Genomic DNA, 57,671 nt, shown 5'->3' with positions numbered 1-57,671 from the left:
ACAGGAATGGAAGCTGCTACATTCTTTCATGATGAGTCCAAAGTGGTCGCTACTATGGCTATCTATTCGGAAACACTCGGTTATACGGTAACGCTAGGTATCTTACTGTTAATCGGATTGTTTACTCTCTTGGTCCGCTTTGATTCCAAGATGGAACATCAGACAGAACAACTGCAATTTATGGACAACATGTATCAGTCCATCATTGAATCTGCCAATGATGCCGTCATCACGATGGCGCAGGATGGAACGATTTATTCGTGGAATAGTGGAGCTGCAAGAATGTTCGGTTTTAATAAAGACAAAGTGGTTGGTCAGCCGTTGACGATGATTATGCCTGATAAATACCGGAAAGCCCATGATGGCGGGGTAGCTCGCTACATGGAAACAAAACAGAAGCGTGTGATCGGGCAGACAGTAGAACTGGAAGGGCAGCATGAAAGTGGACGTATATTTCCTATTGAACTGTCTCTCTCCACGACCATGTACAGAGAAGAGGTATTTTTCACTGGAATGATCCGTGATATCTCAGAGCGAATTCAAAACCAGGAGCGGATAGAAGAACTTGTATATAAAGACGAATTGACGAAGCTCCCAAATCGAAGAATGTTGAATGAGCATATTGGTTCCTTACTGGAGAAGGTAGATGAAAAGTGCTGCATCGCGGTACTCTTTTTCGATTTGGATCGCTTCAAACAGATCAATGATGTTTACGGCCATCGTTTGGGAGATTCCGTTTTGATTGAGGTTACGAAACGCCTTCAGTCTAATGTTGAATCGTCCCCTTTCATCGCTAGACAAAGTGGGGATGAATTCGTCATGGTGCTAGGGGATACGAGTTCTTACCATGCCGGCCGATTAGCGGAGCAGCTCATCGAAACAATCAAGGCTCCGATAGCAATAGAGGAATTGGAACTCTTTATCACCTTCTCTATTGGTATTAGTTTATATCCTGAAGACGGACAGACGGCTGAAGCATTGATCAAACACGCAGACACAGCTATGTATCAAGCAAAAATGAACGGTGGTGGCCACTATCAATTTTTTACGACAGAAATCAACGACGCCATATCGAGAAAAATGATGCTTGAAACCGGTCTTCGTAAAGCGGTGGAACGAGAAGAAATCGAAATATACTATCAGCCACAAGTGGACGTAACGACAGGGAATGTGAACAGTTTCGAGGCGCTTGTGCGTTGGAACCATCCGGAACTCGGTCTCATCCCACCACTAGATTTCATACCTTTGGCGGAAGAAACGAAACTTATCATTCCGATCGGAGAATGGATCTTGAGCGAATCTTGTCGTCAATTTCTTGTGTGGACGGAACAAGGCCATTCACTCAAACATATTTCCGTCAATATATCTGCGGTCCAATTCCAAGAACCTGACTTCCCGCAGATGGTGGTAAAGGTGATAAAAGATACGGGGATAAATCCTGAGCATTTAGACCTCGAATTAACGGAAAGTGTCATTCAAAACCCTGATATCGCAATTCCGTTTATGCACCAATTAAAAGCTATGGGAGTACGTTTATCGTTAGACGATTTTGGTACTGGTTATTCTTCGCTCAGCTATTTGAAGGAATTCCCGCTCGACACGTTGAAAATCGACAAGTCCTTCACTCAGACCGTATTGGAGAGTGAGAAGGACCAAGCTGTCGTAGATACGATCATTCACATGGCGCTCAAGCTGAACTTGAATGTGATCGCAGAAGGAGTCGAGACAGACGGGCAGCTGCAATACCTACTGGGGCAGAAGTGTCATCAGTATCAAGGGTATTTATACAGTGCGCCCATCCCTAAAGAGGAAATAGAGGGACTGCTTCATAAAAAGCGAGGGTGGACGATCACATAGGTAACAAAAGGGAAGCTCTACTAGGCTTCCTTTTTTGGCGTCATCGGAACAAGCTAAGCAAATAGCTGAAGTTTTGTACCATAATTTGCTAGAATAGTATTGTAGAAGAGGAAGGGAGAGGAAGGAATATGGCCTATCAATTCGAACGAATCGATCACATTCAGCTGGCAGCACCAGCAGGATCGGAAGAAGAAGCACGTACCTTTTTCAATGGAATCTTGGGTCTTACGGAAATCGAGAAGCCGGAGAATCTGAAAAAGCGCGGGGGCGTCTGGTTTCAGTTAGGGAATTATCAAATACATATCGGCATCGAAGAACCCTTTTCCCCAGCAAAAAAAGCTCACCCTGCATTCCAAGTTCGTGAAATAGAAGCTTTAAAAACTCACTTGACAGATAAAGAGTATCCTTTTGTAGTGGATGATAATTTACCTGGAGCGAACCGTATTTATGTACAGGATCCATTCGGAAACCGTATGGAAATGCTGGAGTGGATTTAACGGTTACGATGATTGTCAACTAAGCTACAGATCAAAGGAAATTCGTTATTAGGATCGCATTGTTCATTCAAGAGGAACTTCTGTGATTTTTCTAGTGTGTTTTAACAACAAGAAACCAGTAATGCTCAACTCTTAATCGAGGAAAGCATTGCTGGTTTCTTAGGTTATCTCGAAACATAGTTTTTAATAATCGGGCAGGATTGTTGAAGACTCAGTTTCGAGATAATTCATGTTTAATTTGTAAAAAAGGTTGAGTAAATAAAGTGGTTTTGAAATAATTGGAATTAAAGAAATATGATAGGAGGAAAAGAAGTGTATAAAGCATTTATCGACACAGATATTCATCTTTCCATCTTAGAACCAAGACATGCAAGTGAGCTATATGAAGTGATTGATGAGAATCGAAGTAGTATTAGTGAATGGTTAACCTTTCCCGAAAGAACAAAAGAGGTAAAGGATTCTACTACATTTATTGAGAAGTCACTGAAACGTTTTGCTTCTAATAATGGTTATTGGGCTGGCATTTGGCATAAAGGAAGACTTGCAGGTTCAATTGGTTTTTTGTACATAGATTGGGATGCAAAGAAGACAGAAATAGGCTATTGGTTAGGAGATAACTACCTAGGAAAAGGATTAGCAACTAAATCGGTAGAGAGATTAATTGAGCATTCATTCTATGATTTAGAATTAAGAAAGGTTGAAATCAACGTCGCTAGTAAGAACCTTAAAAGTAGGGCAATACCCGAAAGGTTAGGGTTTACTGAGGAAGGGACTATACGTAATTATGAGTATTTAAATGATGAGTATCACGACAGGGTGGTTTATGGTTTGCTTCAAGAGGAGTGGAGAACTAAATAAATTATCTCGATATGGATTCTTCCGTAAACGGGGGCCACTCTAAAATAAAGAGGCTCTTTGTATGAGCCTCTTTGTTTTATTCAATCAGGTTTCCCTTATTTAACTCACTAACTTGAAAAGCTTCAACTTTATTGTCGTATCTTCCTAAGAAAGCAACTTTACCTTCAATAACTCTCATGTAGGTAAAGACGATATTATGCCCTTTTTGTTGCCCTTTTTCATCATACCAAGTACCCTGCTGTTCGAGAACTATATTGTGCCCTTTTGCAAAGCGTCTTAGGGTATGAAGGTGGAGGTTGGCGCGCTCTATCCAATCAGTTAAATGGTGACTTCCACTAATAGAACCTTTCGGTCCTATTATCTCGATGTCTGAATGAGTTAAATTGAGTAAGCCGGGTATATCTTTATTATTTGAGTTTTCGACCCAATCTTCTGCGGTTTTTATTGTACTTAAAAGGAGAGATTTATTTGAATTATGATGTATAAAAGCTGTAGATCTCTCGTTAAGCTCTTCATCACTAAGTCCAAATATATTAATTAATAGGTTTTTAGCCTCAACTTTATTTGATTCGTCAAGAAACAAAAAGGACTGTATCAAAGATTCCCTTAAGCTATAGTACTCATTTTCAGAAAACACTTCTCCAAATTCTTTAGTTCTCAATTCGCTATAGTTCATCTCAAAATTCTCCTTTATTATTAATCGCTCCCATAAAAAATGTAACAGACTGATTTACAAATTCTTTAGAACTCATGGTCCCTGAGGATACTAAGGTCTTATAAATCAAAGGATCAAATAACTGCATTAGTTGAAGGGCTAAAAAATTTGAAGAAGCTATCGTTTGAAAGGTTTTGCTTTTAATTCCTTCTTCTATAACACGTTCAAAGATTTTGATAATCTTTTCCTGAATTAATTTAAGTTCTGAGTTATGGTCTTCACTAAATATAGCTCCCATATCTGGGAAACTTGATAAAACAAAATGGAAAAAGTCACTATAAAATCCCTTCTCAATGAAGGAGGAAACTTTTTTGCTTTCAGTAAGGTTACTTGTATCTATTTGCTCCATAGTAGTTAAGAAGTTGTCTATTTTAGGCTTTACAATGGAAAAGGTTAGCTGCTCTTTAGATCGGTAGTGAGAATAAAGAGTCCCTTTTGCAATATCTAGCTTCTCAGATATATCACTCATTTTCACTTGATGGTAACCATGGTCTTTTATTAGTTTTTCAGCTGCTTCTAGAATTAGTCTATTTCTATTGTTGAACTTTTTAACCATTCTTTCAGACATGAAAACCCTCCTTTTTTGACTTATGAGTCAAAAATGACTTTAAAGTCATTTTATGATTATAATTATGTTGTGTCAACAAATTCTTGATCAAGGAAGAATGATACTAGAGTTGTAAAATGAAAAGTAAAAAACGGTTTTATCTCGAATTAGAGTCTGTCAACTAAAGGGGGCAACACTTAGATTAATGAGAAGAGGTGTCTGATGTATCCACGAGCAAAGTCTTTGGGATTAGTAATTCATAATGACTTATTATTACTAGAGCAATATAAAGGTAAGCATTCTAATGGAGAAGGAAATTATTATCGACCTTTGGGTGGGACAATAGAATTTGGTGAGAGGTCAGATTGGACAGTAAATAGAGAATTTAAAGAAGAATTAGGAATCGAAGTAATTATTCAACGTTACATAACCTGTTTAGAAAACATATTTAAGATTAATGGTGATGTTGGGCATGAAATATTTCAAATTTACCTTGTAGATCTTAAAGAAGAATGGATGTATGACAAACCTTATCTTGAAGTGAAAGAGGGGACAAGGTCTTCTAAAGCTCTTTGGGTTCCAATTAGAAAGGTACTAGATGGAAATGAATTTATTTATCCAGAAGGACTTACTAAAATAATTCGAGATTATATATTATCTTGAATTCGAGTCTTACGCTATCGGGGGCATACCTTATAAAAGGTATGTCTTCTTTTCCGATAATATTTATTGAGGTATTGCGTCTTATTTGAAATAATTGGTATGAGAAGAACGGTTTCTACTAATGTTGAGATTGAGGTGAATTAAATGGAATACGCAGTTTCAGTAACAGACACGTCTTACGCAGAAGGAATTGAAAGAAACGGACGACACCTTCTAGAACTACTTAACCATTTCTCGCGTTCGTTAGAATCTTTAACTACCTTTAAATCTCCCAGAGGAATTATCTTTCATGACCTAAAGTCAGCTACAGAGCTTTATTCAACAATTCCTCTTCCAGCATACACATCAAGAGACCTAATACATATTAACCCACTGATAGATACATGGAAAGACATCTTTTTATCAACAACTCGAGGGCTTTTAAAGGCCGAGCAGTATTACAAGAATCTTTCGATGGATGATATAGCTGTTATTGCAGCACATGAGTTAACACACCATGCTGATTTCTTTCATTCTGAGTTTGAAGATTGGGATGAAGAAGAGAACATGTGGTTCGAAGAAGGATTGTGTTTTTACATACCACGGAAAATGATTTTATCACCTGACAAATTCAATGAAATTATGGATGTTGAGCGTCATTTGATTGAGTTATATAAGGGGGATTATGGAGAATACACAATTGATCTTTTTGGTGAATCTGCTGACCAGGGTGGAAACGACTTTAGTTATGCCTCTGCTTTTTATGATTATTGGAGAAGCACGCATATCGTCCGCGTATTGATAGAAGATTATTGTGACGGTGAGATGTGTAAGCTGATGGATTGCTATAAGGACTGGGTGAATGATTCTTATGGAATTTATCTCCAAAATTTCTTCATTGAAAAATTCAAACTAGCTAAGCAGGAAGCAAGGGAATTATGGCTGGCTGCGTAATCCTATTTGAATTAAATAATTAGCTGAGGAGGATGATGTTGACTAAAACCATAGGTCTAGCTACATTACTGACTGGAAAAGGTAAGCAAAAGGTACTTGAATTTTGGGATGTTTTTGAGGAAGAATACAATTCTGTAGGCGTGCAATCTTTTGACTATCCCAATCTTGGCTTTCAAGGGGGAAGTTGTAAGGACATAAATTCTTTAATAGAGGATTTAATTGAACTATGTAAAAAGGTTCGTTCTTTTGAATTTGAAACGCATGGTATTGGTTATTTTGAAGACACAGCTAACGTAGTTTATTTAAGTGTTGATAAGAATCCCAACCTAAAAGAATTACATAACGACCTTAATAGTCTTATGAAGAGACATTGTGATAATATTTTCAAGCTATATGAACCCGATAATTGGGTGCCGCATATCACATTAGCCATGCAAGATTTATCAGATGATGACTTGAATAGATTCAAAAGTGAATATAAAAATGCTCAAAATTTCAATCAAGAGATCAATAATATTGCGCTGGTGGAATTTAAGACTGATGGTGATGTAGAGCTATTAGAGAAAATTGATATTCTGTAGATTATCTGCTTCATATCTTAAGTGAGTGGATTATCTTGAATCTGCAATAGGGAACGATGGCTGCACATTGAGAGTGGCTATCATTTATTGGGCTAACGAAGTTTAGAAAAGTAATTGACCACAAAAAATATTAAAACATTGAAGTGGAGACGGTTCCAGCGTTTCCTTAGTGATGCAAAAATACCGTCTTCGCCCTATGAAAAGGAGGAACGAATATGATAGAAAAATTTGTGAAAATTGGGATTCTGCTTTTAATCGTTTTACTTGTCCCAGGGTGTGATACATCTGAGAGTCCGCAAACCACATCAGCCAACGCTCCTGCCAAAGCAGAGGAAACTGTTCAAAAAAAGACTAATGACCAAACCGAAAAACAAAAGCCAGTACACCTTAAATTACCAATTGATACAAAGTCCCTCGATTACCTTCCCCTTGATTTTACCATCGAGGGCACAGAAGACATATACGGTATTGAAGTAGAGGATTTGAATAAAGAGAATACCTTCTTCAATGTAACCCTCACATTTAATGAGGATAAACATGATGTTAAGATGAACGGAGCTGTGGAATTCGAGGAAAAATCATATGGTCTAAAAGGGAGCGGATGGTATATTCCGATGGTCATTGACGGTGATAAGCACTACTATATCAGCTATGAGGGTCGTCTGAAAGGACCGGAGTCACCAAAGAAAGAATCTAATCAAAATGGAGAAAAGAGTGATGTTATATATTCAAACGGTTTTTTGTATGTGAATGCAGATCGTCCTGAACAGTCAGCTGCCTCCTTGTCTGCAAGTTATGATGACGATTCATCATTATTTGCCTTTAACGAAACTAACGAAGTCATTAAGAAAATCAGACAGCACCTAGATTCTCAAAAATCCGAGGAGTAACGAAGAAGCAATTTTTAACAAGCAGCGGGACGGTCCATTGCTATATTTCTATTGGTCGAATACAAAGCAGCCTCTTAATCATTCTTGCTAATTATTTGAGTAAGTCCTTCTGGGTAAATAAATTCAATTCATTTTCATTTAATAAATAACGTCCATTACTTAATTCTGGGGATAGTAGGTGAAGTATTGATTAGAAAAAATATATATGTACTATTAGCACTCGTCTTTTTCGTAAGCACAGTAATTTTTGGTGTGTATCAAAAGGTTGAAAACAATAAATATGAAGCTTTTATTTCTCATGAAATAAAAAACGGAATTTTGAAATTCGCAAATGGTGTTACAATAAATAAATCCATAATTAGCGACGCTTTAGAAAATAATGAAATCTCTAGAGAGCAGATAGAGGAGCTAGAACTTTACTTTGGGAACATAATAGAAAGTGGTTTTACTGTGATTGACCTTTCTACAACTTGGATGAATAAGATCGATGCATCTCAATACAATAGTAGTCCATACCCAGTACATATGGTACTAGATTTCAATAACTACATAACCAGACTGAAAAGAGAAGAATTCGTTGAAAAAGATACATACTTACTAACAGAAATAGACACAACAAAGCTCAAGATAATGAAAAACATCTTTACAAGCTGGGAGAATATCTTGGCGCAGAACATAATCGGGATTGAAAAGAATAAGAAGAAAGACTCTGGAATAACAGTTACGGATAAGTTTCCTAAAATCTATGGTGATGACTTAATAAATAAGAAGGATTGGATAAATTTAATTGATGATATTCAAACAAAATCACAATCTTTTGAAGAAGAAATAAAACTTAATTTTTAAGGTTATCTCGATTTCAAGCCTTAAACTATTGAGGGCGATTCTGCAGCAAATGAATTGCCTCTTTTTAGATTTTAGAGGGACATGGAGTAATAGCAGTTGCGACTGTTCTCAGCAAATACACCCTGTGATAAGCTGAAGTTATCAACTTTTTCCAAACATGACTTTCAAATGTGATTTGGAATATAAAGGAGATATTTATTATAGGATGAGAAGGTTTAAGGGAGTTCCATTTATCGTGATCCTTGCACTATTAACAGTGTTACTGCTCGTTACGTTTGTAGAGGGGGTATTCACAGAAAAAACATACGTAAAAGAGACAAACAAAGATTTACCGTTGTCTCAATCAGTAAAAAGTGACGCAACTTCAAATTTAGAAAGCTCAAATGATAACCTGTTGAACGATGAGAGGCAAAAAGAAAAATATCATCATATTTCAATTTATTACCTAGATGATTTCAAAGAGTTGATGCCAATCACAAAGGAGACCTTGGACTGGGCAATGGTTAAAAATAAACAAGTATTTGGCAATGTGGAAACAGAGCCGGTCCAATTGGTTATGTTTGAAAATAAGGATAACTTAAGCAAATTCACTGCACTTGATGACGTATCAGGATTCTATTCAGATTTTTGGAAATTGATAGCCATTCATTACACCAACAAAGATTGGATATTGGAGAGAAGGGAAACCCCGCTCTATTTTTTCCAAAAAGCTATCTTACATGAATACACGCATTATATTTTCCGTAGGAAAATAGAGGACTCGGATATTCGCGTTTCTGATTATCCAGTATGGTTTCAAGAAGGTGTAGCCGAATATATAGGTAATGATGGCACTGAAGTATATTACTCTGAGTTTCAATTGGTGCCATTTGCTCAATTATTCAGTGGAGAACAATGGAGCAAAGGAAGACAGAAAGACGGTTCAGGTGTTTATAAACAAAGCTACTTTGCGATTAAATATCTAACTGATACATACGATGAAATCATAATAAAGGATATTATCCGTAAAACAGAACAGAATGGAGACTTCGAGACAGGTTTTACAGAAGCTACAGGTATTACTCTCCATGATCTAGAAAATAACTTTCTGAATTCATATAAATAGTGGACAAAGCGTATTTTCTGGTATTCCTGACGTTAGGATATATTGGTGTTGAGTATTAAACAAACGGGGGCTTATGTGGAATATTAGTCGTAACGAAAGGGTTTTTTGATTGTTAAAGAAAGTGATATCTTTGGTTTGTATAACAATTGTTGTGTTGGTTCTTGGAATGGTGGTAACTACACCATCCGAAGCAGCTTTTAACAGATGGGTTTCCGAAAAACACAATATCAATAGTGAAATAGATGGAAATTGTTTGAATGGAAAAAGTCAGATAAGGTTTAGTTCCTCTCATTTTAAGAACGCTGGAGTATTTGCTTCGCAGGAACAAAAATTTGAAGATCCGGATGGAGGGGAAATAATAATAAGAACTTTAGGTGTGTTCGGTCAGTTAATTGAGATGGAGAACAGCAAACTATGGGAGGTATTAAATTAGGTTTTATCTGAGGTGGAAATTATCTCGGAATCGAGTCTTAACGTATCGGGGGGCTTTTCTCAAATATCTTTGTCTCATAACAGGAGTGACAAAATAAGATGAATATTTTTCTATTAATAGCTATATATATATTGATCGGCTTAGCGGTGATTTATTTCAAAGAGAAATTACCAAAACCAATAACTACTTTTTCTATTGTATTTCTAAGTATGAGTTTCTTATATTTCGGGTCAATTTTGTTAGGATAAGCATACTTATCTCAGTACTGAGTTTTAAACTAACGGGGGCAACTCTTAAAAGGGGGATCCTTACAAGGGTTAACTGGAATTTATGAAACAGAAAGGATCGAGTTGATTTGTTTTTATTCTTTTCGATAATTTTAGCTGCAGTACTAGGTTGGCTAATAATGATGACTGGACCACTATTTGGAGGGATTATTGCATTTGGAATAATAGCCGGCTGTTTATTTAGGTGCGTTTTTCTTTTGAATAAGATCGCCGCAGAGCTAGTTGACAAGGACTAAATAATTCCTTGGTTCGGCACTCGTTATTTTGAAGCAAAAGATAATTATCTTTAAATCAATTATTTAACAATCGGGGGCTAACAAGTGAGTTATTTAATTTACGATAGAATATAAGGGAATACACCCTAAAGGTGAGATGTATGGTCAAAGTAAAATATCTATTAGCTTTTGCAATTATGGTAAGTGTCTTTGGTTGTGCTCCGAAAAGCCAATTGGATGAGAAGGCTTTTAATGATTTAGAAGTTATGGTGAATCAAAAATTCGTAGACCCTGAATACAAGCAATATTTTGATAGTCACAAATTCAAGCTAACCAAAATAAGAACTGTAGATATTGAAAGGTTGGGCGAAGGTTCAGTAGAGAAAGGGTTAGTTAGAGGAACATATATATACATTGAAAGGGACGTGAACGATTCATTCGAAGCCTTAAGGCTGTTTGAAAAAGAGAAAATGTTAAAAGATCTTGTGAGAGGACTTGCGAGCTCTAGAGGCAAGGAATGTGGAAGGAACTTTTCTCACGCTTGTTTTTTGAAGGGGGTTGCTCTTCATAGTGAAAATAGAACATTTGCAATGGAGTGGGAACCAAAGAAGGATGAATTTAAAATGGAGATAACCGACTGAGGCGGTACTCTCTCTATTTTTTTACAGTAATGTTTGTAGCATTCTTTTTTTTGTGCTGGTGTAGATGAAAATTCATTTATGTAGGTTTTGGCTGAATAGTTTATTAGCAAAAAGATTAAATAGGAGAGCTTTCAAGTTCATGAAGGGTAGGTTCGTTGAAGACTCAGTTTCGAGATATTAGGCGGTTAGAAATGTTATTTGTACTCATTCACATATAAATTAAAGTGCTTTTTAGGAGTGGTAGTTATCTTAGACCTTCTGATAATTGGTGTAGTTGCTGTTGGAGGTGGAATAGTTGCTCTAATTGGGTTTTTGGTCATTATAGGGAGAAAAATTACTGGACCCAATAAAGAATTACAGCAAAAAGTTGAGAGCCTTGAAAACGAAGTGAAAAGCCTCAAAGATAAAAGGTGAAGCAGTTTCGAGTTATTCAGTAACGGGAGGCTTTCTTTGAAGAAATGAGAATATCTAAGAAAAGGAGAGATAATGAACATGGAGACAGATATAAACGATTTTAAAAAAACAGATATTGAAAAGGGTGCTGATCTGTTTATTAAGGTGTTTAACTCTGAACCCTGGAATGAAGAATGGTCGCACCATATTTTAAAATAATATTGGTAACATTGTTTTCATTTACGTTCTAATTATCTTGATACTGAGTCTTCGTGTAATGGGGGCTATTGTGAAAAAGTTACAAAGAAGATACTGAGACTAATGTGATTGTTATTAAATCTTAGGTTTTATTAAGTCTCAAGACGTGACGTTAAATACGGTTAGGAGGAGCAAAGTATGCCTTCCATAATTTCAGGAATTATTTTTGTTGTTGGATTACTGTCTTATTATTGGTTTTTCTTTGTGGATTACGGAGCAATAGTCACTTTGATTATTACTTTTCTTTGTGGTTTGTTTGGAGGAGCGATTGCATTTGGTACTAGTAATCGAAAACTAATTACCATGCATGTACTACTAATTCTTAGCCCACATCTCCTGTTGCTAGCTATCAATATATTTTAAAAGTACTTTTCAAAACTGCTACAATTTTATTTATCTCAGTACTGAGTCTTCCACTAGCGGGGCTATTGCGCATAAAAAGCATGATGTGGCGTAATCAATTTTACTTTAGAAAATCTTTTAACAGTATCAAGGAATAAGCACCTATTAAGACTGCTATCACCAAAATAAGTATCACAATTAGTATTTCCAAAGAGAACCCTCCATTCAAGTTGTATTGTCTAATATAAATTACGAAAAGATGGCCTTTGGAGTTTCAAATAGCTGTAGCACATCCCGAAGAGTGGCTATCACTTATTGTGTTAACGCCAGGTTACTATATTAGTTTTTGTAAGAGAAGGTATCTAGATGGAGAAGTATATTAAAACTTTTATTGGTATATTTGTTATTAGCTTTATTATCTTTATACTGGGCAATGGATTTTTTGATAGCTCAACCATTTAGAAACAACAATTTTATCTGTTGGTGCAGCAGTTATTTTCCTTCTATGATTACTAACTGCATAAGTGCAATACCTTATAGATTTAATGAAGATGAAATAATTGGAATTAAAAGTGTCAATGAGATGTAGGACCAAGAATTAGATGTGTATAGCAACTGTTGTAGTTGGTTATCCTATTTTCTTTATCAGTGTAGCATTGTATTTCTCGGTGGTTTGGCAGCCCTGGAAGTCGAACAATGCTTTCGGTATGGATCTTGATGCAGCTATTTGGGACCCAAGTGAGCTGACGTGTTTTGGTTTTACAGAAGAGCACTATCTGTTTGAAATTCTAAGTGATAAGGAGCCTGTCGTGAAAGTGGAGTAATCCAGAAATTGAATTACAGTCTATCCCATGATGTTTATTACAAGAAGAATCTTTAACGATTGCGAGCGTTAGTTGAAAACCAACTCCAAAGTATCTCGGATTCGAGTCTTCGAAAAACGTGGGCTTTAATTAAATAAGCCAAATATAAGAACGAGGAACTTCCATTAAATTGGAAGTTCATTTTTTTGTAGTAATATCAACACTAAACTTTAACAGAGCCTAACGATAAAAAATGACTATGATCTGTATGTGTCGAATTATGGAAAAGTATGGGTTTTTAGTAACTGGCTTGTAATTAAAAAATGAAAAAACTTCAATTGATGGGAATGAATTTTAATGCAAATGCAAGGGTTCTCAATAATTTGGCCTATGGTCATTTATGGTAGCCTGGTTTGTATAATTAGCCTTATACCAACAATGAGAAACAATTATAGAAGAGCATTTAACTTAATGGTATTAAAGCACCTCCGTACATATCTGGTTATGATTGCCGCACTATTGTTTATTTTCTTCGCGAACTTAATCATTTTCAATCGTTCCATTTTTTCAACATTTGATTTGATTACAAGCGATTATTCCAGAACGCTTTTATTGGATAAAGTGGAGTTGTTCCAATATATCCTCTACGTTGTTGTTGTAGCTCCTGTTATAGAGGAGATGTTGTTTAGAGTTCCACTCTCCATATGGATGAACAGACTCACCTATTTCATAATAGCTCTAATGACCTCCTGTACTATATTCGCTTTTCTTCACCCAGAGTATTGGCTGTTTGGCTTTATTTTAGGGGGTGTGTTCGGGGTTACTTACAAAATAACAAAGTCCATCGTTCCAGTTATATTGATCCATGTAATTTGGAACGTATTTGCTCTATTTTATTTTAATAATATCTAGGACTTCGTGAATTCTGCATAGGGGCGATTACAGGCGTTCCCTTTCTCACTAACGAAGCTGGCTAATTAAAGATAGAAAAAAAACTGGGATAAAAAAGGAGGAATTTTTTGTTAAACCGAAAAATACTTTCTATATTTGTTGGAGTTGTTACTACGCTTTTTGTTAGTTTTACTTTAATTACGCAAAATGACGATTTATTAGTGACACCATTCATTCAATATATTTTTGGTTTAGTAACAGCGAATGTATGGGTGTCTGGAATATCTGCTTTTCGTAGAAAAAAGAAAGGGTTAGGCTTGTTCTTTACTTTCATCACATTGTTTATGCTAAGTGTTATCATTTTAATTAACACTATGACAATTGAAGGGATTATTCCAGTAATAACCATATATATTGTATTCGGAGTTCCGATTGGTACAATTGCGATTTTTGTCCACCGAATAAACACTAGTAATGAATTGGAACTGTGATGAAATTATCAATGAGCAGTAGCTAATCGGCTTATTAAAGTAAAAGGGGACGATTCTCATACAGTAGGGTCTCCTTTTTTATGTGCAGGATAAGAAAATAAAAGAAATTTTACTAAAAAACAAGATATTCTGAGGAGAGGTTCTGTGGGGTTTGTTAGTTGGGTAAAGTGGATAATAATTTCAGGAATGATCTTAATAATTGGACTAATCTGTTACGGTATTCTTTTTTCATTATCGATGAACGATTTCTAATTATGTATAAAAATAATATACGTTATTTAAGTGTCTTTCTTAGAAGTACTATTGCAAAGGTATATCTTTTGATGATTTTATTGTAAATGATAACAAGCTGCTTTGACAGTTACTAGATCTCAAAAAAGGAGAATAAAGCTGCCGAATCGGCAGCTTTTTCTATGCCTGCGTATAGATCATCACGAAATGTAGAACGGCCCCAACTGAGTCTGGATTGATATAAGCATGATCTTGATCAGCTTGAAACTTGATCGAATCATACATTTCTAGCTCATAGATACCATCTTGGACCCTCACGTTCACACGTCCTTCCATGACAGTGATGTACTCGATCACACCTTGCTGATGGGCATCCGCACTGTACTTGCTGTTCGGCTCAAGAAACGCTCGGTGCGTTTCTAATGAACCGTACCCCTTCATGTTGAACATCGGTTCCAGGACTAAAGATTCATTCGCGCTAAGTACTTTCTGCCCTTCGTGTTTCCTCGATATTACCACGTCTTGTTTTTCAGCGAGCAGCGATGAAATAGGAATCGCGAGGCCATTTGCAATCTTCCAGATAATCGTTAACGATGGATTCGCTTCTCCTCTTTCAATTTTCCCTAACGTTAGATTGCTAACATCCGTTCGTTCTGCTAGATCTGCTAACGAAAGGTTTCGTTCTTTCCTAATCGATCGTAGCGTTGCACCGACTTGCTTCGATAATTTTTCTGGATCTTCCCAGTTATTTTTTCCACTCATACGATATCCTCTCCATCAAACAATTTTACATTTTGATACATATACTATAATATACATGTTATTAACTATACTATACAGAAAAGAGCGATTTTATTGAAAGAGATAGCCCTCGGTATTCTTTCGTCGATGTTTTTTGCCGTTACATTTATCTTGAACCGCTCGATGGAACTTGAAGGTGGAAGCTGGATGTGGAGTTCTTCCCTTCGTTTCTTCTTCATGGTTCCCTTTCTACTCCTTATTGTACTGATGAGAAGCAACCGAAAACAAGTTTTTATCGAACTAAAAAAAGAACCTTGGAAATGGCTGACTTGGAGTTTTGTAGGCTTCGTCCTTTTCTACGCCCCTCTAACGTACGCTGCAACATATGGACCAGGCTGGTTAGTGGCAGGCACATGGCAATTCACGATTATTGGTGGGATCCTCGTCGCTCCTTTCTTTTTCAAAGTAGAACGAACCTCTAAGGGCATCGTGAAACGACGACACCGCATCCAAACAAAATCCCTCGCCATTTCGCTTATTATCTTGATCGGAGTCCTATTGATTCAACAGCAAAAAGCGAGTGAGCTCACGATCGTTCAGGTTATTATCGGGATTGGTCCTGTCATTTTAGCGGCGTTCGCATACCCACTCGGAAACCGCAAGATGATGGAGTTATGTGAAGGAAAGCTCGATACGTTTCAGAGAATACTGGGGATGACGATCGCTAGTTTACCATTTTGGTTGTTTATTAGCGGGGTTGCAGTCGCCAAAGTTGGCTTACCGAGCACGAGTCAAGTGACACAATCGTTTATCGTAGCAATCTGTTCAGGCGTCATCGCGACAACGCTATTCTTCCTCGCGACGAATCGCGTGAAGCATCACCAAGGAAAGCTCGCTACAGTGGAAGCCACGCAGTCGACGCAGATTCTGTTTGTGATCGCAGGTGAAATGCTGATGTTAGCGAGTCCGCTCCCTACAGGAATTGCTTTAGTAGGCGTTCTGTTCATTATCTTAGGAATTATTGTTCACACGTTTAATATGAAAAAGATGAATACGGTCACGGTTGCGAGAGAGTTGAAAGCCCAATGAAGGGAAGAGGATGCCCCCTCTTCCTCTAACGGTTAACCTCCTAACCACTTCTGGAAACCTAGCAATATCTGCTCTAGCATAGCTAGCTTTCATGCCATATGAAGTAAAGATGTCTTTAACTTCCCCAGTTTGCTTTCTGTTCTTGCTATATGTCCATGGTGAATACCTTTCTTAGCAAATTGAATTGCTGTGGCGCGACCGATACCACATCCTTTGTAATGGAAGCAATTTTCCCTTTTCCTCTTGTACCAATTTATTCATTCCTTCTATACCAATAGTGTAAGCGTAATCCGAATCAACCTAAAAAAACTGCTGTAGGTTCGAGATGTTTCGTTTAGAGCATAAGCGGTAATACACGACTACATAAACAAAACTATACAACTTTTTTATAGAGGAGAATTTGAATATGCGTACGAACTTAAAACATTACATTAACGGCGAATGGGTTGAATCGACTGGTAGTGACACCTATGACGTTATTAACCCTGCAACGGAAGAACCAATGGGACAAATTAGTTTAGGGACGAAGGAAGACCTGACTAAGGCGGTTCAAGCAGCTCGCGATGCTTTCCCAAGTTTCTCTCAAACTTCTAAAGAAGAACGTATTGAAATGCTTGAGAACATAGCCGAGGCATATGCACGACGCAAAGATGAATTTATTGATGTCATGACGGATGAGTTAGGTGCACCTCTTGAAATTTCGGAGAAGGTTCACTATAGCATGGGCTATAATCATTTTGCCCAAGCGGCTGAATCCCTTAAAAATATTGAATTTATGGAACACCGTGGTGACCATACGGTAGTCAAAGAATCTGTTGGGGTAAGTGGCTTAATTACACCATGGAACTTCCCAACAAACCAATCTTCAACGAAAATTGCCAGCGCATTTGCTGCCGGTAGCCCAGTTGTTTTAAAACCATCTGAGATGACGCCGTTTGCTGCCATTATGTTAGCAGAGATTTTTGATGAAGTAGGCGTACCTAAGGGTGCATTCAACCTAGTTAACGGTACAGGCGAAACAATCGGTGATGGCATTAGCTCACACCCTGATATTGACTTTGTTTCATTCACAGGTTCAGCTGGTGTCGGAACAAAAGTAATGCAAAATGCTTCTGAAACGATTAAAAACGTTGCTCTTGAACTAGGTGGTAAATCTCCATTGATTGTTCTTGAGGATGCGGATATGAAGGATGCTGCACGAAATGCAGTAAGTAATATCGCCACGAATACTGGACAAGTTTGTTCTGCAGCTACCCGAATGATTGTTCCAGCTTCTAAGAAGGAAGAATTTGAACAAGCAGTATTAGAAGTGCTTCCTGAATTCCCAGTGGGTCATCCACGTGAAGGAAATTATGTTGGACCACTTGTATCCAAGAAGCAGTGGGACACCGTTCAGTCCTATATTGAGAAAGGGATTGAAGAAGGTGCAAATCTAATTGCTGGTGGCACAGGACTTCCAGAAGGGTTAGAGAAAGGGTATTACGCGAAGCCAACGATATTCACTGATGTTTCTAATGATATGGTCATTGCGCAAGAGGAGATCTTCGGACCTGTAATGAGTATTATTACGTATGACACAATCGATCATGCGATTGAAATAGGAAATGATGTTGTATATGGACTAGCAGGTTATGTCTATGGTAAAGACCCAGAAACACTTAGAAAAGTTGCGACATCCATCCGTGCTGGACGCATCAAGGTAAATGATGCCTCTCATGATTTCAATGCACCGTTTGGCGGGTATAAGCAATCAGGTATTGGCCGTGAGTGGGGCGATTATGGAATTGAAGAATATCTTGAGAAAAAAGCGATTCTTGGGTTCCCTTCCTAATTGATAATGGATTAAGTAAGAGCTATTCTCCTAAAGGGGAGAATAGCTCTTCTTTTTTAATGTATGAATAAAGGTAAATATCAGGAGCCTCGTCCGGGTTTTTCAACTTAGTTTACCGATAGATCATGGATAGATGTTTTCATGTGTTTGGATAGTTCTTGAAACATGTCGGCATCAAATTCCTTCATAGGAGTAATTTTGAAATCCTGGTCATTTTCAAAGTCTACATACGTGAGTTTAAACTGGGGATCCTTTATATCGATTGATGTTCCTTCCATACCCTTCACTTTTTGTACCTTCACACCCGCTATGCCACCAATCCGTCGGTACTTTTCTTCTTGGCCAGAGAGAAAATTGCCGAGAGAATAAAAAACGAGAGTTTGAGACCCATCTGTATTTTGAATCCATTCCGGTGGTTGCAGCACGTGTGGGTGATGTCCGAGTATTATATCTGCACCTTGTTCGGCCGCAAAAGCTGCCAATTCCCTCTGAGCATCACTTGGGTTTCTTTCATACTCCTTGCCGAAATGTAAACTTAAGACGACGACATCTGATTTGCTGGAGGCGCGCTTGATGTCAGAGACAATCAGGTCTTTATCAATCCTATTCACTAGGTAAGGCTTCCCTTCAGGGGTCGGAATTCCATTTGTTCCATAGGTGTAAGCTAAAAAGGAGAAAGTGATGTCATTCTTTTTGATTGTTGTAATGGTGTTCCTTTCCTCCGGTGACAAGTAGGAACCCACCATTTTAATTCCTAGTAAATCCCATTGATTAATAGCGTTTTCAATAGCGGGAACACCCCGGTCCAGGGTATGATTGTTGCTCATAGAAACTATATCAATGCCGTTAGCTTTTAACGTATCTCCTAATTCAAAGGGCGTGTTGAATGAAGGGTAGGTGGATAACCCGATTGCGGCACCCCCCATGATGCTCTCTGAATTCGCAAATGTAATGTCAGCATTTGAAAGAAAGGGAGAAACCTCCTGAAACATCGGATTAAAGTCATAACCAGAAGAAGTCTTCGCATCATTATATACCTCATTATGTATTAACAGATCCCCCACGGCCGCGATAGAAACTTCGGTCACTTCGGTCACGTCGGTCTTCTTCGTTGGTTTGTACAGCGTTCTCATATCGGATGACACGCGTTTTTCCATTTCTGCATCCTTCGGTTGGGAGAAGATACTGGAACCGCCAATGAAACTAGTAACCACAATAATCGCTACAATAATAAGCAGGCTTTTATTTTTCATCAAACCCTCCTAATTTATAATTTTTTGATTCGATATTTCTATAAAACACGAGTAATATCACTGATTTACAGACCATTTGCATACCCAAAATAAGCAACCGCATGCGATTTTTTTAGAATATAAGGGGAGTAGTTTCGACACAGTAACATTTTCATTATATAAGAATTGTTAAATTCAGACAAATTACCCCGTTATTATATATTATTTCCTAATATAAATGAAAGAATGTAAAAGGAAGAGTACTACTAAAAGCGCCAAGTCACATCCACTAAAATGGTGCGACATAATTATTTAAATGATTCGATTGAAATGGGAGGAAAGATTTGGGAAACAGAGAAATGATCAAAGATTCAGGCCTTAAGTGGTATAGACGACTATAACTATTTCCGTTACGCTTTTATTACAAAATGTAAACGTTTACAACATGAATTCACCTGTCCCGACTTAATATGGCATTGGTTATTAAGGAGATGTTTTGCAAAAGGGTCTTTATGGATAGTAAGACACCTTTTACAAATAGATAAATCAAGGAGGAATGGTGAATGAGAATGGCGGGCAAATGGATGTTTATCTTTACACTGACCATTGGTATGATGCTGCCGTCCTGGTTAATGGGGACAAAGGTGGAAGCGGCTGAAGAAAATGGATTATCCGATGTCATTATCTTTGAGAATGTCCCAGAGGCAGATGTCACGATGGAAGGAGATTCGTTTACTCTCTCGGCACTGAACGTTTATGAAGACGGACATTTTACTAGGGTAGAGGAAGGTCTCGTCTGGAAATCGAAGAATGTAAACGTTGCTACCGTTGAAGATGATGGTACGGTTACGTTTACAGGACAACCTGGTCGAGCATGGGTGACGGTATCGAATGGCGAATTTAAAGACCGGATCGCTTTGGACTACAAGCCAGATCGTTCAGAGAAGAAGAAAGGCAAGCCGGAATTCAAGCCTTCCATTAAAAAGCAGGGCGGTGATCGTTACGACCTCGTACAACATGCCCTCTCCAACATGACGATGGAGGAAAAAGTCGGTCAGATGCTGATGCCTGATTTTAGAAAGTGGGAAGGAGAAAATGTCACAAAAATGCTCCCTGAAATCGAAGAAATGGTACAGAAATATCACCTGGGTGGGGTTATTTTATTCAGGGAAAATGTCGTGACAACAGAACAAACAGCGAAGCTTGTCTCCGATTATCAAGCAGCATCTGAAAAATACGGACTACTGATGACGATTGACCAGGAAGGCGGCATTGTAACTCGTCTTCAATCAGGTACGGATATGCCAGGGAACATGGCTTTAGGTGCCACGCGCTCGGAGGAAATTGCGGAAGATGTTGGTTCAGTGATCGGAGCTGAACTTGAATCCCTTGGCATCAATATGAACTTTGCCCCCGTTATGGATGTGAATAACAATCCGGATAACCCTGTCATCGGCGTACGTTCTTTTGGTGAAAATCCAGAGCTCGTCGGGAAAATGGGAGTAGCTTACACGAAAGGTCTGCAAAAGCACGGGGTAGCCGCAACGGCGAAACACTTCCCGGGTCATGGAGATACGGCGACAGATTCTCACCTAGGTCTTCCTGAAGTCCCGTACGACCTAGAACGTCTGAAGGAAATTGAACTGTATCCGTTCCAACAGGCGATGGATGCCGGGATTGATGCGATCATGACCGCACATATCACGTTTCCGAAAATCGATGATACCAAAGTAATTTCACAGAAAGATGGTACTGAAATCGCCATTCCAGCTACGCTTTCTAAGAAGGTACTTACAGGTTTAATGCGTGAGGAGATGAATTATGAAGGAGTCGTCGTCACTGATGCTTTGAATATGAAAGCAATTGCTGACCATTTTGGGCCGGTCGATGCTGTTATTCGTGCAATCAATGCCGGGACAGACATTGCGCTCATGCCAGTAGGTCTTGAAGAAGTTGCAACAGGGGTCTATGACGCTGTAGAGTCCGGTGAAATCCCGATGGCTACGATTGAAGATTCGGTGGAACGGATCCTTACACTGAAGTTGAACCGAGGCATCATTAAAGAGGAAACAATGCAACCAATTGAGGAGAAAATCGCAGAAGCTGAGGCAGTCGTCGGATCAGAAGCACATAAAGCTGTTGAAAAAGAATCGGCAGAACGCTCTATTACACTCGTGAAAAATGATGGAGTCCTGCCACTAGAATCATCAGGTGATGATCAGGTAGTGGTTATCGGAAACACGTTTATTGCAGACCTTGCGGATGAAGTAACTGCTCACCACTCTAATACAACGTTGATCAAAACAGGAGAAAGCGAGTTAACGGCCGAGCAGAAACAAATCGTGGCGCAAGCAGAAAAAGTCATCTTTGGTACGTACACATACAATGTGTACACGCGTTCGGCAAACCATCCTCAAATGCAGTTGATGCAAGAAGTGATGGCCAATACAGATGCAGAAGTGGTCGGTGTTGGAATCCGCAATCCATATGACGTCATGGCTTATCCAGGGGTGGACGCTTATATCGCCCAGTATGGCTTCAGAGATGCAAGCTTTGAAGCAACGGCTGCTACCATTTTCGGTACAAACAATCCAACTGGCCAACTGCCTGTGACGATCCCAGGTACAGATGGTGGCGTATTGTTTGAATATGGGACAGGGTTGAGCTATTAGGGAACTACGGTATGAACAAAGAGGGGCACCGCGCCCTTCTTCATCATAATCAAAAGGGAGAGATTATTTTGAAAAAGTGGTTTATGCTCGGGCTCGTATTAATCATGACATGGTCGACGTTCTCCGTCGTTTTCGCGGATCATAATGGAAACCCTGGGAAACACAAAGGACATCATAAAAAAGGGGAAGCCTTCAAGCTTGGAGTGGAAGTCCTCTTAGATGAAGAGAAAGAACTGATTGAAGGGAAGAATGTAGGGCTTATCACAAACCCGACCGGTGTTGATCAAAATTTGAACAGCATCGTTGATTTGTTATACGACGATGAGGACGTCAACCTCACGGCATTGTATGGCCCGGAACATGGGGTCAGGGGCAGTGCTCAGGCCGGAGAGTATGTGGATTTTTATATAGACGAAAAGACGGGAGTTCCTGTCTACAGTCTCTATGGTAAGACACGTAAACCTACTAAGGAAATGTTAGAGGACATTGATGTGTTGTTGTTTGATATCCAGGACGTTGGAACACGTTTTTACACGTATATCTATACGATGGCGTATGCGATGGAAGCAGCTCAGGAAAACGACATTCCATTTATCGTACTTGATCGCCCGAATCCGCTAGGTGGAGAACAAGTGGAAGGTCCCGTGTTGGACGAAGACTACAAGTCCTTCGTTGGAAACTATCCGATTCCACTTCGCCATGGAATGACAGTTGGAGAGCTTGCGAAATTGTTCAATAAGGAATTTGAGATTGGTGCGGACTTAACGGTTGTGGAAATGCAAGGGTGGAAGCGGAGCATGGACTATGATGAAACTGGTCTTGAATTCGTAGCTCCTTCACCGAATATGCCGACTGTCGATACGGCTTTCGTTTATCCAGGCGCGGCGTTGATTGAAGGGACGAATGTTTCAGAAGGGCGCGGTACGACTCGGCCATTCGAATTGATCGGTGCACCTTTCATCAATAGTACGGATCTTGCTGCAGCGATGAATGCTTACAACCTACCGGGAGTAAGGTTCAGAGCGGCATCCTTCACACCATCTTTCTCAAAGCATGCTGGAGAATTGACCCATGGAGTGCAGATACACGTCACCGATCGTGAAGAGTTCAATGCTGTAGAAACCGGTGTTTATCTCGTGAAGACGATTCATGACATGTATCCGGAAGACTTCGAGTTCCGTGCGGAAAACTCTGCAGGCGTATCCTTCTTCGATCTTTTAGTCGGGAATGGCTGGATTCGAGAAGCAATTGAAAATGGAGAATCTGTTGAAGACATAAAAGATCGGTGGGAAGATGAGCTCAAAGACTTCAATAAAGTAAGGAAGCACTACCTCCTTTACAAGAAATAAAATGATATATGCGAAAATTCGAAGCACAACCCCATTCATACTATGGATGGGGTTGTGCTTCTTTTTATAGTCTATTCTGCAATACAATCATGAAAAAAATTAGGAGAAGGAGGTTGCAAAATAGTATTAATGAAACGGGAGATTCTCTAACAGAGAGAACGTCCGCCTATTTAAATATTGAGCCAGGAAATTGAGGGTTAAGTTTCAAGATCAGTATGATTCAGTTTTGGTAATTAAAGGGATTTTTGAGAGTGATAGAGAAGTGGTGTAATAGAGTTTTAAATCTAAAAATAGGCACTTCGTAATATGGGTGAAAAATAATCAGTATTATCATAATGATTTTTGTACATAGTTGAATTCGTACTAAATCTTCATGGAGGAATGTATATGCCACATACAATAGAATGCGTTGGATTACATAAAGAGTATATGGGAGACGGTGTAAATACAATTGCACTAAATCAAGTTAATTTGGAATTTGTAGAGGGAGAGTTCGTCTCCATTGTTGGCTCTTCGGGTTCTGGGAAGTCTACTTTTCTTAGTCTTGTTGGTACACTAGATGCCCCGACTAGTGGGCACATATACTACGAAAAGCAAGAGCTACATGGAATGAACGCCAATGAGTTAGCAGACTTCAGATTTGAACACATTGGCTTTATTTTTCAACAATATCATCTGTTGCCTACTATGACGGCTCTTGAAAATGTAATGGCACCGCTTTTATCTAGGAAGGTTTCTTACGATAAGAAGGATCGTGCGAAGCAGCTGTTGGTGGATGTAGGACTTGAAAATAAGCTTCATTCCCTACCTTCCCAGCTTTCAGGAGGACAGCAGCAACGTGTTGCTGTAGCTAGAGCTTTAATCCATGAGCCTCATTGGCTGCTAGCAGACGAACCTACTGGAAATCTCGACACCGAAACAGGCGAGATTATTTTTGACCTGCTCCTTGAACTTAATAAGGAGAAAGGATGCGGGGTTATCTTTGTTACACATGAACCCGAGCTAGCTGTTCGAGCTGGTCGTACAATTGAAATGAAAGATGGAAACGTCATACATGATAATGGGGGAGGAAAATGATACGATTCATTTGGAATTCGTGGTGGCGAAATAAGGAACGGTTTATTTTGCTATTGATTGGTGCGTTGATTGTAAGTATCGGGTTAAGTTATCTAGTTGGAACGACTCAAGCTAGTCAAGGTACAATCGTTGATGAACTGCAAAAACGTTGGAAATCATCCTACGATATTGTCGTACGTCCTCCTGGAAGTAGAAGTGTAACAGAAGATAAAAAGTTACTAGAGCCTAACTATCTTAGCGGACTTAGTGGAGGAATATCTCTTGAACAATATGAAACCATCCGTTCCATGGAAAAGATAGAAACAGCAGCTCCGATCTCCATGATGGGTTACGTAGATTATGGTACAACACTGGCGGAAGTAAATTATGATGAACCTGGTATATATCGTCTACATATGAGCAATTCAACGACTAATGGTGTCAGTACTTATGAGGACGACAATACCCTTTATTTCACTGTTGGAGATTGGCAGGCCCCACAAGGTACCCAGCGTGAATATGGCGTAACTGGATTTAATGGAAAGCTGATTAATAGCAATAATATCCTGATTGCAGGAATAGACCCAGAAGCAGAAGCCCAATTAGCAGGGTTGAATGATGCCATTTCAGATAAAACGGAACAATCCAAAAGCTTTTTAGATAATGAAGCGTACGTTTCAATCAAGGAGGTCAGTACAGGGATCCAGAATATTAATATCCCTGTTCTGTTGAGTAACCAGTCATTTGTGGAAGGAACGTCCACCTATACTATTGAAAAGCTCGAGCAATCTTTTAAGCAGGATGAACAAGAAGAAGTTATGAACGAAGTTAAGGATAGGGGAGGAATTCAATACCTCGATGATCTTGAAGCTAAACAAATCGATCACTTTACTTTTACCTCAGAAGAATCCCACCAAAAAACGATTGAGTTAATCAAAGGAACCAATGAGGATGCCGGGGCATCTCTTGACTCCTTCAACTGGATGGCCTTCCAGCCCTCCCCCGTAAACTATCAAGAAGTCAGCAGTCCATTCGGGGAGCGTTGGCCTTTCGCCTATCAGGTAGAACCCTATTCTGTGCCAGAGGACAGCCCTTTAGCACAAAAGCATGCGTACCGGCCTATCAGTATGTTTTCCGAAACTAGTGAAGGCTGGCCTCGTTTAGAACTTGATTTTCATGGGGTGTTTGACCCCTCTCAATTGGACCTGTCTAAGGATCCATTGAATGAGCTCCCGATGGAAACGTATTTTCCTTCAAGTGCAAAATGGGTAATGGATAATGATCAGAATCCTATTAATCCTCCAAAAGAAATGAAGCCACTGAACAATCCTTATGGTTTCCTGACGAAGCCTCCACTGTTGTTGACCACTATTGAAGCTGCTTCTCAGGTTCTCGGAGAGGAGCCGATATCAGCTATCCGTGTAAAAGTGCACGGTGTCAATGAAATGTCCGAATCTAGTGGACAGGTGCTTGAACAAATAGCAAAAGACATTGAAGAAGAAACAGGTTTGATCACCGATATTACTTTGGGGTCATCGCCACAGCCGGCCATTACCCACATCCCAGCTTCTGGTGAGAAGGAGAGCCTTGGATGGGTTGAACAACCTTGGATTAAGCTCGGTTCTTCTATCTCCATTTTTAAGGAGTCGAAAATGGGATTGTCCGGTGTTATAGCTAGTGTCATTGTCGTAGCTATAGTGTATGTGTTCACCTCTAACATCATGATGATGTATGCACGTAAAAAAGAGTTTGCCGTATTACTTGCGGTAGGCTGGCGACCGAAGCAATTGAGCTTGCTAATATTTATAGAAGCGCTTATCCTAGGAATCTTTGTCTCCTTAGTCAGTTGGCTGATACTAGGGATCATTTATGTCACAAATGATGTGGAGACATCTATATGGAGGCTGCTGTTCATCGCTATATTCGGACTGTCGGTCTACCTTTTAGGTTCGTTGGTTCCGAGTGTTTTAGTGCAAAGGATTTCGCCATACGAAACGATGAAGTCAGGGGAAGTGTCAACAAAGAAAAGACATAGCTTCCAAGCCCTCACTAGCTTTGGGATGGCAGCCAATCAATTGATGACCCAATGGAAGAGAGCGTTGTTATCCGTTGTCTCTATTGCCCTTCCTGCGGCTATGTTAATGTATTTTTTGTTTATCACCGTTCAATTACGTGGAACCATGTATACTACTTGGCTTGGTGAGTTTGTAGCCATGGAAGTCGGTGTCATGCATTATATAGCTATGGGTGTTGCATTACTGATTGCTATTCTCACCACCGCAGAAATCATGTGGCAGAATGTATCCGAACGGCAAGCAGAATTCTCTGTCTTGAAAGCATTAGGATGGAGGAATCATACGGTAAGGGTGCTAGTCCTTTGGGAAGGTGCTATTTCTGGATTGATTGCTGGACTGTTAGGTCTTTCCATATCCCTTGCAGCCATCACCATCAGTTACAATCAATTTCCATTTGATTCTCTATTATTTTTCTCGTCTACCCTTTTAATCCCAATTGTTACGGGAATTGTCGGAGCAATGTTACCTGCCATGAAGGCCGTACAATTGACACCGAGTGAAGGTTTTCGGGGAGGGGTATCCAACAAGGCCAAAACAGAAAAGGCGTTCCGATATGTATTCAGTATGGGAGGTGTTACCTTGGCTGCCGGAGTCGTTGCCATCATGCTGTTTGCCATACCCGCAAATTCGAATTCGAATTCGAATGAACAGGTTGATTCCAGTAGTACAACTACGAATGACATCGAAGGAACGGAAGGGGATCTTGAGGTTTCTGCCCCCACTGAGGAGGAAATCAAAGTTGAGGGTGATGAACCCGGTCAATCTGGGGATTCTATCATGTCGGAGAAAAAGACTGCATATAAGACCTTAAAACTTGGAGATGAAGTATTTGACGGAGAGGATAAAGAAGTCACTGTAGAACGTGTAGATCCTCCCTCAAGTCTCAAAACAACCGAGAAGTTAATCACCATCCGAATTTCCTATCACAAGAAAACTGGAGAGGCGAGTGTTGTGTATAAACCGCAAACTTTCCAATTGATGAATAGTGATGGGGAGTCTTACAAACCGATAGAATTCGAAGAAGTGACCACAGACTCCACTTGGAATGGATTTGAAATTAAAGGTAGAAGCAAGGTTGTTACAGAATCGACTTTTGAAGTATCTGATAGTAGTGAGAAGCTAGCATTCAAAATGAATGGAAGCTGGACTCCTGGGGAAATAATTATAGAAATTGATAGCTAAATCAGTGAACAACAAGAGCTTATCAAATTAATTATATAAAGGTTTAAAATAGCACCAAGTTTAGAATTTCAAGAGCTAACATATAAACCGCTTCCTGATCGGTAGATTTGTCTTAACGTTTACGGCTCTTTCATTCAATAAACGTCAATTCAATACGGTATAATGAAAAATAAGAAATCATAAAACGGTTGTAATTATTTCAACCACGAGAAGGGAAAGGTTAGAAGATGAGCTATAAACCGCAAGGATACTCTTCCGTTTCTCCATATTTAGTGACCCATGATGCAACCGCAGTTATCCATTTTTTAAAAGAAGCCTTTAATGGGCAAGAACTTCGCCGCTATGAGAGGGACGATGGTTCGATCATGCACGCAGAAGTTAAACTTGATGATTCGGTTATTATGATTGCGCAGTCGACGGAAGGGTGGCCGGGTTATAAAGCTCATATTCACCTCTATGTACCCGATTCGATTGCTGTTTATCATAAGGCCCTTGAAGCGGGCGGGCAATCGGTGCAGGAGCCTGTAAAAAAAGATGACTCTGATCGTCGTGGAGGGGTTTCGGACCCTGCTGGAAATACGTGGTGGATTTCCACTCAAGTGACGGAGTGAATCATTGCTACTAAACATAGAAGTGAAAAGAACGTCAAAGCTCATGCCTAATAACAAAGGAAATAGTCAGCATTGTATGCTGGCTTTTCTTACGCCTAAAGATAGTGGTAAAGGCATGAGTTGCTAAGTCGCCAGAATCTGAAGTGAATCAGTGTTGGATAATTATATTTTAGAGGCTATAATTTGATGAAAGCTTAAATGAAGAGGTGTCTATACGATGTTTAAATACACAGTTTGCTTTATCAAGAGAAAAAATAGAATTTTGATGCTTAATCGGGAAAAAGCTCCTATCATGGGAGTCTGGAATGGAGTAGGCGGTAAGGTTGAGAAGGACGAATCCCCTGATGAAGGTGCTTTACGTGAAGTATTTGAGGAAACAGGGATCCGAGTAGAAACTTATTTTTCTAAAGGTACTGTAAGATGGGAAAATAACAACGGTGAACAGGATGGGATATATGTCTACTTGTTTGAGATTGATGAAGATTTGAAATATGAAATCCCTTTGAAAACACGAGAAGGGATCTTAGATTGGAAGTCTATTGATTGGATACTTAATCCTCAAAATCTTGGAATTGCAGAAATGGTCGCTCAATACTTACCAGTTCTATTGAGTGAAAAGGGCAGTCACTTATTTACATATAAAGATGGACAGCCAATTATTTCTTAGATAACAGACTCAATTTCTTAAATGTGATTACAACAATAATAAGAAGCGTGTACTATTAAGCATTGATTCGAGAAGTTTACAAAAATAAAGATTTACAAAAGAATGCAATTAGTGAATAATAGAAGAAATATCCAAACGCAGGGAAGAGAAGAGTAGATGAGTACAGTTCTTCACAGAGAGCTCTTGATGGTGTGAAAAGAGCAAGGACGACCTCGTTGAAACAAGCCTCTAGAGCGTCGCATGGGAACGATGGTTGGGATCGTGCGCCGGGTGCTCCCGTTACAGAGCTAGGGTATAACCAGTGATGGCGTACCCGAAAAGGTTGATATGGTGACGTATCAACAAACTGGGGTGGCACCGCGAAAGGATCTCGTCCCCAAGACTTAGTCTTGGGGGTGGGGTTCTTTTTTTGTTTCCATCACTTTATGGAAAGAGGTGCGACCTGATGAAATTATTATTGTTTAATATTGGATTATCCAATATCGGAGATTGGATTTACTTGATAGCTTTCAATTTGATCGTGTTAGACATGACCGGATCTCCCTTTGCCGTAGCAGTCTTATATCTATTGAAGCCAGCTGCAGCGATGATGACGAATGGCTGGGCGGGGAGTTTTATAGACAGGCTTGACGCGAGGGGACTTATGATCTGGTTAGATACGGTAAGAGGACTCTTGATCATCATTCTTCCTTTCTTCTCATCTCTAATCATTATGTATTGCCTTGTTTTTCTTGTTAATATGGCAAGCGCCATGTTCAGGCCTGCATCGATGGTGTACATGACTAGTTTCCTGGCAAAAGGAGAACGGAAGCGGTTCAATGCGCTTAGAAGTCTGGTCGATTCCGGCGGGTTCCTCCTCGGCCCAGGCATTGCAGGGCTAATGTTCTGGATCGGCTCCCCTTGGGCTGCCGTTTACTTAAATGGTGCTACATTTCTTTTATCTGCATTTCTGACACTGTGGCTACCTTCTGTACGGACAGAAACAATGGAATCCTCCTCATTCTCGATAAGGGAAGACTGGAAGCTGGTTGTTTCTTTCAGTCATACCCATGCGAAAACGATGATTATTTACAGTTTGTTCACCTTGCTTATTGTAATGACGGCGGCTATCGATTCGTTGGAGGCGGCATTTTCCAAGCAGGTGCTCGGGTTGTCGAATCCAAGCTACGGGATCCTAGTCAGTATTGCGGGGGGAGGGATTATCTTAGGTGCTGTCATTCAGAATATCTTAATTGATAAGACGACAACACGATTCTCGATGAGCGGTGGTGGATTAGGCATGGCAATGGGATATTTGATCTATGCTTTTTCAAATGGATTCTTGGGTGCAGCAATTGGATGCTTTCTGCTTTCATTTTCACTGGCATTTGCTAACACAGGCTTTCTGACATTTTATCAAGACCATATTCCACCTTCTATTATGGGACGTGTAGGGAGTTTATATGAATGGGGGGAGTCCTTTGTTGTCATCTTATCTGTAATAACAATCGGGTTACTTGCAGAGGCGGAGTCGATTCGATTAGCGGTTTGTTCAGGTTGTTTCCTTATGTTATTTATTTCTTTGGCGCTGGTTCACTCGCTTCGTTCTAGTGGTGAGGAGCGCCATGTCGCCAAGGAATCGTTTTAAAGTTCTAACTCTCGGGGTAAGCATATAGATATAGGAGGGGAGCGGATTCCCTGCTGTTTAGGAGAGAAGTTTAACTCCTTGTTGTGATGACCGATATTATAAAAGTCACGAAGATGAAAATCGTTTTGTAACTAATGATCATTTGTATAAGCGGTGGCTCTTTCCACAAGGTAAAAAGAGATAAGTTTTTCTTATGGATAGTTGAAAAGATGTGGAAGCTTTTATACTATAATGAGTATAGAAGATTCAGAGTTTTCTATTTCCGTAGAGGAGTGAGGATATGCTAAAAGAATCAGACTTTGAAACAGAAGAACTAAAACAACAATGGATCAAGGTGCGGAACAAGAAACTTGAAGAAATGGCTCAGTACATCCAGCGCTATTTCCACCTGACAAAAGTACGAGAGAATGCTAGTAGCTACGAAGTACAAGGTTACTTCTTCCAACCGGGGTTCGGTGAAGTCCGAATGGCCTTCGAATTCACAAATGAAAACGTAGCGAAATTCACCGACTTATTCGATGATCCGGTAGAAGAGAAAAAATAATCATGAAATTTTTCGAAAGTGGTTCCTTATAAGGAACCACTTTTTTCATGACTTTTACCCAAGCTTGTCAAAAATCTGTTGCGAATAGGAAATAGAATCGGCTACACTTTAGAAACGAGATCAAACAGGAAAAGGGGGAGGGCCTAATGAAACCTCAAACTAGCACAACAGAAGTGATCGAGTTGTGTTTATTGATTGGAAGGATCATGCTTCAAAACGGAGCGGAGACGTATCGAGTCGAAGATACGATGACCCGTATTGCAGCTTCATATGGAAAAGAGGAAGCGCAAAGCTTCGTTACGCCAACAGGTATTGTCTTCTCCCTAAGCCAAGTGGAACCATCCAAACTCGTCCGGGTTTCGGATCGCACGACTAACCTTAGTCATGTAACGATTGCAAATAACATATCGAGAAAGATCACGGCTGGAGACCTGGATATTCAAGCCGCTCATGAGCAGCTTACGAAGCTTGATCAGGCTGGAGTGAAGTTTTCCATGCCCACTCAAATAGCTGCCGCTTCGCTTGCAAGTGGGTGCTTCGCAATTATGTTTCAGGGTCATTGGTCCGACTTTTTACCGGCTTGTATTTCGGGCGGAGTCGGGTTTATTGCACTGCTTGCCTTCCACCGCTTCTTCGAAATCAAATTCTTTGCGGAATTTCTAGCTTCCTTAATCATTGGAGCGCTCGCATTTACGCTATTGAGTTTCGGACTGGGAAGTGAAGCAGATAAAGTGATCATCGGATCAGTTATGCCGCTTGTACCAGGCTTGCTCATTACGAATGCCGTTCGAGACTTGATGGCAGGTCATCTTGTCTCAGGATTATCTAAAGGTGCAGAGGCGTTTCTGACTGCATTCGCTATCGGTGGTGGAGTGGCCATCGCTTTTTCAATTTTTTAGAAGTGAGTTGAGTATCTATGTTATGGGTTGAACAACTTATTACGAGTTTTATCGCATCCGCTGCTTTTGGAGTGATCTTTCAAGCTCCGAAGAGTACGTTATTTAAATGCGGTTTGGTCGGATCTACAGGTTGGATCATTTACCGTATCTTTGTAGAGTGGGACTTGAATGAGATTACAGGAACGTTTGTGGCTTCGTTTGTCATCGCGATGATTGCCCAGTTCTTTGCTAGAAAATATAAGACACCTGTTATCGTCTTCAGTGTAGCAGGAATCATACCGCTGGTTCCTGGAGGGCTTGCCTATGATGCTATGCGGCACTTTGTTCAGAACAATTATGAAACGGCGCTTCCGATTTCCGCAAAAGCTTTCATGGTATCAGGGGCAATCGCCATAGGACTTGTGCTATCCGAAGTCATCAACCAATCCGTTAAGAAGATTAGAAAGCGCAGGTAGAGTGAGTGGGGTCAGGGACCTCGTCCCTTTTGTGGGACGAGGTCCCTGACCCCACTTCATTGAAACCAAATCCTTCCTCCGTTCGTACTACATGTAAGAACGTTTCCTGAGGAGGGATTTTTTGGTTTATTTGGTTATCGTCTTTTCGGTGTTATTACTAATGCTGCTGCTGAGATTGTACATTCGTCGTTTTATACCGATTGTTCTACTTACAGGACTCGTTGTTGGCGTAGCATATTTTGTATTCTCCCAAAGCCAAGTAGTGACAACGAAGGATCTATATCCAGAACTATACAATCCGGAATACGACATTCAAGAAGTCACGATTCAGGTGAATGATCCGCGGGAGTTCAGGACGGTAGTTGTCAAAGAAATGTCGACAGAAGACAAAGAACAAATACATGAACTGCTCCAAGACTTCTCTGATGTGAAAGTAAGGTTGGATGATGAGCGTGGCATACGGAAGTACAGCCTTAAATTCAGTTTGGAAAAGCCAACCCAAACCGGATCGAATTTCGAATACGTTAACGTTAACATCGGAGAAGACTTTGTATCTAGTAACCCAATTTTGAACGATACCGATCACTTGGAAGCATTGAGAGCTTTAGAGGAAGATGATGCACTGTCGTGGACAATCGTAGAAGAGGGGGGATGACGGTGAAGTGGCAGATGCTTTTATTTCTTTTTGTCTTAACAGGATGTATGAATCAAACGTCAACACTAGAAGGAGAAGCTCTAGTCATGGAGGATGCCACACAAGCGTTCGTCTTGAACATGGGGGATATCTTATCCGAAGAGGAAAAGGAAAATGGAAATTATGACAAGAACGATAAGGTGATAGAAGCCGCTAGAATCATACCAGGTGATCAGTTGGAAGTTAGTGGAGAAATTAAACAACTGGAAGATTTGCAATCTCTCCATAAAGTGGAGGTGGTAGTAGAAGGTACGTACCACCAAGAACTTGTGTCGATAGAAACGTACTTCAATGACAGAGAATCGCTCCCTTCCTATAAAGCGGAGTCTATCAAAGTCGTGCCTTATACAAAAGAAGAAGTAGTCCGTCGAATCACTGCTGATCAAGGCGAACACAGCTTGCATGTTTATAATCCAGATGAGGAAGCGGATGAGATAGGAGCTTATCGGGATATTTTCGGCGATGCTCCGATACGATCAACAACTATTGAATCTTCTTTCACAAACGGAGTGCTCAACCGGGCAGAGCATTTCAAAATCGCAGAAGATCGACCGACATATATTGTAACGGATGATGAGGGGATTGTATTTCATACTCATGAATTGGAAGCGCTAAAGACCTATTTTGACAATTGGGGGAAGAGGTAACTTCCTTCCGTGCCCCCAATACATAGAAAGGACAGATGGAGATGAAGCATGCTTTTGTTCAGAATCAAGATATCCTAGGAGACCTGTTGATACCAGATGAGAAGATAAATGTGAAGATCGGTCTCGTGTGGCTTCCAGGTCTTCCGAATCAGCCGCTGATGGAAGATATGACTCATCAGCTCGTGCAACAAGGTTTCACTGTACTGAATGCAAGATACCCTGGCAGCTGGCAGAGCTATGGAAAGTTCGGCCCCTCGACTTCTGTGGAAGGTGCTAAGTTAGGGATGGAGCTTCTGAGAAGCGGGAAGACGACAGATTTGAAGGGAATGCAGCAAGTCTTATGGGACATCGATAAAGTCGTTCTGATCGGGAACAGTTATGGAGGTGCTGTAGCGTTGACAGCTTTAGCTACTTCAGACCTGTCTGATGGAGCAGTTGTGTTTTGTCCTATGCTGGACCCTGCAGCTCAGAACGAAAATCCGAACGAACCGGAAGAAGACCTTTCCACCATGTATCCATTTTTGAAAAGGTGTCACGAAAATACCTTCCGGGACATTGACCCTCAAGAATGGGAGGATTTCATAATAGGAAACCACTCTTGTAATCCCGTTACTTACATCGATAATCTGGCTCGAAAACCGATTCTTCTCTTGCATGGAAAGGAAGATAGGAGTATCCGTGCCTGGCATACAGAGTCATTTTTTGAAGAGTTGAGAGAAGCCGGAGCTAAGAATGCAGAATTGCATCTAGTGGATGGTATTGGGCATGGAAGAGGGTTGCGAACAACGACACAAGACCTTTGGGTGAAATGGCTTAAGGAACATTTTTCATAGTATAGGAGGAGAGTGCCTTATGGTGCCCAATCTCGAAACTGAGCGGCTACTGTTGCGCGAGCGTAAAATGACGGATTTGGAAGATTGTCTACAGATGGACCGTGATCCAGAAGTAGTGAAGCATATCCCAGAGATAAGAGAATTACTGGAATCGGGTTTAAGTGCTGAAAGGCAGAAGGCATTCATTACAGACAGGATGCAGAAAGAATATCCAAATGGGCTCGGGTATTGGACGATTGAGCATAAACAAGATCCAGGTGTATTTCTCGGCTGGGTGATGTTAATTCCGCTTGATGCAATCGGACCGGAGGTTGAAGCAGGCTGGCGGCTGAATCGGGATAGTTGGGGCAAAGGCTTTGCAACAGAAGCTTCTAAAGCAGTAATCCGTCATGGATTCGGCAGCCTGGAGCTCTCAGAGCTTGTATGCGATATTCACCCAGAGAACGGTGCTTCTATAAAAGTTGCTGAGAAGCTTGGCTTTGCCGGAAAAAGCACTACTTCTGATGGTTATGTGCGTTATAGGTTAAAAGCAGATGATTTTGATTTCGCCCCATGATTTGCCATACTTCTTATTGTATACATGATAGGAGGAGGTACAACATGAGTGAGAACAAAACTATTCAAGCACTTTTCGATTCATTTTCCAGTGATAAATTGCAATTGCCGAACCGTACGGTAATGGCTCCAATGACCAGAGGGTTTTCCCCGAACGGTGTTCCAGGGGAAGACGTTGCGGCCTATTATCGTCGCCGCGCGGAACATAATGTCGGTTTGATCATAACGGAGGGGACAGGCATTGACCACCCTGCTTCGGTGTCTGGAGACTCAATCCCTCTCTTTCACGGGGAAGCTTCTCTTGAAGGTTGGAAGCGTGTTGTAGACCAAGTGCATGAAGCAGGTGGCAAAATCGCACCCCAACTATGGCATGTGGGAATGACAAGGAATAAAGGGGACCTTCCAAATGAAGAGGCACTTCCAGTCGGGCCATCTGGGTTTACTTTAGACGGAGAACCTGTAACAGATCCGTTGACTGAATCAGAGGTGGAACAACTTGTTGAAGCTTATGCAAAAGCAGCTTCGGAAGCGAAACGCCTTGGTTTTGATGCAATAGAACTGCACGGGGCACACGGTTACTTGATCGATCAGTTTTTCTGGGAGCAAACGAACAAACGAACGGATCGCTATGGTGGTGACCTTGTAAAACGTACGCAATTCGCTGTAGATATTATCAAAGCATGCCGCCTCGAAGTAGGGCCGGAGTTTCCGATCATCTTCCGCTTCTCCCAATGGAAAATGAGTGACTACAAAGCGCAGCTTGCCAAGACACCAGAAGAGCTCGAACAATTCCTTCAACCACTTGTCGAAGCAGGGGTGGATATTTTCCACTGCTCTACTCGGAGGTTCTGGGAGCCTGCGTTCGAAGGTTCGGATCTGAACCTTGCAGGATGGACGAAAAAACTTACTGGAAAACCTGTCATCTCTGTCGGGTCTGTTGGCTTGAGTGGTGAGTTTACAAGTTTCACAAACGCTGATACAACGAGTTTGGACGGTTTAGTGGAGAAACTTGAAGAAGAGGAATTCGACCTGATTGCCATTGGACGTTCTCTATTACAAGATCCTGCGTGGGTCGAAAAAGTCGAGAACGGACAAGCAGACGATCTGCTTCCTTTCGATAAGAGTTCGTTGACGAAACTTTATTAAGAGTGAAAAAGCACAAAGCCCAGTGGCTTTGTGCTTTTTATTATAATTCAGGTTCTTGATGGGGTGTACTCTTCGTTTGCTCATAGTGATACCCAAGGGAAAGCAGTTTGGATTCTTCAAAGGCGGAGGCTGTTAATGTCAGCCCTACCGGCTTGCCCTCATCTTCGGTATAACCCGCTGGAACCGTAATAGAAGGGTAGCCTGCCATAGCGGGTAATTGGGAACCAGCTGCGTTCGGAGAAAGGAATGCATCCAGACGGTGCTCTTCTCTTAAGGCGTCTAAACCGTCAGAGGTCGATATTCGTAAGTCTTCTAATCGATCCTTAATATACGTAGAATCGGTCAGAGTTCCGCTCGTTTGTTCAGCATCCAGCAAAACGGACTGCCCATATTCCAGAGCGCTTTCTTCATGCTCCCGATGAAAAGCAATCAGTTCTTGCAGTGTATGAACAGGAATGTGTGGAGCACAGGAGCTTAAATAAGCATTGATTCCATGTTTGAACTCATGGAACATCACACTTGATTCCCTCTCCGTAACGGGGAAAGAAATTTCGATGACTTCCGCTCCTTGTGACTTTAAGTCCTCTATTGCTTGGTCCATTACATTTCTTTCTTCTTTGTTTAAATCTTCGAAAAAAGTGTAGTCCACACCGACTCTAGCTCCTTGAAGCGCGTAAGGATTCAGCTCCAAAGTATATAAATTGGATGTTTGGAGCGGTTTTGTAGATGTTGCCGGATCATGAGCGTCTTGGGTGGCCAACACTTCTAGGAGCAAGGCGGCATCTTTTACCGTTCTTGTAATCGGACCGGCCGTATCCTGACTGTGCGAAATCGGAATAATACCATTTCTACTGATCAATCCGACGGTCGGTTTAAGACCAACTAAAGAATTGGCGCTGGCTGGACTCAAAATAGAACCACTAGTTTCCGTGCCGATTGCTGCCGTAGCAAAGGAACAAGCGACCGCTGCTGCAGACCCAGAACTGGAACCCCCGACATCGAAGGTTCCTGGTCCATAAGGATTGAGAACCTGACCACCCCTTGAACTATAGCCATTCGGCATTGCCTCACTCATGAAGTTCGCCCATTCGGTCAAATTCGCTTTTCCGAGTAGGATGGCACCAGCTTTTCGAAGCTGAGATGCGACGAAGGAATCTTCTTTCGCGTAATGGTCCTTTAAGGCGATGGAACCTGCTGAGGTATGCATCTTGTCTCCTGTATCTATGTTATCCTTCAACAAAATTGGAATGCCGTGAAGAGGACCGCGAGCACCTTTTTGTTTACGCTCTTGATCGAGAGCCTCTGCAATATGTAGAGCATCTGGATTGATTTCCTTAACAGAATTAATAGACGGGCCACTCTGATCAAACTCAGCAATCCGTTCCAAATAAGCCATCGTCACTTCCCGCGAAGTCGTCTCTCCACTCACCAAAGCTGCCTGCAACAACGAAACATCCTTGAACCACTCATTCATCACTTCGTCCTCCTTTGTTTATTTGGGGTCAGGGACCTTGTCCCATTAATTGGGACGAGGTCCCTGACCCCGATATTCCATTAAGTCTCCTGGTTGGCATTCGAGTACCTGACAAATCGCTTCTAGTGTGGAGAAGCGGACTGCCTTTGCTTTACTATTTTTCAATATAGAGAGGTTGGCCATGGTAATGCCGACTCGTTCAGATAGCTCAGTCATACTAATATTTCGCTTGGCAAGCATGACATCAAGGTGGATTACAATCGCCATATCGTCACCTCAAATCGTCCATTCGTTTTCTATTTTGATCTCGATTGCACTTTTTAATAGCTGTTGAAGGACTCCGCCGAACATGGCAATCACGATGCAAGCGAAAATAATGACCAAACCGACGAGAGCGATGCCAGGGTGCAGAGCACTTTGTGTAATCAGAAAAATACTCCCGACCGCATACAGGCTACATATCGCTAATGCACAATATTTAATAAGTCGTAGTGAATGTACCGCTGCTTCAGAAAAAGCTTGTTGATGATCGATGTATTTCAGTAATCGCAATGCTTCATATAGTGCTAAAAAGAAAGGCACAGCTGTAATGTAAATACCGACAAGAACAGGATATCGTAAATAGGCAAGGCTGGGCTCTATTTCTGCCGCCTCTCCCGACATCCAAGGGAGCCAAAATACACTTAAGATAAGGATTGCTGCCCCTAGTACGTATACCGTGACTTTTAAGAATAGCGTCTTCCTCACATGGCTCCTCTTCCACTTTTTGGTAATTAAATTATATATTGAAACATATCGAAAAACAATAAATATTTAGGGGGGGAGGCGAAAGTGAAAACCCGTAAGCAGGTAGGACTTATTGTTTGTTTTTTACATTTAAAGGTTAAAGGAGACAAGAGATGTAGAAATGAGAAGGAGGAGCAGGTGGTGAATAGAAAGAAGCTGTTGGCGGTGATTATTAGCACTTTTATGGTTGGGTTAGTGGGGTTCGGGGTGTATCAATATCAAGATAAGAAAAAATATGTAACGTATATGTCCAGTGAGTTAAGTACATCTTTTCTAGATTTAGCTAGTTCTCTTGATGAGATCAATCGGATAATTGCAGATGCCGAGGAAAGAGAACAATGGTCGGCTAGAGATCGACAGGCAATGTTAGAAGAATACAAGAATCTTGACTTTGCTTGGGGAAATATCTTATCTATAGCAAGGGCAGAAGACCCGGAGCTTTTCCAAGGTAATGGCAATAGGTTACACAATCTTCCGAATGTACCTATAGAATACTTAAAGAAGCTGCCTAAGGATCAGGTCGTTTGGTCAGTTGAAACAGAGAAGCAATTAAAGTACTTAAGCAATATAAATGATCTTTGGCTGGAGGATTTATCGAAAGTAAGTGTCATGGAAGATAAGCTCAGTGGGTTCGCCTTAAGTCCTCCGAAAGAATCATACCAGCCCTTTGTAAAGCGCGAAGGATGGAAACAGTACCTAAGCAGCATCAATAAGGATGAAGAAGTACAAAAGTACGATGGGGACAGGTAAACTGTCCCGTTTCTTAAATAATAGATTTCAATGAAGTGAAATCCGTGATGATATAGTCGGCATGAGGGTTTTCTTCCGTCTCCTCCGTAAAATAACAAGAGCTGATTCCAGCATTCTTTCCCGCTAATAGGTCCAGGTCGCGATCTCCAATCATGATAGCTTGCTCCGTATCCATCGCATGTTTCTTTACCAGATGATTTATGGCATCTGGACGTGGTTTACGCTCAAATCGATGCTCTGATGTAATGAAATCCTGGAAGAAAGGATAAAGGTCAAACTTCTTCAACAGGTCGATAGAAGAGGATCCACGGTGTGTATAAAGGTAGTTGAACCTGCCTGAGTTGTATATATATTCGCAAATCTCTCTGATACCCTTGAAAGGTAGGGACTCCTCAACTTCGATGTCTTTGCGTTTCATGTGAAAAGCTTTCAGAAAGGCATCATCAATCGAATACTTATCTTTGTAATGCTGTTCTGTTTGAGACATAGAAACTTTCATATGGCGAAGAATTTCTTCTATAGACTCATGGAAGCCATGTTCTTCTAAGGAGCTCTGAAAAATGCGTGCCATGATCGGATATGTATCGAATAGCGTTCCATCAAAATCCCATATAATGTGTTTGAACAATTTATACTCCTCCTATCAAACTCTTATATTAAGAAGTGTATCATAGGGGATATCATAGGGGACAGGCACTCTGTCCCAATATATGGTCTTATTTAAAAAAGAACCTGACTCGAAGTCAGGTTCTCATAGAATTAAGACGTCCATTCTTTCAATTTTTGATGGAGACGATCAGCCGCATAGAGCGCACTTTCATCATCCAATATGTCGCCAGGACGGTGTGCTTTTCCAAGAATATACCCTTCGAATGGTAAGTGAACAAATTCAAAAATGTTAGCAAACTGCTGAATCATCGGCAGTCCTTTGACATAAGGGTTATCGCCACCAACTGCAACAACGAATGCTTTCTTCTCAGCCATTTGCTCGCGGAAATCCGCAAACTTCGGTTGACGCATGGACTGCGACCATCGATCAATAAAGCCTTTCATCGTTGCTGTCATCGAGTACCAGTAAATCGGAGTCGCAAAGAGGATTACGTCGTGTTTCATCACCTCCGTCATCAAGGCATCATAATCATCGTCCACTGCATGGAAGCCATCCTCTTCATGACGTTCGTCTGAAATCGCATGAATATCATATTCCTTCAATCCAAACCTGGACACTTCAATGCCATCCACAACACGTTCCGTCAAGGTTTGTGTATTTCCATCACGTCTTCCACCGCCGTCTAATATAGCTATTTTCATTCTTCATCCCTCCATTGATTCTTTCTAACTAGTAGCTTATACTAAATTCAATCATCATAAAAACGGATAATTCAAATCAAAACGATCGGTTATACCGATAGATCGAGAGGGATTTATGGATCATAAGCAGATCACCACATTTTTGAAGGTAGCGGAAACGTTGAACTTCACCAAAGCGGCACAGCAACTTAATTTCGCTCAATCCAGTGTTACTGCGCACATCCGAGCGCTTGAAGAAGAATTTGACAAACCGTTATTCGAGCGATTAGGAAAAAAGATCAAGCTCACTTCTGCTGGCCTCGAGTTCCACTCTTATGCAGAAAGACTTCTAAAACTAACCGCAGAGGCGAAACAGGCGATGAGTGCAAGTGACGAACCGGAGGGTGTGATTGTGATCGGTGCTCAGGAGAGTCAATGCACCTATCGATTGCCTCCCATATTAAAAGAGTTTAAAACACTTTACCCGAAAGTGAAGCTAGTCTTCAAACCGGCTCATTCTGACAATATGGCGCGTCAGCAATTGATGGACGGTGGGATGGATGTGGCGTTTTTTATGGATGTACCAAAAGCAGAACAGTCTTTGACGATCGAAACCCTTGCGACCGATTCGATTAAACTAGTTGCTAGTCCGAACCATATTCTTGCTAGTCACCCGTCCGTTGATCTAAAACAGTTAGAAGGGGATACCTTTTTATTAACCGAAGCAGGATGCTCCTATCGAAATTTATTTGAACAGTCTTGCCAGAACGCGGATGTTTACCCGATCAACCAATTCGAGTTCGGCAGTATCGAGGCGATCAAACAATGTGTTATCGCAGACTTAGGAGTGGCCCTTTTACCAGAGATGGTCGTTGAGAAAGATATTGAAAGAGGAGACTTGATAGAGTTGAACTGGCATCATGACATGCCGCCGGTATTTACGAAAATGGCATGGCACAAGGATAAGTGGATGAGTCCCCCGCTGCTCGCTTTTACGGAACTTACGCGGACTATGTTAAGTTGAGATGTAGTGCACTTCTAAGAGGTGCGCTTTTTTTATGGAATAATTTGCAGGTATATTTATTCATGATAAATTACTTAAAATTCTGAAAAGTGAGCCGAAATTAACACTAAAGGCATCAGAGGGGGATGTACATGAAGTTCTTTAGAAAGGTCAACCATGTGTTTACAAAACGCATCCAGAGACAATTTCTTATTCCGTTTTTATTTCTAATTTTACTGACTGGGGTTGTGGTGGCAGGAACCAGTTACTGGTTTAGTCTGAATAATACGACTGAAGCCATGACGAAAAACGTTGAAAGACAGATGGAATCCATGAGCAGTTCGTTCGATACGCTGTTCAACACAATGAGTCATAACGTCAATCGCTTTGCTGAGGATTCCAAACTAGCGGATCAAGAAGCAAATGAAAGCGAAATACTGAATCAATTTGAAAGTGCGCGTGAATCTAATCCTTCTATCTTGAACATTTACGTAGGAAATTCATCTACGAAAAATATGTTGATCTATCCAGCAACAGATCTTGGGGACGACTATGACCCGACCACACGTCCTTGGTATCAAGAAGCGGTCGACAAGCAAGGGGAAGTCATTTGGACGGAGCCTTATGTAGACGCAGCTACCGGAGATGCGGTGGTCAGTGCGGCTCGAGCTGTCGAACGAAATGGAGGGGTAGAGGCTGTATTCTCTATCGACTTTACGGTCGGAACTTTACTCGAGATGATGGATCAAGTACAAGTAGGCGAAACAGGGAATGGCATGCTTCTCAGCGATAATGGAATTATTCTAGCCCACCCCGATGAGGGGATGATTGGTGAATCGGCAGAGGGGATGGAGTATTATGAATCTGTTGCGTCACAAGAGCAAGGTTCTTATGAATATACGGAGAATGGAGAGAAGAAGATTGTTGCATTTGCAACGAATCCACAAACTGGATGGAAGATGATGGGGGTTGTGAATGTATCTGATTTTCAGAGTCAGGCGAATCAAATCATCCTTCCGATCTTAATTGTCCTTCTTGGTGTCATTCTAATTTCACTAGTAATTGCGATATTAGTCACCAGACATTTGACAAAACCAATCAAGGAGCTTCAGCTACTCATGAGCAGAGCAGGTAGTGGTGATTTTTCTATGAATGCTGAAATGGATCGTGCAGATGAGATAGGAGATCTATCCCGGGACTTTCAACAAATGTTGTACTCGATCCGTGGTTTGCTTCATAAGGTGAAAAGTTCTTCCACAAGTGTGAGTAGTTCTGCTGAAAATGTTGTGGCAAATGCAGAAGAGAATTCAGCTGCCGCTCACGAAATCTCAAGAGCGATCCAAGAAATTGCAGCAGGCGCCCAAACGCAGACAGAGATGATGGAGCAAAGTGTGCAGTCTTCTCAGGTGTTGGCTACGACGATTACGGGTGTGGTAAACCAAAGTGAGCAAATGAAAGAAAAATCCGACTCTCTTATGAGTCGCTCGGAACAAGCGAAACAGATCGTGCAACGTCTCCGTGAACATTCTGATAAAACAAATCATATGACAAATGATATGAAACGGTCGATTGAAGAACTCCAGGCGAGTTCAGAAAGCATCAATAAAGTTGTCAGCACCATCTCAGGGATTGCCGGCCAAACGAATCTACTCGCTTTGAACGCAGCTATCGAAGCGGCACGTGCCGGGGAAGCTGGAAAAGGTTTTGCTGTTGTAGCTGATGAAGTGAGAAAGCTAGCTGAGCAATCGGAATCCGCGTTAACCGATGTTTCTGAAATGATTGCGAATATGCAGAGCCGGACCGACCATATCGTTGATTTAATAGAAGATACTGGCGAAGTCGTACGGGATCAAGAGATGTCGGTGAATGAAACGGAAGAATCATTTGAAGATGTGTTCCGTCACGTATCAGATAACGTCGCAACGATGAATCAGATTATTGATTCAATGAAAGATATGAGCAACAACAAAGATCATCTAATACAGAATATTGACCAGATCAGTACGGTAACAGAAGACACGGCTGCAGCTTCTGAGCAAGTGTCAGCTTCCGTTCAAGAGAGTAATGCAGCGATGGATCAGTTGAACGGGCTTGCGGAAGAGTTAGAAGATGTAGCATCGAACATGGAACAAGAATTGGAGAAGTTCCAGTTGGAAACAGACGAAGAAACAAACTTACAATTGATCGAGCCGGATTCTATCGAAGAAAAGAAAGCCGGTTAACAGGAAGGACACCAGTCTTCAATTGGAGGCTGGTGTTTTTTTTGTAACTTTTTTTGCACTACCTCGACTGTTATAAAGAGGTGATGAAATTGAAATGGCTGGTGATCATTGGAGCATTTCTGACAGGCTTTTTATTTTTATCCTTAAATATGCTTTACAACAGTGGTCCTCCAAAGCCCTACATAGTAGTTGGTGATGATGAGGTTCCTGCAACAGAAGGATCCTACTGTTGGGATAGTGGAGCATCATCTAAGTGTGAAGATAAGGTGTTCCGTGATGCGTTTGAAATGGCTGCACAACACGAACCAACTTCTGTGCGTGAAGGAGAAGAGATAGAGGTGAAGTTAAAACCCTTTCCCGATGAATTTCAGCTTGTTCAGTGGAAGGAAGGTGGAGAGCGGAAACAGGTTGTTGTAAAAGACGGAAACATTTATGCTCCTGAACAGCCTGGCCTTTATGTGTTTCAAATTCATGCAGAATGGGAGCAAGGCGACGCCACATATGCTTTCTCTGTAAAGGTGTCGTCTTAACTTTGAGGGGACCGGGCAATTGTCCCATTCGGGACGAATGCCCGGTCCCCTTACGAACTCTTTTTACTTTATGTGATTGTAATTTCTGCTATATAATAGTAAAAAAAGGATGTCGGGAGGTCTTAAAATGAGCAAGGTCATTGGAAAGTTGCTTGAGATCGAACACGGTACACAGTCTGCACTCATATATTCCACGAAAGAAAAGAGTATGGTTTCTTCTATCAGTGAAGAAGAGCTGTTTCCTTTAGCTTCGGCATCAAAACTAGCTGTTGGATATGTAGTAGCTCAAAGTGTCCAAACAGGAGAGTTTTCTTGGGATAATCAAGTGAATGATGTCTCCTTCAATCCGCTAGAAGATAGTGAAGAAATCTATCCCCACCTGCAGGGTAGAACAACTCTTTCATTACGGGATGCAGTCGAGGTGATGATTGCCAGTCATGATTCTGCCGTCGCAGAAGCAGTTGTAGACTTCTTTGGAGGGTGGCAGAAAGTAAACAAGATGATCCAAAAAGAATTTACTACAATGGCAATTCAGGAAGACCCCCAAGATCCATTGAACCAGTCAAGTGCCGAAGACATGTTTCTATTATTGAAGAAGACTTACGATGGTTACTTAGAGCTTCCGGAGGTCTATGAACCCGTTGTAAATGGGTTGGTGAGGCAGCAGGATCATGTCCCAACGATACCTGTCCATCATTTGAATCACATGACGGGTGGCCTGGAGCATGTCATCATCGATATCGGAATACTTGGGAGCTTTCATGAAGAACCATTTTTGTACGTGGTGGCGGTAAAAGATGTGCCTGACAGAAGAAGGCACAAAAAAGCAGATGAAAAGGTCGTGGAGACGATTCAACGATTGTATAAATGGGTTCAATGAATTCGAAAACCACATGATTCCATAAATGTGAATCATGTGGTTTTTGGTGTATCGACATGAAGGTTTGTTTTTCCCAAAAATCCCCTATAATTCAACGTGGTTCTACGTCTTAATAGAGTATTAAAAGAAATAGTACGAGATCTTACCAGTCGTGGATATATCGGTCTTTCTACTTCGAAAGTACTCTTGAGAACTATTGCCAGGGAAATAGTGGAGAGTAGAGTAAGCTCGAAATAAGAAGGTGAAACATTTAAGGTTTTGAACCGTATAGAACCTTAAGGAGGCGTTCGGCATTGTTATCTTTGCGTTACTACTCGTTGCAATGATGATTATGATATCTGTTCGGTATTTGGGTCAATCGCGTGATGTATTTATTCAAAGAGATGGTTTTCTCAACGAGAGATCAAAAGTAGTGAAGTGTCATTATTGCGGAGAGAAACTAAGGAGACAGCAACGAGAACAGCAGTGTCCAAGCTGCAAGAAGTGGCTGTGAATCGTGTGGGGGGAGGGGGCTCTCGGATGGAAGAGGTAAATAGAACGGTGTTTTACTGGCTGCATAAGCATCTTAGAACAGAAAGTGATATTCCTGCCGTTCAAAAGGTGATGCCTGTGATATATGAAAGGTACTGTAAAGTTATGAACCCTGCTTACTTAGATCAGGAAGCACCGGAGGGCTATAGGTTTTGGAGTGATCATAGTGTCGAGGATGACCCTTCATTCGTGCTGGGCAAAGAACTCACTTTTCAAGAGATCGCTAAGCGCTATGACATCCCATACACGAATGAGATCTCAACAGCAGCGATTGCAAGGTACTTAGGTGGTATCCCAAGGGAGCTCGTTACCCCTGAAGAAGGAAACATAGACGAAAAGGTTCTTCCAAAGGTTGTGGAGTTGGTGCGGTCCTTTACGAACGGACCGCTATTTTTCCACTACGACCTTCTTAGTTTGAAGGGGGATTTCATGAAAGATTACGGCCGATACTTCAAGGGGGAGTTGGATGATGTCTATAAATTCACAGAAGACGATCGAGTACTCGGAAGCCCGACATACTGGTGGCCGGAAGATAGAAGTTGGTGCATTTATACGGATGAAGACCTCTGCTACACAATAATTGGAGGCAGCAATTCGCTGGTTGACTCATTACTAGCATCAGACTTAGAAGTTATCGAAGTCAATCCACAGACAAGGTTGTAGGGACAGGGGCTTTGTCCCAACAAGAATTCCTGTCAACAACAAATTCTTCTGAATCTCGATAAAAACCGTCAAAACTAAGCAATTGTATTATCCTTACTAAGAGAAAAAATGGCGCCAGAGATCACAGTCTCCCACGGAGGCCAATTCACCTTGACCAATGATAATTCTGATAGTTAGACACAGTGGGACAAGGTGCCTGTCCCCAATAAAACACGCCCTCTTATATAAGAGGGCGTGTTGGTTATTTCTTGAGCTTTTTGATGAACGAGGCGTCTGGTGTCACGAATAACGTTTGTTGATGGTCGTAGGTGACGAAGCCTGGTTTTGCTCCGGAAGGTTTCTTGACATTACGAATCTGGGTGTAATCGACAGGTACACTGGATGACTTGCTGAACTTACTGAAATTCGCGGCAAGTTGAGCAGCTTCTAATAGTGTATCCTCCGATGGATCTTCATCTTTGATGACAACGTGAGATCCTGGAATATCTTTAGCGTGGAGCCAGATGTCTGTTTTTCTAGCCATGCGGTTGGTCAAATACTCGTTTTGTTTGTTGTTACGACCGACGTAGATCAACGTGCCGTCTGTCGATTCGAAAGATTCTGGTGAAGGCTTCGAAGGTTTGTTTTTCTTTTTGCCTTTTGAAGCAGACTTCTTCTTCATGTAGCCTTCTTCGCGGAGTTCTTCGCGTATTTCTTCAATATCTTCCTCGCGAGCTGATTCAACTTGTTGGATCAGACGTTCAAAGTATTGAATTTCGTCTTCCGCACGCTGGATCTCCTTTTGCACAACTTGCTTCGATTTCTTCAATTTCTGGTAGGTCTGGAAATAGCTTTGCGCATTTTCACTCGGCGACTTATTAGGATTTAGTTCGACCGTCATTTCTGATTGTTCAGGGTCATAATAGTCGATGACGGTGACCAGTTCATCGCCTGGCTTCACCATGTGCATGTGTGCCGTAAGGAGTTCTCCAAGCTTTTGGTAATCCTCTGCTGCTTCCGACCGCTTTAAAGTTTCTTCGTGTTTCTTGATCTTCCGTTTGTTTTTATCGCGCTCGTTTTTCAAGAAACGGAATAAATCTCCTGCTTGCTGTTTGACGCGGTCGCGCTCTGCTTTACCAGAGTAATAGTCATCAAGCATAGCGCTGACGGAGTCGAATTCCTCCACTTCACCGGAAAATTCATTCAATGGCAATACATAAAATTGTTCGCGTTCCGCTCGGTGAATTTGCGGGGAATAATCGTGATTCACCAGTCGTTCTCGAACTGCACGATAAGCCTCTTTAAGCCCGTCAGGTCCACCAAGTCCTGCCTGGTGTACAATCTCCTTAGAAATCATCGGAGAAAAGCCCATCACTGTTCCTAAAATTTGCTTATCCATTTTCCCAGAGTTGAAGTCCAGTTTCTTGAGAAATTCGTCTGGCTCAAGCTCCGTCGGATTGAGCTTTCCTTGTTCTGGTGGGAGTTTATAGGGTTGCCCCGGCATGATTGTACGGTGACGGTTTTGGGATGGAGGCAGGTGCTTGATACTGTCGAGCATATGCCCCTGTTCTTCATCTACAAGTAGAATGTTTGAGTGTTTCCCCATCACTTCTATAATCAGGGTTTTCATCGTCTCGTCGCCAATTTCGTTTCGAGTGCGAATATGGAACTTCACGATCCGCTCCATGCTCACTTGTTCAATACGTTCAATAAATCCACCAATCAAATGTTTCCGGAGAAGCATACACAGCATCGGTGGTTCTTTTGGGTTATGATACGTATCATCCGTCAGGTGGAAGCGAGCATAGCTCGGGTGTGCGGATAATACAAGCGTATGTTTTTGGCGGTTCGACCGAACGGTAAATACCAGTTCAGTTTCAGTTGGTTGATAAATTTTCATAATGCGTCCGGACTGAATCGTTTCGTTCAATTCATGTGTAATCGCCCGGGTCACAATTCCATCAAATGACATCGTGCTCACCTCTCTAAATGAAAATTATAGCACGAATAAGAGGTATATATCTAAACAGAGACACGTAAAAAGATTGTAGGCTCCAAAAAATTGTGAAAAAATAGAAATAGCTTATAGGAAAGGAGTGTTCAGTCATGTTACTCGGCACGAAAATAACACTTCGAAAGCCTCATGCAAAGCCAATTTCAGTCGGCGGTGCTTTGTATGAGGAGAAACAGTATTAACACCGCCTACATAATGCGGCTTTGCACCTTATAGATCTCATTACTATATAAGGGGCTGGCTATGTTGAAAGATAAAGTAAACGAAGTACTCCCTGCATCATTAATAGAGGAAATACAACAATATATCCAGGGAGAAACCATATATATTCCGAAAAAGAAAGACACGTACCATAAGTGGGGGACACGGTCAGGTGGAAGAAAAGAATTAGATGAACGCAATGATTCTATCCGGAAAAAATTTCACAAGGGAGTTTCTATTACAAGACTCTCTGATGATTATGCTCTGTCTACAGAATCCATCAAAAAGATCGTGTATATCAAACATAATAAGTAAACACTGCCTTTCTTGGCAGTGTTTTTTTATGGAAAGTTTATTTCTGAATTATCTTTTCTATATATGCCTTACCTTAACTCTTCTACAATAGCGACAGGTAAAGGAGGGCATACAATGAGCTTGAAAGGAAATCGGAAGTTTAAAATCGTTTTTATGCTAGGTACGTTTACGAATATAGGAGACAGTCTATTTTTCATTATTACTATGTGGTACATGGCGAACCAATCGGAATTTGCACTGGTTGCTGGGGTAGCAGGGTTTTTATTCACATTGCCAGAAGCCTTACTCATCTTCACCGGGCCGCTGATTGATCGTACAAACCCGAAGAGAATCCTCTTCTTAGCAGCATTTTTCCAACTTGTTGTCCATAGTAGTCTGATCTTTTTGTTTGTAACGGGTCTAGATTCGCCACTGAACTTATTGCCTCTCATCTTTGTATCAGCATGCTGTTCTGCCATTACATATCCAGTAGAAGAGACGGTCCTACCGAAAATCGTTGAGGAAAAGGACTTGATCAGAGCGAATTCATTATTCAGCATTGCATATAAATTGTCCGACTCTTTGTTTGATAGTGTTGCTGGAATATTACTTATTATAGGTTCCGTTACATTATTATATGGAATCAATTTGGTTATCTTTTTAATTCCGTTTCTACTGCTGAGGTTATTCCGTTTTTTTTACAAGACAGAAGAAGGATCTTTCGAAGTGGAAAGTTATAAGAAGGATCTCAAGAAGGGGGTATCGTTCGTAATGGGTTCGACATTGAAATGGATCTTATTTCCTCTTGCGATCGTGAATTTCTTTACTGCAATGAACTTAGTGGCGCTACCGTTCTTCTCTAATCAATTAGCCGCCTCACCATCCACTTATGGATTCTTACTTTCGGCAAGTGGTCTTGGAAGCATGGTTGGAGCATTGCTGATTGCTACAGGTGCAGAGAAGGTTAAGCCGGGAGTAGCATTGACTCTAGGTCTCTTCTTCCACGGGGTACTTTGGTTGTTCGTGGTCTTCAGTCCCAATGTCCTCGTTGCCTGTTGCTTCATTTTCCTTGCGAACTTGTGCATGGGAGCGTATAACGTCGTTTACGCTTCGTTGTTTCAGTCGATAACACCGAAACACTTGTTAGGGAGGGTCAACACGGCGGTCGACTCTGTTATCACCGTTGCTATGCCGTTTGGTGCCTTGACAGCTGGATTGATTATGGAATGGGTGCCGGTTCGGTATGTCATGGTGTGTTTTAGTATTATGCTAGTAATTACAAGTATCCTCTATCGTCGCAAAAAGTCTATATTCGGTTTAAATCCTGTTGGTGAATTGAATCAAACCATATGAGAAATCAATTCTTCCTTGCTATAATAGAACTAGATTGGATGTGATGATGATGGTACGCAGCATGACTGGTTATGGAAAACATTCCGCACACGTCGAGGATGCCCAAATCGATATTGAAGTTCGATCGGTGAACCACCGCTTCCTCGATATCTCAACAAAGCTACCTCGCAACCTCCTTTTCATAGAAGAGAAATTGAAACGCAGGATCAAAGAGAAACTAGCGCGTGGTCGTGTCGACATTTTTGTCACCGTCGAAGGAAAGGGACTGTTTGAGAAAAAGGTGGATATCGATTATGGACTTCTGGATCAATATGTGGAGAAGTGGAAGGAAGTAAAAGACCGATATCAGTTGACGGGAGACGTCTCAATTGATATGGTTTCTAAGTTAGAGGATATTTTTACGGTTCGAGAGGTCGAAAGCAACACTGACGTACTTCAGCTGGCCCTAGTGGAGGCAATGGATATTGCGATAGAGCACTTGCTTGCAATGAGGGTCGAAGAAGGCTTGAGGTTGCATGACGATTTCGAGAAGCGGTTAGATACGATTACAGCGGTTCTTGAGAAGTTGGAAGACAAACGTCCAAGAATTGTAGAAGAGTATCGGGAAAAGATTCGTGAGAGAATTGAAGAATATGCTGGAGAAACACTTGACCCTGATGAATCCCGTGTACTTCAGGAAGTCGGCCTACTCGCTGAAAAAGGCGATGTTACAGAAGAACTGACCAGGCTTAAGGCACATGTCCACCAGTTCCGTACAACGCTTGAAAGGCACGAAGCGATCGGTCGTAGACTTGACTTTGTCGTCCAGGAAATGCATAGGGAAGTGAATACAATCGGCTCGAAATCGAATGACACAGAAGTTTCCGAGTGGGTTGTAGCGTTAAAGAGCGAAATCGAAAAACTGAAAGAACAGGTGCAAAATATAGAATAACAATTGAGTTCGGCCCTTGTTTTTTCATATAATAGATATAGTTAAATAGTAGGTTGTCTAATAAGGAGGAGTCTGCTTTGAGTTTGCGCTTAATTAACATCGGATTTGGTAACGTGGTATCAGCGAATCGAATCATCTCCATCGTTTCACCCGAATCCGCTCCCATCAAACGTATTATTACCGTCGCCCGTGACAATAATAAATTAGTAGATGCTACATATGGGCGTCGTACACGCGCGGTCATCATTACGGATAGTGACCACGTCGTCCTGTCCGCTGTTCAACCAGAAACAGTCGGTCAGCGCGTATTGAGTAACGACGAGATTTCAGACGAAAGCTAGGAGGACTTTAGCTGTGATAGATCAGAAGGGGATTTTATTTATTCTTTCCGGCCCGTCCGGTGTTGGGAAAGGGACCGTACGCAAATCGCTGTTCGAACAATCGACAGATTTGCGTTATTCCATTTCCATGACGACGCGTGACCCACGCGAAGGGGAAGTGGATGGCGTCGATTATTTCTTTAAATCAAGAGAAGAGTTCGAGTCACTGATTGAGCAAGGTCAGCTGATTGAACATGCTGAATATGTCGGCAATTATTATGGAACACCAAGACAGTATGTAGAGGAAACCTTGGACCAAGGGAAAGACGTTTTCTTAGAAATCGAAGTACAGGGTGCTTTGAAGGTTCGCGAAAACTTCCCACAAGGGGTGTTCATTTTCCTTATTCCACCATCATTAGAAGAATTGAAAGACCGCATCGTCAACCGAGGAACGGAAACGGAAGAGAAAGTAAAGAACCGTCTGCTTGCGGCTAAAGAAGAGATCGATATGATGGATGCTTACGACTACGTTGTCGTAAACGACGAAATCGACCACGCCGTTTCGAAAGTACAGTCGATCGTTTCGAGTGAACATTGCAAACGTGAACGTGTGGCCCATCAATTCAAAAAAGCATTGGAGGAGAATACAATATGATGCTAGAACCGTCCATTGACTCATTACAGAAACAGATCAAATCGAAATATACGTTAGTCACTTTGTCCGCTCGTCGGGCACGCGAACTGAAGCAAGGAAGTGCTCCGATGGTAGAGAACCCACAGTCTCCACAACAAGTTGGTATTGCACTTGAAGAGATTCGCGACGGCAAACTGACGTACACAGAAGGAACTGAAGTTCATACTCGTACCGAAACAACTTAATTGCAACTTAAGAAACGAAGCCGCGCTTACACCACTGTAACAGCGCGGCTTTTTTCGCTATCGTTCTTGAGGAGGAATCGTAGATGTTAACAGGCAAGAAGATTGTATTAGGCGTCTCCGGCGGCATCGCAGCCTATAAAGCGGCGGCTTTAACAAGTAAACTCGTACAGGCAGGGGCAGAGGTCAAGGTCATTATGACACCTAGCGCCAAGAATTTTGTCGCACCTACGACGTTTCAAGCGTTATCAAGAAACCCTGTGTACACGGATACATTTGATGAGCAGGATCCATCTCAGATTCAGCATATAGATGTCGCAGATTGGGCGGACCTATTCTTGTTGGCTCCAGCCACTGCCAATTTGATCGGGAAGCTAGCCAACGGACTCGCGGACGATATGCTCTCGACGACGCTGCTTGCAACAGAGGCACCTGTTTACATTGCTCCAGCGATGAATGTACATATGTACAGCCATCCAGCTGTGCTCAAAAATATGCACCAGCTTGATCAGTGGGGATTCCGCTTCATTGAACCTGGAGAAGGTTACCTTGCTTGCGGATATGTCGGGAAAGGTCGCCTTGAGGAACCATTGACGATTGTAGAAGTTTTGGAGAAAGAAATGGACAAGCAACAGCTGTTGAAAGGGAAAAAGGTCTTGATCAGTGCCGGACCCACAAGAGAAAAGATAGACCCAGTCCGTTACTTTACGAACCCATCAACTGGAAAGATGGGCTATGCTCTTGCCAGGCAGGCGAAAGCTCTAGGAGCGGAAGTTACGCTGGTTTCCGGACCTGTTAATTTGGCTACGCCTGCTGGAGTGACGCGAATTGACGTCACAACGGCAGAAGAGATGCATGAACAGATGCTCACCCATTTCCCCGACCAGGACCTTGTTATCAAATCGGCAGCGGTAGCAGATTACCGACCAAGAATCACCTATGATCATAAAATGAAAAAGTCGCCAGGGGATTATGTAGTCGAAATGGAACGTACGCGCGACATACTGGCTGAGCTTGGGGAAAGAAAAGAACACCAATACTTAATCGGTTTTGCTGCAGAGACGCAAGAGGTCGAGCGATACGGACGAGAGAAGCTCGACAAGAAAAACCTAGATGGCATTGTCGTGAACAATGTAGCGGATGAAGGAGCCGGTTTTGGTCATGACACGAATGCTTCTCTTTGGATGACAAAGTCCGGTCAAGTCGAAGCTTTCCCTCTCATGTCGAAAGATGAACTTGCTGAAGGGATATTACGACGTGCCGCGAAAGAAATGTCGGGTGACGTCGTGTGACGTTTGCTAGAGTCATTGTGGATGTCCCATCCAAGAATACTAACCGGCCATTTGATTATAAGATTCCAGAGAAATTCGAAAGCGTCGTCCAACCAGGGGTGCGTGTCATTGTACCGTTCGGCCCAAGGAAAATTATGGGGTATGTAGTCGCGCTTACCAACGAGAGCGATTTTGATAAAGTGAAAAACCTTTCCGAAGTGCTGGATGTGACGCCTGCACTGACAGAAGAACTGCTCCATCTGGGTAAGTGGCTTTCAAAGCAGACGCTGAGTTATTATGTCTCTTGCCTTCAAGTCATGCTTCCCCAAGTGATGAAAGCGAAGTATCGCAAAGAACTTTGGAAGCTGACTGAAAGCCCGCTTGACTCGGAATTAGACCGTGTTTTCGATGGTCGTGCAGTGCTTGATTATGAAGAGTTCGATGCTTCTGGCGTCAGTTATCACACATTGCGTAAGCACATCGATGATGGGGAAGTGGACGTTCACTATGAAGTGAAGAGTCGGGAAACAAAGCGAACGACTCGCATGGTTCAACCGGCCTTGGACGAAATGGAGCTGCTGGGATTTCTTGAAGACCTATCCAAGCAAGCGAAGAAGCAGAAAGCCATCGTTGAATATTTCACTGAACATAGAGAACCGATATCTAAGAAGCAGCTACTACAAACATTGTCTACAACGTCTGCCTCTTTAAAACCTTTGATAAAAGATGGGGTTCTGAAAGAATTCGATCAAGAAGTCTTTCGTGATCCCTACCAAGATCGTGAGTTTGAACGGACGACTCCTTTTGAACTGACAGAAGAACAAGCGGAAGCAATCGGTCCTATTTTGAAGACGATAGACAGAGAACAACATGATACCTTTCTCCTTCACGGGGTCACAGGAAGCGGAAAGACGGAAGTGTATCTCCAGTCCATTCAGAAGGTGATGGATAAAGGGGAGGAAGCCATCATGTTGGTGCCTGAAATTGCCCTTACACCTCAAATGGTCGAACGATTTAAGGGCCGCTTCGGTTCCAAGGTAGCGGTCTTGCACTCCGCCTTGTCTGCCGGTGAAAAATACGATGAATGGCGCAAAATTCAGCGGAAAGAAGTCCAAGTCGTTGTCGGAGCAAGATCCGCAATTTTCGCCCCGTTTTCCAATATTGGACTAATCATTATCGACGAGGAGCATGAAACGAGTTATAAGCAGGAAGACCGTACACGGTATCATGCACGTGATGTAGCGATTGAGAGAGCTAAACGCCACCATTGCCCCGTGGTTTTAGGTAGCGCAACACCTGCTCTTGAATCATATGCAAGGGCGGCTAAGGGGAACTATCAACTGCTGACGCTTTCTAAGCGAATGAATGATGCGACAATGCCGGATGTGGAAATCGTAGATATGCGAGAAGAACTCCATGAAGGCAATCGTTCGATGTTCTCCCGAATGCTGAAAGAGAAAATAGAAGACCGACTGACAAAAGGGGAGCAGGCGGTCCTATTCTTGAATCGACGTGGTTACTCGACTTTTGTCATGTGCCGGGACTGCGGGCATGTATCAGAATGTCCGCACTGCGATATCGCCCTCACATTCCACAAACGCCAGAACCGTCTCAAATGCCATTACTGTTCCCATGAAGAACCAATGCCGACTGAATGTCCGGAATGTGAATCGAAGACGATCCGTTATTTCGGAACCGGTACCCAGAAGGTGGAAGAAGCGCTTGAGCAGCTGATTCCGGAAGCGAGAGTGCTTCGTATGGATGTCGACACGACCCGCCGAAAAGGATCTCATGAGCGTTTGTTAACGAAATTCGGTAATAAAGAGGCAGACATTTTACTAGGCACACAAATGATCGCTAAAGGGCTCGATTTCGGCAATGTCACCTTAGTAGGTGTGCTAGCGGCGGATTCGCTCTTGAATCTGCCGGATTTCCGAGCCTCTGAAAAAACGTTCCAGTTGCTTACACAAGTTAGTGGCCGTGCCGGCCGACACGAAAAACCTGGAGAGGTTGTCGTGCAGACTTATACACCGGAACATTACAGTGTGGACCTAGCTAGTGAATATGATTTTGATCGCTTCTTCCAAGAAGAAATGCGGATCCGCAAAGCCTTCAATTATCCGCCTTATTATTTTTTGACGCTGATTACGGTGTCCCATCCCAATCAATTGAAGGTTCAGGAAGTGACGACCAAAATCGCTCAATTCATGCGTCAGAAGCTTTCCGATCAGTCTTTTGTACTTGGTCCGACCCCTTCTGCTCTGACAAGGATCAATAATAGATATCGCTATCAATGCATGATAAAATACAAGAAGGAACCCGAGCAGCGGAAGTTAGTGGAACGTATTCTCCACTATTATGAAGATGAAATGAAACAAGAGAACGGACTACAAATCATCGTAGATTTTCAACCGTACCAGTTAATGTAGGAAAGGAGCACTAGCTCATGACACGAATAGCTTTTATGGGGACTCCGGATTTCGCTGTCCCAGTTTTAGAACGACTTGTCGACGATTCCTATGACGTCGTACTTGTCGTCACTCAACCAGATCGACCTAAAGGGAGGAAAAAGGTGATGACCCCGCCGCCAGTGAAAGAGGCAGCGTTAAAATACGATATCCCGGTCTTCCAACCTGAGAAAATTAAGAACGAATATGAAGAAGTTCTGAAATATGAACCGGATTTGATCGTGACAGCAGCATTCGGACAGATCTTACCAGAACCTCTGTTAGAAGCTCCGAAATTCGGATGTATAAATGTACACGCCTCCTTGCTTCCTGAACTAAGAGGTGGTGCGCCGATTCATTATTCCATTTTACAAGGGAAGAAAGAAACAGGGGTTACGATCATGTATATGGTCAAAGCGCTTGATGCTGGGGATATGCTATCGAAAGTCGTTGTACCGATTGCGGATGAGGATCATGTTGGAACTTTGCATGACAAACTTTCTGTAGCTGGTGCGGATCTTCTTGCGGAGACGGTGCCGAAGCTGTTGAATGGAGACATCACGGCGGAAGCGCAAGATCATGACCAAGCGACATTCGCACCGAACATCAAACGTGAACAAGAGCTTGTCGATTGGAGCAATGATCAGCAGACGGTGTATAACCATGTACGTGGCTTGAGACCATGGCCGGTAGCGTTTACCTACTGGAAGGGTAAGCCTTTGAAGTTATGGTGGGTAGAGAAAGTGAACGGTAGCTTTCATAAGGAACCTGGTACAGTAGTCGACATACAAGAAGACGGTTTTCTAGTCCAGACTGGTGATAACCGAGCAGTGAAAGTCACAGAACTACAGCCGTCAGGCAAAAAGCGGATGGACGGTCAAGCATTTGTGAACGGAGCAGGACAATCGTTATCTGCAGGAGATGTACTGGGGGAAAGTTCGAATGGCTAAATACGTATTGCGGGAGACGGCACTTACCCTTTTAACTCGTATCGGTGAGCAAGGAGGCTTTAGTCATGTCTTGCTCGATCAGGAAATCAATAAGCAACAGCTCTCTCGCCAAGACGGAGGACTGCTGACTGAAATAGTCTACGGTACGCTTCAACGTCGTGATTTGATTGACTACCAGATTCAACCGTTCATTTCTAAGCAAAAGAAGATCAAGCCGTGGGTGAAGTGGTTGCTCTATATGTCCGTGTATCAAATGGAATTTCTGGAGCGTGTACCTGACCATGCTGTTATCCATGAAGCTGTTGAGATTTCCAAGAAGCGAGGTCACAAGGGAATCAGTTCGTTTGTGAATGGCGTACTGCGTAACGTCCAGCGGAAAGGCTTGCGTTCAACAGATGAGATAACGGACCCTGTCGAACGCATGGCGGTAGAGACGAGTCACCCGAAATGGCTAGTGGAACGATGGGTCGCTCAATACGGCATAGATGTTACAAGAGACATGTGCGAAGCAAATAATCACCATC

58 protein-coding genes and 1 other annotated feature (2 of these 59 cut by a window edge) are annotated in these 57,671 nt (G+C 41.8%); of the genes, 48 read left to right on the top strand and 10 right to left on the bottom strand.

What is annotated here, in order from left to right:
* The 3 genes from E4663_RS08100 to E4663_RS08090 all read left to right on the top strand — a co-directional run.
* Positions 1 to 1,857: the 3' portion of a bifunctional diguanylate cyclase/phosphodiesterase gene (locus tag E4663_RS08100; protein WP_241657171.1), read on the top strand. The gene continues 567 nt to the left of window position 1, outside the view; 1,857 of the gene's 2,424 nt are visible here — the last part of the coding sequence; its start codon lies beyond the left edge, outside the window; its stop codon occupies positions 1,855 to 1,857.
* Between the two features lie 128 nt (positions 1,858 to 1,985).
* The gene (locus E4663_RS08095; protein WP_135327216.1) at positions 1,986 to 2,354 is read left to right on the top strand and encodes a VOC family protein; all 369 of its coding nucleotides are present in this window, start codon (positions 1,986 to 1,988) and stop codon (positions 2,352 to 2,354) included.
* 312 nt (positions 2,355 to 2,666) lie between these two features.
* Positions 2,667 to 3,212, top strand: coding sequence for a GNAT family N-acetyltransferase (locus E4663_RS08090; protein WP_241657130.1), 546 nt, complete (start codon positions 2,667 to 2,669; stop codon positions 3,210 to 3,212).
* 76 nt (positions 3,213 to 3,288) lie between these two features.
* Here the strand turns inward: E4663_RS08090 and E4663_RS08085 are convergent, their stop codons facing one another.
* Complete coding sequence (locus E4663_RS08085) at positions 3,289 to 3,888, bottom strand: hypothetical protein (protein WP_241657129.1); 600 nt, start codon at positions 3,886 to 3,888, stop codon at positions 3,289 to 3,291.
* A 1-nt stretch (position 3,889) separates the two neighbouring features.
* Positions 3,890 to 4,495 (bottom strand): TetR/AcrR family transcriptional regulator, encoded by a 606-nt coding sequence (locus tag E4663_RS08080; protein WP_135327214.1) that lies wholly within the window; start codon positions 4,493 to 4,495, stop codon positions 3,890 to 3,892.
* Positions 4,496 to 4,717: 222 nt separating this feature from the next.
* Between E4663_RS08080 and E4663_RS08075 the strand changes: the two genes are divergently transcribed.
* The 12 genes from E4663_RS08075 (at position 4,718) to E4663_RS08020 (ending at position 14,246) form a co-directional block, all read left to right on the top strand.
* On the top strand, positions 4,718 to 5,137 hold the full coding sequence (locus tag E4663_RS08075; protein ID WP_241657128.1) for an NUDIX hydrolase: 420 nt from the start codon (positions 4,718 to 4,720) through the stop codon (positions 5,135 to 5,137).
* A gap of 144 nt (positions 5,138 to 5,281) precedes the next feature.
* Positions 5,282 to 6,070, top strand: coding sequence for a hypothetical protein (locus E4663_RS08070; RefSeq protein ID WP_135327212.1), 789 nt, complete (start codon positions 5,282 to 5,284; stop codon positions 6,068 to 6,070).
* 38 nt (positions 6,071 to 6,108) lie between these two features.
* Complete coding sequence (locus E4663_RS08065) at positions 6,109 to 6,651, top strand: 2'-5' RNA ligase family protein (RefSeq protein WP_158290457.1); 543 nt, start codon at positions 6,109 to 6,111, stop codon at positions 6,649 to 6,651.
* 215 nt (positions 6,652 to 6,866) lie between these two features.
* Positions 6,867 to 7,541 carry a hypothetical protein gene (locus tag E4663_RS08060; RefSeq protein WP_135327210.1) on the top strand — a complete coding sequence of 225 codons (675 nt, stop codon included), beginning with the start codon at positions 6,867 to 6,869 and terminating at the stop codon, positions 7,539 to 7,541.
* 186 nt (positions 7,542 to 7,727) lie between these two features.
* Positions 7,728 to 8,387, top strand: coding sequence for a hypothetical protein (locus E4663_RS08055; protein ID WP_135327209.1), 660 nt, complete (start codon positions 7,728 to 7,730; stop codon positions 8,385 to 8,387).
* Positions 8,388 to 8,592: 205 nt separating this feature from the next.
* A complete protein-coding gene (locus E4663_RS08050) occupies positions 8,593 to 9,492 on the top strand; it encodes a peptidase MA family metallohydrolase (RefSeq protein ID WP_158290456.1) in 900 nt (299 codons plus the stop codon).
* A 109-nt stretch (positions 9,493 to 9,601) separates the two neighbouring features.
* The gene (locus E4663_RS08045) at positions 9,602 to 9,925 is read left to right on the top strand and encodes a hypothetical protein (protein ID WP_135327207.1); all 324 of its coding nucleotides are present in this window, start codon (positions 9,602 to 9,604) and stop codon (positions 9,923 to 9,925) included.
* A 663-nt stretch (positions 9,926 to 10,588) separates the two neighbouring features.
* Complete coding sequence (locus tag E4663_RS08040) at positions 10,589 to 11,068, top strand: hypothetical protein (RefSeq protein ID WP_135327206.1); 480 nt, start codon at positions 10,589 to 10,591, stop codon at positions 11,066 to 11,068.
* 789 nt (positions 11,069 to 11,857) lie between these two features.
* On the top strand, positions 11,858 to 12,082 hold the full coding sequence (locus tag E4663_RS08035; protein ID WP_135327205.1) for a hypothetical protein: 225 nt from the start codon (positions 11,858 to 11,860) through the stop codon (positions 12,080 to 12,082).
* A gap of 581 nt (positions 12,083 to 12,663) precedes the next feature.
* Positions 12,664 to 12,885: a hypothetical protein gene (locus E4663_RS08030; RefSeq protein ID WP_135327204.1), complete on the top strand. Its 222-nt coding sequence runs from the start codon at positions 12,664 to 12,666 to the stop codon at positions 12,883 to 12,885.
* Between the two features lie 336 nt (positions 12,886 to 13,221).
* Positions 13,222 to 13,776 (top strand): CPBP family intramembrane glutamic endopeptidase, encoded by a 555-nt coding sequence (locus E4663_RS20360; protein ID WP_135327203.1) that lies wholly within the window; start codon positions 13,222 to 13,224, stop codon positions 13,774 to 13,776.
* Between the two features lie 107 nt (positions 13,777 to 13,883).
* Complete coding sequence (locus E4663_RS08020) at positions 13,884 to 14,246, top strand: hypothetical protein (protein WP_135327202.1); 363 nt, start codon at positions 13,884 to 13,886, stop codon at positions 14,244 to 14,246.
* Between the two features lie 411 nt (positions 14,247 to 14,657).
* Here the strand turns inward: E4663_RS08020 and E4663_RS08015 are convergent, their stop codons facing one another.
* On the bottom strand, positions 14,658 to 15,239 hold the full coding sequence (locus E4663_RS08015) for a helix-turn-helix domain-containing protein (RefSeq protein WP_135327201.1): 582 nt from the start codon (positions 15,237 to 15,239) through the stop codon (positions 14,658 to 14,660).
* A gap of 93 nt (positions 15,240 to 15,332) precedes the next feature.
* Here E4663_RS08015 and E4663_RS08010 point away from each other — a divergent pair, with 93 nt between their 5' ends.
* Together E4663_RS08010 and E4663_RS08005 are read left to right on the top strand one after the other, a co-directional pair.
* Positions 15,333 to 16,307 carry a DMT family transporter gene (locus E4663_RS08010; RefSeq protein WP_135327200.1) on the top strand — a complete coding sequence of 325 codons (975 nt, stop codon included), beginning with the start codon at positions 15,333 to 15,335 and terminating at the stop codon, positions 16,305 to 16,307.
* Between the two features lie 406 nt (positions 16,308 to 16,713).
* Positions 16,714 to 18,138, top strand: coding sequence for an aldehyde dehydrogenase family protein (locus E4663_RS08005; protein ID WP_135327199.1), 1,425 nt, complete (start codon positions 16,714 to 16,716; stop codon positions 18,136 to 18,138).
* A gap of 107 nt (positions 18,139 to 18,245) precedes the next feature.
* On the opposite strand, the gene E4663_RS08000 is transcribed toward E4663_RS08005, so the two are convergent.
* Complete coding sequence (locus E4663_RS08000) at positions 18,246 to 19,391, bottom strand: CapA family protein (protein WP_135327198.1); 1,146 nt, start codon at positions 19,389 to 19,391, stop codon at positions 18,246 to 18,248.
* A 542-nt stretch (positions 19,392 to 19,933) separates the two neighbouring features.
* On the opposite strand from E4663_RS08000, the gene E4663_RS07995 reads away from it, so the two are divergent.
* The 15 genes from E4663_RS07995 (at position 19,934) to E4663_RS07925 (ending at position 36,382) form a co-directional block, all read left to right on the top strand.
* A complete protein-coding gene (locus E4663_RS07995) occupies positions 19,934 to 22,042 on the top strand; it encodes a glycoside hydrolase family 3 protein (RefSeq protein WP_135327197.1) in 2,109 nt (702 codons plus the stop codon).
* Positions 22,043 to 22,110: 68 nt separating this feature from the next.
* Positions 22,111 to 23,391 carry an exo-beta-N-acetylmuramidase NamZ family protein gene (locus E4663_RS07990; RefSeq protein WP_135327196.1) on the top strand — a complete coding sequence of 427 codons (1,281 nt, stop codon included), beginning with the start codon at positions 22,111 to 22,113 and terminating at the stop codon, positions 23,389 to 23,391.
* Between the two features lie 387 nt (positions 23,392 to 23,778).
* Positions 23,779 to 24,468, top strand: a complete 690-nt coding sequence (locus E4663_RS07985) for an ABC transporter ATP-binding protein (RefSeq protein WP_135327195.1) — start codon at positions 23,779 to 23,781, stop codon at positions 24,466 to 24,468.
* Positions 24,465 to 27,704, top strand: a complete 3,240-nt coding sequence (locus E4663_RS07980) for an ABC transporter permease (RefSeq protein ID WP_135327194.1) — start codon at positions 24,465 to 24,467, stop codon at positions 27,702 to 27,704. The genes E4663_RS07985 and E4663_RS07980 overlap by 4 nt, the downstream gene beginning before the upstream one ends.
* Before the next feature lie 227 nt (positions 27,705 to 27,931).
* Positions 27,932 to 28,315 carry a VOC family protein gene (locus tag E4663_RS07975; protein WP_079480306.1) on the top strand — a complete coding sequence of 128 codons (384 nt, stop codon included), beginning with the start codon at positions 27,932 to 27,934 and terminating at the stop codon, positions 28,313 to 28,315.
* A gap of 217 nt (positions 28,316 to 28,532) precedes the next feature.
* Complete coding sequence (locus E4663_RS07970; protein ID WP_135327193.1) at positions 28,533 to 28,982, top strand: NUDIX hydrolase; 450 nt, start codon at positions 28,533 to 28,535, stop codon at positions 28,980 to 28,982.
* A 131-nt stretch (positions 28,983 to 29,113) separates the two neighbouring features.
* Positions 29,114 to 29,363, top strand: a binding site (T-box leader).
* 64 nt (positions 29,364 to 29,427) lie between these two features.
* Positions 29,428 to 30,609, top strand: a complete 1,182-nt coding sequence (locus tag E4663_RS07965; protein WP_135327192.1) for an MFS transporter — start codon at positions 29,428 to 29,430, stop codon at positions 30,607 to 30,609.
* A gap of 280 nt (positions 30,610 to 30,889) precedes the next feature.
* Positions 30,890 to 31,153 carry a hypothetical protein gene (locus E4663_RS07960; RefSeq protein ID WP_079480303.1) on the top strand — a complete coding sequence of 88 codons (264 nt, stop codon included), beginning with the start codon at positions 30,890 to 30,892 and terminating at the stop codon, positions 31,151 to 31,153.
* A gap of 146 nt (positions 31,154 to 31,299) precedes the next feature.
* The gene (locus E4663_RS07955) at positions 31,300 to 32,052 is read left to right on the top strand and encodes a threonine/serine exporter family protein (RefSeq protein ID WP_135327191.1); all 753 of its coding nucleotides are present in this window, start codon (positions 31,300 to 31,302) and stop codon (positions 32,050 to 32,052) included.
* Between the two features lie 17 nt (positions 32,053 to 32,069).
* Positions 32,070 to 32,507 carry a threonine/serine exporter family protein gene (locus E4663_RS07950; RefSeq protein WP_079480301.1) on the top strand — a complete coding sequence of 146 codons (438 nt, stop codon included), beginning with the start codon at positions 32,070 to 32,072 and terminating at the stop codon, positions 32,505 to 32,507.
* Positions 32,508 to 32,628: 121 nt separating this feature from the next.
* On the top strand, positions 32,629 to 33,162 hold the full coding sequence (locus tag E4663_RS07945; protein ID WP_135327190.1) for a hypothetical protein: 534 nt from the start codon (positions 32,629 to 32,631) through the stop codon (positions 33,160 to 33,162).
* 2 nt (positions 33,163 to 33,164) lie between these two features.
* Complete coding sequence (locus tag E4663_RS07940) at positions 33,165 to 33,848, top strand: hypothetical protein (RefSeq protein WP_135327189.1); 684 nt, start codon at positions 33,165 to 33,167, stop codon at positions 33,846 to 33,848.
* A 41-nt stretch (positions 33,849 to 33,889) separates the two neighbouring features.
* Positions 33,890 to 34,681 carry an alpha/beta hydrolase family protein gene (locus E4663_RS07935; RefSeq protein WP_158290453.1) on the top strand — a complete coding sequence of 264 codons (792 nt, stop codon included), beginning with the start codon at positions 33,890 to 33,892 and terminating at the stop codon, positions 34,679 to 34,681.
* A 19-nt stretch (positions 34,682 to 34,700) separates the two neighbouring features.
* Positions 34,701 to 35,237, top strand: coding sequence for a GNAT family N-acetyltransferase (locus E4663_RS07930; RefSeq protein WP_135327187.1), 537 nt, complete (start codon positions 34,701 to 34,703; stop codon positions 35,235 to 35,237).
* A gap of 44 nt (positions 35,238 to 35,281) precedes the next feature.
* Positions 35,282 to 36,382 (top strand): NADH:flavin oxidoreductase, encoded by a 1,101-nt coding sequence (locus E4663_RS07925; RefSeq protein WP_135327186.1) that lies wholly within the window; start codon positions 35,282 to 35,284, stop codon positions 36,380 to 36,382.
* Positions 36,383 to 36,422: 40 nt separating this feature from the next.
* On the opposite strand, the gene E4663_RS07920 is transcribed toward E4663_RS07925, so the two are convergent.
* Genes E4663_RS07920 through E4663_RS07910 form a run of 3 tightly spaced genes read right to left on the bottom strand, consistent with a single transcriptional unit; the run spans position 36,423 to position 38,603 of the window.
* Positions 36,423 to 37,856, bottom strand: coding sequence for an amidase family protein (locus tag E4663_RS07920; RefSeq protein WP_135327185.1), 1,434 nt, complete (start codon positions 37,854 to 37,856; stop codon positions 36,423 to 36,425).
* A gap of 45 nt (positions 37,857 to 37,901) precedes the next feature.
* Positions 37,902 to 38,123: a helix-turn-helix domain-containing protein gene (locus tag E4663_RS07915; protein ID WP_135327184.1), complete on the bottom strand. Its 222-nt coding sequence runs from the start codon at positions 38,121 to 38,123 to the stop codon at positions 37,902 to 37,904.
* A 9-nt stretch (positions 38,124 to 38,132) separates the two neighbouring features.
* Entirely contained in the window at positions 38,133 to 38,603 is a 471-nt protein-coding gene (locus E4663_RS07910) for a DUF2975 domain-containing protein (protein ID WP_241657127.1), read from the bottom strand.
* A gap of 222 nt (positions 38,604 to 38,825) precedes the next feature.
* Here E4663_RS07910 and E4663_RS07905 point away from each other — a divergent pair, with 222 nt between their 5' ends.
* Positions 38,826 to 39,392: a hypothetical protein gene (locus E4663_RS07905; RefSeq protein ID WP_206663478.1), complete on the top strand. Its 567-nt coding sequence runs from the start codon at positions 38,826 to 38,828 to the stop codon at positions 39,390 to 39,392.
* Between the two features lie 13 nt (positions 39,393 to 39,405).
* Here the strand turns inward: E4663_RS07905 and E4663_RS07900 are convergent, their stop codons facing one another.
* Together E4663_RS07900 and E4663_RS07895 are read right to left on the bottom strand one after the other, a co-directional pair.
* Positions 39,406 to 40,020, bottom strand: coding sequence for an HAD-IA family hydrolase (locus E4663_RS07900; RefSeq protein WP_079480291.1), 615 nt, complete (start codon positions 40,018 to 40,020; stop codon positions 39,406 to 39,408).
* A gap of 131 nt (positions 40,021 to 40,151) precedes the next feature.
* On the bottom strand, positions 40,152 to 40,703 hold the full coding sequence (locus E4663_RS07895) for a flavodoxin family protein (protein WP_079480290.1): 552 nt from the start codon (positions 40,701 to 40,703) through the stop codon (positions 40,152 to 40,154).
* A 115-nt stretch (positions 40,704 to 40,818) separates the two neighbouring features.
* Between E4663_RS07895 and E4663_RS07890 the strand changes: the two genes are divergently transcribed.
* The 5 genes from E4663_RS07890 (at position 40,819) to E4663_RS07870 (ending at position 46,511) form a co-directional block, all read left to right on the top strand.
* Positions 40,819 to 41,706, top strand: coding sequence for a LysR family transcriptional regulator (locus E4663_RS07890; protein ID WP_135327182.1), 888 nt, complete (start codon positions 40,819 to 40,821; stop codon positions 41,704 to 41,706).
* Between the two features lie 131 nt (positions 41,707 to 41,837).
* Positions 41,838 to 43,907 carry a methyl-accepting chemotaxis protein gene (locus tag E4663_RS07885; RefSeq protein ID WP_158290452.1) on the top strand — a complete coding sequence of 690 codons (2,070 nt, stop codon included), beginning with the start codon at positions 41,838 to 41,840 and terminating at the stop codon, positions 43,905 to 43,907.
* 83 nt (positions 43,908 to 43,990) lie between these two features.
* Positions 43,991 to 44,437, top strand: coding sequence for a hypothetical protein (locus E4663_RS07880; protein ID WP_135327180.1), 447 nt, complete (start codon positions 43,991 to 43,993; stop codon positions 44,435 to 44,437).
* A 127-nt stretch (positions 44,438 to 44,564) separates the two neighbouring features.
* Positions 44,565 to 45,317, top strand: a complete 753-nt coding sequence (locus tag E4663_RS07875; RefSeq protein ID WP_158290451.1) for a serine hydrolase — start codon at positions 44,565 to 44,567, stop codon at positions 45,315 to 45,317.
* A 519-nt stretch (positions 45,318 to 45,836) separates the two neighbouring features.
* Positions 45,837 to 46,511: a hypothetical protein gene (locus tag E4663_RS07870; protein ID WP_135327178.1), complete on the top strand. Its 675-nt coding sequence runs from the start codon at positions 45,837 to 45,839 to the stop codon at positions 46,509 to 46,511.
* Between the two features lie 241 nt (positions 46,512 to 46,752).
* On the opposite strand, the gene E4663_RS07865 is transcribed toward E4663_RS07870, so the two are convergent.
* Positions 46,753 to 48,462 (bottom strand): Rqc2 family fibronectin-binding protein, encoded by a 1,710-nt coding sequence (locus E4663_RS07865; RefSeq protein WP_135327177.1) that lies wholly within the window; start codon positions 48,460 to 48,462, stop codon positions 46,753 to 46,755.
* Between the two features lie 285 nt (positions 48,463 to 48,747).
* On the opposite strand from E4663_RS07865, the gene E4663_RS07860 reads away from it, so the two are divergent.
* The 10 genes from E4663_RS07860 to rsmB form a co-directional block, all read left to right on the top strand.
* Positions 48,748 to 49,020 carry a CD3324 family protein gene (locus E4663_RS07860; protein ID WP_079480283.1) on the top strand — a complete coding sequence of 91 codons (273 nt, stop codon included), beginning with the start codon at positions 48,748 to 48,750 and terminating at the stop codon, positions 49,018 to 49,020.
* 114 nt (positions 49,021 to 49,134) lie between these two features.
* A complete protein-coding gene (locus E4663_RS07855) occupies positions 49,135 to 50,352 on the top strand; it encodes an MFS transporter (RefSeq protein WP_158290450.1) in 1,218 nt (405 codons plus the stop codon).
* A gap of 43 nt (positions 50,353 to 50,395) precedes the next feature.
* On the top strand, positions 50,396 to 51,283 hold the full coding sequence (locus E4663_RS07850; RefSeq protein WP_241657126.1) for a YicC/YloC family endoribonuclease: 888 nt from the start codon (positions 50,396 to 50,398) through the stop codon (positions 51,281 to 51,283).
* Between the two features lie 77 nt (positions 51,284 to 51,360).
* Positions 51,361 to 51,624, top strand: coding sequence for an extracellular matrix/biofilm regulator RemA (gene remA, locus E4663_RS07845; RefSeq protein ID WP_079480280.1), 264 nt, complete (start codon positions 51,361 to 51,363; stop codon positions 51,622 to 51,624).
* A gap of 13 nt (positions 51,625 to 51,637) precedes the next feature.
* Complete coding sequence (gene gmk / locus E4663_RS07840) at positions 51,638 to 52,258, top strand: guanylate kinase (protein ID WP_079480279.1); 621 nt, start codon at positions 51,638 to 51,640, stop codon at positions 52,256 to 52,258.
* Complete coding sequence (rpoZ, locus tag E4663_RS07835) at positions 52,255 to 52,482, top strand: DNA-directed RNA polymerase subunit omega (protein WP_079480278.1); 228 nt, start codon at positions 52,255 to 52,257, stop codon at positions 52,480 to 52,482. The genes gmk and rpoZ overlap by 4 nt, the downstream gene beginning before the upstream one ends.
* An 83-nt stretch (positions 52,483 to 52,565) precedes the next feature.
* Positions 52,566 to 53,771 (top strand): bifunctional phosphopantothenoylcysteine decarboxylase/phosphopantothenate--cysteine ligase CoaBC, encoded by a 1,206-nt coding sequence (gene coaBC, locus E4663_RS07830; RefSeq protein ID WP_079480277.1) that lies wholly within the window; start codon positions 52,566 to 52,568, stop codon positions 53,769 to 53,771.
* Positions 53,768 to 56,179: a primosomal protein N' gene (gene priA, locus E4663_RS07825; RefSeq protein WP_135327175.1), complete on the top strand. Its 2,412-nt coding sequence runs from the start codon at positions 53,768 to 53,770 to the stop codon at positions 56,177 to 56,179. The genes coaBC and priA overlap by 4 nt, the downstream gene beginning before the upstream one ends.
* A 17-nt stretch (positions 56,180 to 56,196) precedes the next feature.
* Positions 56,197 to 57,147, top strand: coding sequence for a methionyl-tRNA formyltransferase (gene fmt, locus E4663_RS07820; protein WP_135327174.1), 951 nt, complete (start codon positions 56,197 to 56,199; stop codon positions 57,145 to 57,147).
* Positions 57,140 to 57,671 carry the 5' portion of a 16S rRNA (cytosine(967)-C(5))-methyltransferase RsmB gene (gene rsmB, locus E4663_RS07815; protein ID WP_135327173.1) on the top strand. It continues 818 nt past the right edge of the window, so only the first 532 of its 1,350 coding nucleotides appear in the window; its start codon is at positions 57,140 to 57,142; its stop codon lies off the right edge, out of view. The genes fmt and rsmB overlap by 8 nt, the downstream gene beginning before the upstream one ends.

The organism is Halobacillus salinus (assembly GCF_004684905.1).
Taxonomy (GTDB): Bacteria; Bacillota; Bacilli; order Bacillales; family Halobacillaceae; genus Halobacillus; species Halobacillus salinus.
This window is presented reverse-complemented; position numbering and strand designations above follow the sequence as displayed.

What these genes read in the sequence shown, in the direction of transcription:
- E4663_RS08095 (WP_135327216.1), top strand. Translation starts at nt 1,986, where the DNA reads ATGGCCTATCAATTCGAACGAATCGATCACATTCAGCTGGCAGCACCA.
- E4663_RS08085 (WP_241657129.1), bottom strand. Translation starts at nt 3,888, where the DNA reads ATGAACTATAGCGAATTGAGAACTAAAGAATTTGGAGAAGTGTTTTCT.
- E4663_RS08080 (WP_135327214.1), bottom strand. Translation starts at nt 4,495, where the DNA reads ATGTCTGAAAGAATGGTTAAAAAGTTCAACAATAGAAATAGACTAATT.
- E4663_RS08070 (WP_135327212.1), top strand. Translation starts at nt 5,282, where the DNA reads ATGGAATACGCAGTTTCAGTAACAGACACGTCTTACGCAGAAGGAATT.
- E4663_RS08060 (WP_135327210.1), top strand. Translation starts at nt 6,867, where the DNA reads ATGATAGAAAAATTTGTGAAAATTGGGATTCTGCTTTTAATCGTTTTA.
- E4663_RS08050 (WP_158290456.1), top strand. Translation starts at nt 8,593, where the DNA reads ATGAGAAGGTTTAAGGGAGTTCCATTTATCGTGATCCTTGCACTATTA.
- E4663_RS08040 (WP_135327206.1), top strand. Translation starts at nt 10,589, where the DNA reads ATGGTCAAAGTAAAATATCTATTAGCTTTTGCAATTATGGTAAGTGTC.
- E4663_RS08035 (WP_135327205.1), top strand. Translation starts at nt 11,858, where the DNA reads ATGCCTTCCATAATTTCAGGAATTATTTTTGTTGTTGGATTACTGTCT.
- E4663_RS08030 (WP_135327204.1), top strand. Translation starts at nt 12,664, where the DNA reads ATGTGTATAGCAACTGTTGTAGTTGGTTATCCTATTTTCTTTATCAGT.
- E4663_RS20360 (WP_135327203.1), top strand. Translation starts at nt 13,222, where the DNA reads ATGCAAATGCAAGGGTTCTCAATAATTTGGCCTATGGTCATTTATGGT.
- E4663_RS08015 (WP_135327201.1), bottom strand. Translation starts at nt 15,239, where the DNA reads ATGAGTGGAAAAAATAACTGGGAAGATCCAGAAAAATTATCGAAGCAA.
- E4663_RS08005 (WP_135327199.1), top strand. Translation starts at nt 16,714, where the DNA reads ATGCGTACGAACTTAAAACATTACATTAACGGCGAATGGGTTGAATCG.
- E4663_RS08000 (WP_135327198.1), bottom strand. Translation starts at nt 19,391, where the DNA reads ATGAAAAATAAAAGCCTGCTTATTATTGTAGCGATTATTGTGGTTACT.
- E4663_RS07995 (WP_135327197.1), top strand. Translation starts at nt 19,934, where the DNA reads ATGAGAATGGCGGGCAAATGGATGTTTATCTTTACACTGACCATTGGT.
- E4663_RS07985 (WP_135327195.1), top strand. Translation starts at nt 23,779, where the DNA reads ATGCCACATACAATAGAATGCGTTGGATTACATAAAGAGTATATGGGA.
- E4663_RS07980 (WP_135327194.1), top strand. Translation starts at nt 24,465, where the DNA reads ATGATACGATTCATTTGGAATTCGTGGTGGCGAAATAAGGAACGGTTT.
- E4663_RS07975 (WP_079480306.1), top strand. Translation starts at nt 27,932, where the DNA reads ATGAGCTATAAACCGCAAGGATACTCTTCCGTTTCTCCATATTTAGTG.
- E4663_RS07970 (WP_135327193.1), top strand. Translation starts at nt 28,533, where the DNA reads ATGTTTAAATACACAGTTTGCTTTATCAAGAGAAAAAATAGAATTTTG.
- E4663_RS07965 (WP_135327192.1), top strand. Translation starts at nt 29,428, where the DNA reads ATGAAATTATTATTGTTTAATATTGGATTATCCAATATCGGAGATTGG.
- E4663_RS07960 (WP_079480303.1), top strand. Translation starts at nt 30,890, where the DNA reads ATGCTAAAAGAATCAGACTTTGAAACAGAAGAACTAAAACAACAATGG.
- E4663_RS07955 (WP_135327191.1), top strand. Translation starts at nt 31,300, where the DNA reads ATGAAACCTCAAACTAGCACAACAGAAGTGATCGAGTTGTGTTTATTG.
- E4663_RS07950 (WP_079480301.1), top strand. Translation starts at nt 32,070, where the DNA reads ATGTTATGGGTTGAACAACTTATTACGAGTTTTATCGCATCCGCTGCT.
- E4663_RS07935 (WP_158290453.1), top strand. Translation starts at nt 33,890, where the DNA reads ATGAAGCATGCTTTTGTTCAGAATCAAGATATCCTAGGAGACCTGTTG.
- E4663_RS07930 (WP_135327187.1), top strand. Translation starts at nt 34,701, where the DNA reads ATGGTGCCCAATCTCGAAACTGAGCGGCTACTGTTGCGCGAGCGTAAA.
- E4663_RS07925 (WP_135327186.1), top strand. Translation starts at nt 35,282, where the DNA reads ATGAGTGAGAACAAAACTATTCAAGCACTTTTCGATTCATTTTCCAGT.
- E4663_RS07920 (WP_135327185.1), bottom strand. Translation starts at nt 37,856, where the DNA reads ATGAATGAGTGGTTCAAGGATGTTTCGTTGTTGCAGGCAGCTTTGGTG.
- E4663_RS07915 (WP_135327184.1), bottom strand. Translation starts at nt 38,123, where the DNA reads ATGGCGATTGTAATCCACCTTGATGTCATGCTTGCCAAGCGAAATATT.
- E4663_RS07905 (WP_206663478.1), top strand. Translation starts at nt 38,826, where the DNA reads ATGGTTGGGTTAGTGGGGTTCGGGGTGTATCAATATCAAGATAAGAAA.
- E4663_RS07895 (WP_079480290.1), bottom strand. Translation starts at nt 40,703, where the DNA reads ATGAAAATAGCTATATTAGACGGCGGTGGAAGACGTGATGGAAATACA.
- E4663_RS07890 (WP_135327182.1), top strand. Translation starts at nt 40,819, where the DNA reads ATGGATCATAAGCAGATCACCACATTTTTGAAGGTAGCGGAAACGTTG.
- E4663_RS07885 (WP_158290452.1), top strand. Translation starts at nt 41,838, where the DNA reads ATGAAGTTCTTTAGAAAGGTCAACCATGTGTTTACAAAACGCATCCAG.
- E4663_RS07880 (WP_135327180.1), top strand. Translation starts at nt 43,991, where the DNA reads ATGAAATTGAAATGGCTGGTGATCATTGGAGCATTTCTGACAGGCTTT.
- E4663_RS07875 (WP_158290451.1), top strand. Translation starts at nt 44,565, where the DNA reads ATGAGCAAGGTCATTGGAAAGTTGCTTGAGATCGAACACGGTACACAG.
- E4663_RS07870 (WP_135327178.1), top strand. Translation starts at nt 45,837, where the DNA reads ATGGAAGAGGTAAATAGAACGGTGTTTTACTGGCTGCATAAGCATCTT.
- E4663_RS07865 (WP_135327177.1), bottom strand. Translation starts at nt 48,462, where the DNA reads ATGTCATTTGATGGAATTGTGACCCGGGCGATTACACATGAATTGAAC.
- E4663_RS07860 (WP_079480283.1), top strand. Translation starts at nt 48,748, where the DNA reads ATGTTGAAAGATAAAGTAAACGAAGTACTCCCTGCATCATTAATAGAG.
- E4663_RS07855 (WP_158290450.1), top strand. Translation starts at nt 49,135, where the DNA reads ATGAGCTTGAAAGGAAATCGGAAGTTTAAAATCGTTTTTATGCTAGGT.
- E4663_RS07850 (WP_241657126.1), top strand. Translation starts at nt 50,396, where the DNA reads ATGATGATGGTACGCAGCATGACTGGTTATGGAAAACATTCCGCACAC.
- rpoZ (WP_079480278.1), top strand. Translation starts at nt 52,255, where the DNA reads ATGATGCTAGAACCGTCCATTGACTCATTACAGAAACAGATCAAATCG.
- coaBC (WP_079480277.1), top strand. Translation starts at nt 52,566, where the DNA reads ATGTTAACAGGCAAGAAGATTGTATTAGGCGTCTCCGGCGGCATCGCA.
- fmt (WP_135327174.1), top strand. Translation starts at nt 56,197, where the DNA reads ATGACACGAATAGCTTTTATGGGGACTCCGGATTTCGCTGTCCCAGTT.